At 49.1% G+C, this 57671-nt stretch carries 47 protein-coding genes (2 of these 47 cut by a window edge); 30 read left to right on the forward strand and 17 right to left on the reverse strand.

Going from position 1 to position 57671, the window contains the following annotated elements; translation table 11 throughout:
* The 6 genes from odhB to ACJHYO_RS03750 form a co-directional block, all read left to right on the forward strand.
* Positions 1 to 982 carry the 3' portion of a 2-oxoglutarate dehydrogenase complex dihydrolipoyllysine-residue succinyltransferase gene (odhB, locus tag ACJHYO_RS03725; RefSeq protein WP_000570224.1) on the forward strand. 173 nt of this gene lie to the left of the window's left edge, so the window shows 982 of its 1155 coding nt (coding positions 174-1155); its start codon lies beyond the left edge, outside the window; it ends in the stop codon at positions 980 to 982.
* Between the two features lie 11 nt (positions 983 to 993).
* A complete protein-coding gene (gene lpdA / locus ACJHYO_RS03730) occupies positions 994 to 2412 on the forward strand; it encodes a dihydrolipoyl dehydrogenase (protein ID WP_000103920.1) in 1419 nt (472 codons plus the stop codon).
* Positions 2413 to 2433: 21 nt separating this feature from the next.
* On the forward strand, positions 2434 to 3603 hold the full coding sequence (gene sucC, locus ACJHYO_RS03735; RefSeq protein WP_001048625.1) for an ADP-forming succinate--CoA ligase subunit beta: 1170 nt from the start codon (positions 2434 to 2436) through the stop codon (positions 3601 to 3603).
* Positions 3604 to 3615: 12 nt separating this feature from the next.
* A complete protein-coding gene (sucD, locus tag ACJHYO_RS03740) occupies positions 3616 to 4488 on the forward strand; it encodes a succinate--CoA ligase subunit alpha (RefSeq protein WP_077561309.1) in 873 nt (290 codons plus the stop codon).
* A gap of 211 nt (positions 4489 to 4699) precedes the next feature.
* The gene (locus ACJHYO_RS03745) at positions 4700 to 6199 is read left to right on the forward strand and encodes a DASS family sodium-coupled anion symporter (RefSeq protein ID WP_001304712.1); all 1500 of its coding nucleotides are present in this window, start codon (positions 4700 to 4702) and stop codon (positions 6197 to 6199) included.
* Between the two features lie 11 nt (positions 6200 to 6210).
* The gene (locus ACJHYO_RS03750) at positions 6211 to 7284 is read left to right on the forward strand and encodes an Ldh family oxidoreductase (RefSeq protein ID WP_001298283.1); all 1074 of its coding nucleotides are present in this window, start codon (positions 6211 to 6213) and stop codon (positions 7282 to 7284) included.
* Here ACJHYO_RS03750 and ACJHYO_RS03755 read toward each other — a convergent pair.
* Together ACJHYO_RS03755 and ACJHYO_RS03760 are read right to left on the reverse strand one after the other, a co-directional pair.
* On the reverse strand, positions 7273 to 8631 hold the full coding sequence (locus ACJHYO_RS03755) for a sigma-54-dependent transcriptional regulator (RefSeq protein ID WP_410232406.1): 1359 nt from the start codon (positions 8629 to 8631) through the stop codon (positions 7273 to 7275). The genes ACJHYO_RS03750 and ACJHYO_RS03755 overlap by 12 nt on opposite strands.
* Positions 8624 to 10444, reverse strand: coding sequence for an ATP-binding protein (locus ACJHYO_RS03760; protein ID WP_021513914.1), 1821 nt, complete (start codon positions 10442 to 10444; stop codon positions 8624 to 8626). The genes ACJHYO_RS03755 and ACJHYO_RS03760 overlap by 8 nt, the downstream gene beginning before the upstream one ends.
* Before the next feature lie 276 nt (positions 10445 to 10720).
* On the opposite strand from ACJHYO_RS03760, the gene aphA reads away from it, so the two are divergent.
* The 3 genes from aphA (at position 10721) to ACJHYO_RS03775 (ending at position 12321) form a co-directional block, all read left to right on the forward strand.
* Positions 10721 to 11434: an acid phosphatase AphA gene (gene aphA, locus ACJHYO_RS03765; RefSeq protein WP_001226933.1), complete on the forward strand. Its 714-nt coding sequence runs from the start codon at positions 10721 to 10723 to the stop codon at positions 11432 to 11434.
* 110 nt (positions 11435 to 11544) lie between these two features.
* Entirely contained in the window at positions 11545 to 11961 is a 417-nt protein-coding gene (locus ACJHYO_RS03770) for a secondary thiamine-phosphate synthase enzyme YjbQ (protein WP_000270369.1), read from the forward strand.
* Positions 11962 to 11964: 3 nt separating this feature from the next.
* On the forward strand, positions 11965 to 12321 hold the full coding sequence (locus tag ACJHYO_RS03775; RefSeq protein ID WP_000155672.1) for an MmcQ/YjbR family DNA-binding protein: 357 nt from the start codon (positions 11965 to 11967) through the stop codon (positions 12319 to 12321).
* Positions 12322 to 12355: 34 nt separating this feature from the next.
* On the opposite strand, the gene uvrA is transcribed toward ACJHYO_RS03775, so the two are convergent.
* Complete coding sequence (gene uvrA, locus ACJHYO_RS03780) at positions 12356 to 15178, reverse strand: excinuclease ABC subunit UvrA (RefSeq protein ID WP_000357763.1); 2823 nt, start codon at positions 15176 to 15178, stop codon at positions 12356 to 12358.
* Between the two features lie 254 nt (positions 15179 to 15432).
* Here uvrA and ssb1 point away from each other — a divergent pair, with 254 nt between their 5' ends.
* The 7 genes from ssb1 to drt3b all read left to right on the forward strand — a co-directional run bounded on the left by ssb1 (position 15433) and on the right by drt3b (position 24799).
* On the forward strand, positions 15433 to 15969 hold the full coding sequence (gene ssb1, locus ACJHYO_RS03785; RefSeq protein WP_000168305.1) for a single-stranded DNA-binding protein SSB1: 537 nt from the start codon (positions 15433 to 15435) through the stop codon (positions 15967 to 15969).
* A gap of 159 nt (positions 15970 to 16128) precedes the next feature.
* Positions 16129 to 17376, forward strand: a complete 1248-nt coding sequence (locus tag ACJHYO_RS03790) for a tyrosine-type recombinase/integrase (protein WP_094259008.1) — start codon at positions 16129 to 16131, stop codon at positions 17374 to 17376.
* Entirely contained in the window at positions 17366 to 18901 is a 1536-nt protein-coding gene (locus tag ACJHYO_RS03795; RefSeq protein ID WP_176215731.1) for a site-specific integrase, read from the forward strand. The genes ACJHYO_RS03790 and ACJHYO_RS03795 overlap by 11 nt, the downstream gene beginning before the upstream one ends.
* 16 nt (positions 18902 to 18917) lie before the next feature.
* A complete protein-coding gene (locus tag ACJHYO_RS03800) occupies positions 18918 to 20951 on the forward strand; it encodes an integrase (RefSeq protein WP_085455640.1) in 2034 nt (677 codons plus the stop codon).
* On the forward strand, positions 20938 to 21363 hold the full coding sequence (locus ACJHYO_RS03805) for a hypothetical protein (protein ID WP_407230500.1): 426 nt from the start codon (positions 20938 to 20940) through the stop codon (positions 21361 to 21363). Before ACJHYO_RS03800 ends, ACJHYO_RS03805 begins: the two co-directional genes overlap by 14 nt.
* 51 nt (positions 21364 to 21414) lie before the next feature.
* Complete coding sequence (drt3a, locus tag ACJHYO_RS03810) at positions 21415 to 22764, forward strand: antiviral reverse transcriptase Drt3a (RefSeq protein WP_094259009.1); 1350 nt, start codon at positions 21415 to 21417, stop codon at positions 22762 to 22764.
* Positions 22757 to 24799 carry an antiviral reverse transcriptase Drt3b gene (gene drt3b / locus ACJHYO_RS03815; RefSeq protein WP_085455642.1) on the forward strand — a complete coding sequence of 681 codons (2043 nt, stop codon included), beginning with the start codon at positions 22757 to 22759 and terminating at the stop codon, positions 24797 to 24799. The genes drt3a and drt3b overlap by 8 nt, the downstream gene beginning before the upstream one ends.
* Positions 24800 to 25523: 724 nt before the next feature.
* Here drt3b and ACJHYO_RS03820 read toward each other — a convergent pair.
* The 3 genes from ACJHYO_RS03820 to ACJHYO_RS03830 all read right to left on the reverse strand — a co-directional run bounded on the left by ACJHYO_RS03820 (position 25524) and on the right by ACJHYO_RS03830 (position 30139).
* Positions 25524 to 28679, reverse strand: coding sequence for a DEAD/DEAH box helicase (locus ACJHYO_RS03820; protein ID WP_410232407.1), 3156 nt, complete (start codon positions 28677 to 28679; stop codon positions 25524 to 25526).
* Positions 28669 to 29487 (reverse strand): Hachiman antiphage defense system protein HamA, encoded by an 819-nt coding sequence (locus ACJHYO_RS03825; RefSeq protein ID WP_085455645.1) that lies wholly within the window; start codon positions 29485 to 29487, stop codon positions 28669 to 28671. Before ACJHYO_RS03825 ends, ACJHYO_RS03820 begins: the two co-directional genes overlap by 11 nt.
* A gap of 370 nt (positions 29488 to 29857) precedes the next feature.
* Positions 29858 to 30139: a YjcB family protein gene (locus tag ACJHYO_RS03830; RefSeq protein WP_021521174.1), complete on the reverse strand. Its 282-nt coding sequence runs from the start codon at positions 30137 to 30139 to the stop codon at positions 29858 to 29860.
* 428 nt (positions 30140 to 30567) lie between these two features.
* Here ACJHYO_RS03830 and pdeC point away from each other — a divergent pair, with 428 nt between their 5' ends.
* Positions 30568 to 32121 (forward strand): c-di-GMP phosphodiesterase PdeC, encoded by a 1554-nt coding sequence (gene pdeC, locus ACJHYO_RS03835; RefSeq protein ID WP_001358031.1) that lies wholly within the window; start codon positions 30568 to 30570, stop codon positions 32119 to 32121.
* Positions 32122 to 32156: 35 nt separating this feature from the next.
* Here pdeC and soxS read toward each other — a convergent pair whose 3' ends face one another.
* On the reverse strand, positions 32157 to 32480 hold the full coding sequence (gene soxS / locus ACJHYO_RS03840) for a superoxide response transcriptional regulator SoxS (protein WP_000019358.1): 324 nt from the start codon (positions 32478 to 32480) through the stop codon (positions 32157 to 32159).
* 85 nt (positions 32481 to 32565) lie between these two features.
* On the opposite strand from soxS, the gene soxR reads away from it, so the two are divergent.
* From soxR to ACJHYO_RS03855, 3 genes are all read left to right on the forward strand, one after another.
* Positions 32566 to 33030, forward strand: coding sequence for a redox-sensitive transcriptional activator SoxR (gene soxR, locus ACJHYO_RS03845; RefSeq protein ID WP_000412431.1), 465 nt, complete (start codon positions 32566 to 32568; stop codon positions 33028 to 33030).
* A gap of 547 nt (positions 33031 to 33577) precedes the next feature.
* Positions 33578 to 34927 carry a guanine/hypoxanthine transporter GhxP gene (gene ghxP / locus ACJHYO_RS03850; RefSeq protein WP_000106892.1) on the forward strand — a complete coding sequence of 450 codons (1350 nt, stop codon included), beginning with the start codon at positions 33578 to 33580 and terminating at the stop codon, positions 34925 to 34927.
* Between the two features lie 150 nt (positions 34928 to 35077).
* A complete protein-coding gene (locus ACJHYO_RS03855) occupies positions 35078 to 36727 on the forward strand; it encodes a Na+/H+ antiporter (RefSeq protein WP_000402206.1) in 1650 nt (549 codons plus the stop codon).
* 35 nt (positions 36728 to 36762) lie between these two features.
* Here ACJHYO_RS03855 and ACJHYO_RS03860 read toward each other — a convergent pair whose 3' ends face one another.
* Positions 36763 to 37647 carry a LysR family transcriptional regulator gene (locus ACJHYO_RS03860; RefSeq protein ID WP_000354953.1) on the reverse strand — a complete coding sequence of 295 codons (885 nt, stop codon included), beginning with the start codon at positions 37645 to 37647 and terminating at the stop codon, positions 36763 to 36765.
* Positions 37648 to 37750: 103 nt separating this feature from the next.
* Between ACJHYO_RS03860 and ACJHYO_RS03865 the strand changes: the two genes are divergently transcribed.
* Together ACJHYO_RS03865 and ACJHYO_RS03870 are read left to right on the forward strand one after the other, a co-directional pair.
* The gene (locus ACJHYO_RS03865; protein ID WP_001143718.1) at positions 37751 to 38161 is read left to right on the forward strand and encodes a CidA/LrgA family protein; all 411 of its coding nucleotides are present in this window, start codon (positions 37751 to 37753) and stop codon (positions 38159 to 38161) included.
* Complete coding sequence (locus ACJHYO_RS03870) at positions 38154 to 38843, forward strand: LrgB family protein (RefSeq protein ID WP_001273403.1); 690 nt, start codon at positions 38154 to 38156, stop codon at positions 38841 to 38843. Before ACJHYO_RS03865 ends, ACJHYO_RS03870 begins: the two co-directional genes overlap by 8 nt.
* Before the next feature lie 38 nt (positions 38844 to 38881).
* Here ACJHYO_RS03870 and actP read toward each other — a convergent pair whose 3' ends face one another.
* The 3 genes from actP to acs all read right to left on the reverse strand — a co-directional run bounded on the left by actP (position 38882) and on the right by acs (position 43092).
* Positions 38882 to 40531 carry a cation/acetate symporter ActP gene (gene actP / locus ACJHYO_RS03875; protein WP_000832548.1) on the reverse strand — a complete coding sequence of 550 codons (1650 nt, stop codon included), beginning with the start codon at positions 40529 to 40531 and terminating at the stop codon, positions 38882 to 38884.
* On the reverse strand, positions 40528 to 40842 hold the full coding sequence (locus tag ACJHYO_RS03880) for a DUF485 domain-containing protein (protein ID WP_001296646.1): 315 nt from the start codon (positions 40840 to 40842) through the stop codon (positions 40528 to 40530). The genes actP and ACJHYO_RS03880 overlap by 4 nt, the downstream gene beginning before the upstream one ends.
* Positions 40843 to 41133: 291 nt before the next feature.
* Positions 41134 to 43092 (reverse strand): acetate--CoA ligase, encoded by a 1959-nt coding sequence (gene acs / locus ACJHYO_RS03885; protein ID WP_085455647.1) that lies wholly within the window; start codon positions 43090 to 43092, stop codon positions 41134 to 41136.
* A 391-nt stretch (positions 43093 to 43483) separates the two neighbouring features.
* On the opposite strand from acs, the gene nrfA reads away from it, so the two are divergent.
* From nrfA to gltP, 8 genes are all read left to right on the forward strand, one after another.
* Positions 43484 to 44920 carry an ammonia-forming nitrite reductase cytochrome c552 subunit gene (gene nrfA / locus ACJHYO_RS03890; protein WP_000196879.1) on the forward strand — a complete coding sequence of 479 codons (1437 nt, stop codon included), beginning with the start codon at positions 43484 to 43486 and terminating at the stop codon, positions 44918 to 44920.
* A 44-nt stretch (positions 44921 to 44964) separates the two neighbouring features.
* A complete protein-coding gene (gene nrfB / locus ACJHYO_RS03895; RefSeq protein WP_001295391.1) occupies positions 44965 to 45531 on the forward strand; it encodes a cytochrome c nitrite reductase pentaheme subunit in 567 nt (188 codons plus the stop codon).
* Complete coding sequence (gene nrfC, locus ACJHYO_RS03900) at positions 45528 to 46199, forward strand: cytochrome c nitrite reductase Fe-S protein (protein ID WP_000220273.1); 672 nt, start codon at positions 45528 to 45530, stop codon at positions 46197 to 46199. Before nrfB ends, nrfC begins: the two co-directional genes overlap by 4 nt.
* Positions 46196 to 47152 (forward strand): cytochrome c nitrite reductase subunit NrfD, encoded by a 957-nt coding sequence (nrfD, locus tag ACJHYO_RS03905; RefSeq protein ID WP_000195192.1) that lies wholly within the window; start codon positions 46196 to 46198, stop codon positions 47150 to 47152. The genes nrfC and nrfD overlap by 4 nt, the downstream gene beginning before the upstream one ends.
* Before the next feature lie 19 nt (positions 47153 to 47171).
* Positions 47172 to 48890: a heme lyase CcmF/NrfE family subunit gene (locus ACJHYO_RS03910; RefSeq protein ID WP_094259010.1), complete on the forward strand. Its 1719-nt coding sequence runs from the start codon at positions 47172 to 47174 to the stop codon at positions 48888 to 48890.
* The gene (gene nrfF / locus ACJHYO_RS03915; RefSeq protein WP_001032537.1) at positions 48883 to 49266 is read left to right on the forward strand and encodes a heme lyase NrfEFG subunit NrfF; all 384 of its coding nucleotides are present in this window, start codon (positions 48883 to 48885) and stop codon (positions 49264 to 49266) included. The genes ACJHYO_RS03910 and nrfF overlap by 8 nt, the downstream gene beginning before the upstream one ends.
* Positions 49263 to 49859: a heme lyase NrfEFG subunit NrfG gene (nrfG, locus tag ACJHYO_RS03920; RefSeq protein ID WP_000812986.1), complete on the forward strand. Its 597-nt coding sequence runs from the start codon at positions 49263 to 49265 to the stop codon at positions 49857 to 49859. The genes nrfF and nrfG overlap by 4 nt, the downstream gene beginning before the upstream one ends.
* Before the next feature lie 342 nt (positions 49860 to 50201).
* Entirely contained in the window at positions 50202 to 51515 is a 1314-nt protein-coding gene (gene gltP, locus ACJHYO_RS03925; protein WP_000789589.1) for a glutamate/aspartate:proton symporter GltP, read from the forward strand.
* Positions 51516 to 52001: 486 nt separating this feature from the next.
* Here gltP and yjcO read toward each other — a convergent pair whose 3' ends face one another.
* The 6 genes from yjcO to ACJHYO_RS03955 all read right to left on the reverse strand — a co-directional run.
* Positions 52002 to 52691, reverse strand: coding sequence for a Sel1 family TPR-like repeat protein YjcO (gene yjcO, locus ACJHYO_RS03930; protein ID WP_001296650.1), 690 nt, complete (start codon positions 52689 to 52691; stop codon positions 52002 to 52004).
* 110 nt (positions 52692 to 52801) lie between these two features.
* Positions 52802 to 53506, reverse strand: a complete 705-nt coding sequence (locus tag ACJHYO_RS03935; protein WP_000156928.1) for an ABC transporter ATP-binding protein — start codon at positions 53504 to 53506, stop codon at positions 52802 to 52804.
* Entirely contained in the window at positions 53493 to 54329 is an 837-nt protein-coding gene (locus ACJHYO_RS03940) for an ABC transporter ATP-binding protein (protein ID WP_000132446.1), read from the reverse strand. The genes ACJHYO_RS03935 and ACJHYO_RS03940 overlap by 14 nt, the downstream gene beginning before the upstream one ends.
* Positions 54322 to 55155 (reverse strand): ABC transporter permease, encoded by an 834-nt coding sequence (locus ACJHYO_RS03945; protein WP_052925233.1) that lies wholly within the window; start codon positions 55153 to 55155, stop codon positions 54322 to 54324. The genes ACJHYO_RS03940 and ACJHYO_RS03945 overlap by 8 nt, the downstream gene beginning before the upstream one ends.
* Complete coding sequence (locus ACJHYO_RS03950; RefSeq protein ID WP_410232408.1) at positions 55155 to 56204, reverse strand: ABC transporter permease; 1050 nt, start codon at positions 56202 to 56204, stop codon at positions 55155 to 55157. The genes ACJHYO_RS03945 and ACJHYO_RS03950 overlap by 1 nt, the downstream gene beginning before the upstream one ends.
* Before the next feature lie 99 nt (positions 56205 to 56303).
* Positions 56304 to 57671: the 3' portion of an ABC transporter substrate-binding protein gene (locus ACJHYO_RS03955; protein ID WP_000592279.1), read on the reverse strand. It continues 201 nt past the right edge of the window; the window shows 1368 of its 1569 coding nt (coding positions 202-1569); its start codon lies off the right edge, out of view — the gene reads right to left on this strand; it ends in the stop codon at positions 56304 to 56306.

The raw sequence follows: 57671 nt of genomic DNA on the forward strand, positions 1-57671 counted from the left end.
TATCGTCAGCGAAGGTAGCACGGTCACGTCCGCGCAACTGTTGGCGCATCTTAAGCCGCAAGCTGTCATAGAAGAAACCGTCACACCAGTCACCGAAACCCTGGCGATGCCTTCCGCACGGCTGGAGGCACAGCGTAGTGGTGTCGAACTTGCTGACGTTGCGGGGAGCGGGAGAAATGGACGTATCCTGAAAGAGGATGTGCAGCGCGTTACTCCTGCACCAGCCATTCAGCCTGAACGGGTGGCGGAGATCGCGCCAGCTAAACCCTTGACACCGGGTGCTCGTCAGGAACGTCGTGAGCCGATGTCGCGCTTACGTCAGCGGATTGCTGAGCGTCTGCTGGCTTCCCAACAAAATAACGCCATTCTTACCACATTCAACGAAGTAAACATGCAGAGCGTGATGGATTTACGCGCCCGCTGGAAAGATCGTTTTGCCGAGAAGCACGGCGTGAAGCTGGGCTTTATGTCCTTCTTTGTTAAGGCCGTTACCCGGGCGCTGGAGCGCTTCCCTGTAGTGAATGCCAGCGTTGATGGCAACGAGATTATCTGGCGTGATTATTGCGATATCGGCATTGCAGTGAGCAGCAACCGCGGCCTGGTAGTGCCTGTGTTACGCAATGCGCAATCACTCTCTTTGGTGGAAATTGAACGGCAAATTGCCGAATACGCCACACAGGCGCGCAATGGCAAATTGCCGCTGGAGGCGTTACAGGGCGGCACGTTCTCTATCACCAACGGCGGTACTTTTGGTTCGATGATGTCAACGCCAATCATTAACCCGCCGCAGTCGGCCATTCTTGGGATGCATGCCATCACGCCGCGCCCGGTCGCAGAAAACGGCCAGGTTGTTATTCGTCCCATGATGTACCTTGCTCTCAGCTATGACCATCGCATTATCGATGGTCAGGAAGCCGTGCAGACATTGGTGGCAATACGTGAGCTACTGGAATCACCGGAACAACTGTTGCTGGATCTTTAAGGAGGGCGCCGATGAGTACAATTTTTGATGTGGCAGTTATGGGGGGTGGGCCAGGTGGTTACGTAGCGGCACTGCGGGCTGCGCAGAATGGGCTTTCCGTAGTATGTATTGATGATGGTGTTAATGCACAGGGCGAACCTTCGCCGGGCGGTACGTGTCTCAATGTCGGCTGTATTCCGTCAAAATCGTTGCTGCAATCTTCCGAACTGTACGCGCAAGTGCAGCATGAGGCGAGCATTCATGGCGTTAATGTTGACGGCGTATCTTTCAATGCAGCTGCGATGATTCAACGTAAAGACGCCATAGTAAGCCGCCTGACAATGGGCATCGGCTTGCTGTTTAAGAAAAATAAAGTGAAGTACCTGTGCGGCCTCGCAACGTTAGAACATGCTCGGGATGAGATTTGGCAATTACGTGTAAACGATCAACAAATCCGCGCCCGTAATGTGGTGATTGCAACAGGTTCTCAGCCGCGTCAACTGCCTGGCGTTACCATTGATAATCAGCAAATTCTCGATAATCGCGGCGCCCTGGCGTTAACCGCTGTGCCGCCGCGTCTCGGTGTGATCGGCGCTGGCGTGATTGGCCTTGAACTGGGGTCTGTGTGGAATCGGGTCGGTTCAGACGTCACGTTGCTGGAGATGGCGCCAACGTTCTTGCCTGCACTGGAAGCTCGCCTGTCGAACGAAGTCCGTAAAGCAATGATTGCCAGTGGGATGAAAATGCAACTGGCAGTAGAGATTGAGGCTATTGAACAACGGGATGACGGTGTGCATGTGCGCTGGCGGCAGGGTGAGAAGCGAGAAGAAAGCCGCTTCGATAAATTAATTCTTGCCATTGGACGTGTACCGCGACTTTCTGGTGTCGATCTCGTGCAACTCGGTCTTGAAGCCGATAACCGTGGCGGTATTGCCGTCGATAACTTATGCCGTACCGGGAAAGCCGGGCTGTGGGCAATTGGTGATGTCGTGCGAGGGCCGATGCTGGCGCATAAAGCGATGGCTGAAGGTGTGGTGGTTGCTGATCAAATTGCCGGACTGGCGGTAGAGCCGATTAATTTTGCGCTGATCCCTTCGGTGATTTACACCCAACCGGAAGTTGCGTGGGTAGGGGAAAACGAGGCCTCACTGAAAGCCGCTGGCAGAGTCTTTAACAAAGGAAATTCTCTGTTTGCCGGTAACGGTCGCGCCTTAGCATTAGGCCAGGAAGGTGGGCGTTGCACGTTATACAGCGATAAACACACTGACCGCGTACTTGGCGGAGCGATTGTTGGCCCGCAGGCATCGGAGCTGATCAATGAAATTGCGCTGGCGATGACTTTTAGCGCCTCTGGCGAGGATATTGCCTGTGCGATCCATGCGCATCCGACATTAAGCGAAGTCATCCACGAAGCAGCAATGGCCTTGAATAATAAAGCATTACACGGATAACACATACCACTGAGGGAATATATGAATTTACATGAGTATCAGGCCAAATCGTTACTGGCTGGCATGGGGATGCCGTGTCCAAAAGAGATAGCCATCCAACAGATTTCGCAACTGGCAGATGCCTGGCAACATATTGCTTGCCCGAGTAAAGGCGCGGTACTTAAAGCGCAGGTACATGCTGGTGGGCGCGGTAAAGCTGGCGGCGTAAAAGTGCTTAAGCAGCTGCCGGAAGCACAGGCTTTTGTACAGCAAATGTTGGGATCGCAACTGGTGACTTATCAGACCGGGCCAGAAGGACAGTATGTCAGCAGTATTTTACTGTGCGAAAACATTTATCCGGTACGCCAGGAACTCTATTTTGGCATGGTGGTGGATCGTGAAAGCCAGCGGGTCACGTTTATTGTCAGCCCGGAAGGTGGTGTGGAAATTGAAAAAGTCGCCCATGAGACACCGGAGAAAATCAGCAGTGTCAGCATTGATCCACTGACAGGCGTGCAGCCTTGCCATATCCGCGAAATGTTTGCTGTTCTGCAACTGGAACACGGACTATTTGCTGCCTTTAGTCGCCTGGTTAATCAGGCGTGGAAAGCCTTTAACGAACTGGATTTTGCCCTGCTGGAAATTAACCCTCTGGTGTTGCGGGAAACGGGCGAATTTATGTGTGCAGACGCGAAAGTATCGCTGGATGATAACGCGCTGTATCGTCACCCGGAACTCCAGGTGCTACGTGATGAAACCCAGGAAGATCCACGCGAAAGCCAGGCAGCGAAGCTTGATCTTAATTATGTCTCGCTGGACGGAAATATCGGCTGCATGGTCAATGGTGCAGGGCTGGCTATGGCAACCATGGACATCATCAAGCTATACGGTGAACAACCCGCAAACTTCCTGGATGTTGGCGGTGGCGCAACCCAGGAGCGCGTCAGTGAAGCCTTTCGGCTGATTGTTTCCGACAGCAAAGTGAAAGCCATTCTGGTTAATATTTTTGGTGGGATTGTCCGTTGCGACATGATCGCCAGAGCCATTATTCATGCTCTGAATGAGGCCCGTATCACCCTGCCTGTCGTGGTGCGTCTCTCCGGTAATAACGCTGCCGAAGGGCAGCGGTTACTGGCAGAAAGTGGCCTGACGGTGGAAGCCGTCAATTCTCTGGATGATGCCGCTAAACGCATCATTGCGTTACTGAATTAACAGGAGGTTAAGATGAGCGTTTTGATCAACAAACACACGCGGGTACTGGTGCAGGGCATTACCGGCAAAAACGGCACATTTCATACAGAGCAGGCTATTGCGTATGGCACGCAGATTGTGGGTGGAGTGACGCCAGGTAAGGGCGGGCAACGGCATCTGGATCGCCCGGTTTTTGATTCAATGAAAGAAGCGATGCGACAAACTGAGGCTGATGCCAGCGTGATTTATGTACCTGCACCGTTTGTGCTGGATTCTGTTGTTGAGGCTATTGAAGCTGGCGTCAAATTGGTTGTGGTGATCACTGAAGGTGTACCGACACTGGATATGGTTAAGGTCCGTCGCCTGCTTGACTGCCACCCGGATGTGCGACTGATTGGGCCAAACTGCCCAGGAATCATCACGCCGGGCGAGTGCAAAATCGGGATTATGCCAGGTGAAATCCACCGCCCAGGGCGTATTGGGATTGTTTCCCGCTCCGGTACATTAACCTACGAAGCTGTAGCGCAAACCACGGCGCTGGGACTTGGGCAATCCACCTGTATTGGTATTGGCGGCGATCCGGTTCCGGGGACTAACTTTATTGATGCGCTGCGTTTATTCGAAAATGATCCGCAAACAGACGCGGTAATTATGATCGGTGAAATTGGTGGTAATGCGGAAGAACGGGCCGCGGAATTTATTCGCCATGAAATGAATAAACCGGTCGTAGGTTATATTGCCGGTGTTACTGCACCAAAAGGAAAACGCATGGGGCACGCCGGAGCCATTATTTCTGGCGGTAGCGGCAATGCAGAGGATAAATTCCGTGCGTTCGATAAAGCAGGCATGGCATGGACAAGAAACCCGGCGTTGCTTGGCGAAACGTTATGGAATGTTATTAAGTAATCCATAAATGAATATCAAGGGAGCATATCGCTCCCTTTTTTTATCTGTGTGGTAAGAGAATCACCTTTTATTTACTGTGCGGAAAACCGCGCACAAAATAAAAAGAATAAATAATAAAATCATTAAATAACAAAGCATTATTAAAAAATTAAAGATGGCATAGCTCCTGCAATAGCCAGGCAGGTTTTTTATTTTTCACAATGAGGTGAATATGTCATCAATATCACATGGCGCACCACAAAAGCGTCGAATTATCCCTAATCCCGGCCTGTGGTTGGCGATCATTGCCGGAATTATTATTACTCTTCTGCCTCTGGGCGATACCTTGCCCGTCGCTGGACAAAATATGATCGCCATTCTGGTGTTTGCCATTATTGTCTGGATCAGCGAAGCGATGGATTACACCGCCAGTGCAATTGTTATTTCCGCACTGATTATCTTTATGGTTGGTTTTGCCCCGGATATGAATCACCCGGACACGATCCTTGGCACCGCGAAAGCGCTGAAAATGACTCTGTCGGGTTTTTCTAATTCTGCTCTGGCGCTGGTGGCAGCAGCAATGTTTATCGCGGCGGCAATGACCATTACCGGGCTGGATAAACGCATTGCGCTGTTTACTATGTCGAAAATAGGTGCCAGCAGCCGCAGCATTATTATCGGTGCCATTGTGGTGACCATCGTCCTGAGCCTGGTCGTACCCAGTGCCACTGCCCGTACGGCTTGCGTGGTGCCGATTATGATGGGGGTCATTGCGGCATTTAAGGTGGATAAACATTCACGTTTAGCGGCGTCAATGATGATTGTTATCGCCCAGGCGACCAGTATCTGGAACGTTGGTATTCAAACTTCGGCGGCGCAAAACCTGCTTTCTATCGGTTTTATCAATAAAACTTTCGGCGCCGGGCATTCTGTCAGCTGGCTTGACTGGCTGTTAGCGGGCGCGCCCTGGAGCCTCACCATGTCGGTGATCCTCTATTTCCTCGCACGTAAATTGTTGCCGCCAGAAACGGAAGCTGTTGAAGGGGGGAGCGAGGCCATTAAAAAAGCACTTGCAGAGTTAGGGCCAACCACTGGTAAAGAAAAACGCTTGATCGGTATTTCGCTATTGTTACTGCTCTTTTGGTCTACTGGCGGAAAATTACACAGTATTGATACCACCTCTGTCACCCTTGCCGGACTGGCGATTATGTTGCTGCCAGGCATCGGTGTAATGAGCTGGAAAGAGGTCGAAAAACGTGTGCAGTGGGGCACGTTGCTGATGTTTGGTATTGGTATCAGCCTGGGGTCCACGCTGCTTGATACACAGGCAGCTTCATGGATGGCGAACTATGTGGTGAAAGGTTTTGGTCTTGACGGCTTGCCATCATTAGCCATCTTCGCGATTCTCGCCGCTTTCTTGATAATCATTCACCTGGGGTTTGCCAGTGCCACTGCGCTAACTGCCGCATTGCTGCCCATCCTGATTAGCCTGTTAAGCAGTCTGCCGCCAGAACTCGGCGTTAACCCGGTCGGCATGACCATTCTGCTCGCCTTCAGTGTCAGTTTTGGCTTCATCCTGCCGATTAACGCGCCACAAAATATGGTGTGTATGGGTACGGATACCTTCACGCCACGCCAGTTTACCCGTGTGGGACTGTACCTGACGGTAATCGGCTACCTGTTGTTGCTACTGTTTGCCGCCACCTGGTGGAAAATTTTAGGTCTAATGTGAGGAAACCAACGATGTCATTACAAATTACTGTTGAAAAAGTGCGTTGGTTAGCTGCCGGGCTGCTGGAACTTAATGGCTGTGATGCCGATATCGCTCAGGATGTGGCGGAACATATGATTGAAGCGGAACGTTATGGCTTTGCCAGCCACGGCGTCACGCTGCTACCGAAATATCTGGAAAATATCGCTCGTGGCGATGTAACCGCGAATGCCCGCCCGGAATGCTTAACAAGTGAAGGTAATTTACAACGTTTTCATGCCCACAATGGCTTTGGTCAACACGCCGGAAAAGTGGCGGTAAATGCTGCCATCGAACAAGCAAAACACCGCGGTTTTTGCCTGTTAACGTTGTGCCATGCGCATCATTTAGGGCGTATGGGGCATTACGGGCAAATGGTTGCTGATCAAGGCCTGGCGATGCTGGCCATGAGTAACGTCACCGGGCGTCCTGCACTGGTCGCCCCGTGGGGCGGTGCGGAACCGCGTATGACCACTAACCCTTTCTGCTTTGCCTGGCCGTTCAGTGATGGGCGTCCGCCGATTCTGGTTGATTTTGCCACCAGTAGCATGGCGCTAAATAAAGCACGGGTAATGTCGTCCACCGGGAAGCAGGCCGCGCCGGGACAATTGATTGATGCACAGGGGAATCCAAGCAATGATCCTGGGGTGTTATTCAGCAATCCTCCAGGGGCGTTACTGCCATTTGGTGAGCATAAAGGATTTGGCCTGGCACTGATGATTGAAATGATGGCGGGGATCTTATCTGGTGGTGACACGATCGCCGAAGATCATCAGACGGATGGATCTGCGCATAATCATCTTTTTGCGTTGATTATCGATCCTGATCAATTCACCGATCTGGCAGGGGAGAAAGGGCAGTTCTTTGCGGATTATCTGTTAGCTACGCAGCCTCAACCTGGCGGCAATCCGGTGATTTACCCCGGTATGCCAGAAGCTGCCAACCGGGAACGCAATGCGAAGATGATTACGATCCCGGTATCATTCTGGTCCTGGGTAGTTGAACATTACGCCCGCAAAGGTATCGATTTGGGGTTACATCCTCAGGAATCAGCATTAGCTGGATGATTCTGGTCGATAAACTTGCGGTTGAATCTGATGTTTGTTGAGTTTGTCATATAAAGTCTTGCGCGGCAGCTGTAATAGCCGCGCTGTCAAACTGACCTGGCCTTCCGTTTGTCGCAGCATATCTTCGATTAACTTTTTCTCGAAAGCATCAATGCAGGCGGTAAGACCACTCTCTTCTTGCTGAGTCATTGGCACTGGCTGGTGGTGGGTCAGTAAACCGAGAACAAAACGCTCTGCATTGTGTTTAAGTTCACGTACATTGCCAGGCCAACTTTGTGACTGCAACCAGGCCAGTAACATGGGAGAAATATCAGGCAGAGGACGATTATATTTTTGTGCCGCCTGACTGGCGAACCAGTAAAACAGTTCAGGGATATCTTCTCGTCGCTGGCGTAGAGGTGGAATATTCAGGCTAACCACATTCAGACGATAATAGAGATCGAGACGAAACAGATGTTCTTCGCTGCGACGCAGTAAATCTTCCTTGGTCGCTGCAATAACACGGCAATTCACCGGAATTAATTGATTGGCACCTAATCGTTCAATGGTTCTTTCCTGCAATACACGTAGCAGTTTTACCTGCATTCCTGATGGCATTCCCTCTATTTCATCGAGAAATAACGTACCACCATTTGCATGTTCAATTTTTCCAATACGCTTTTTAACCGCACCGGTAAATGCGCCCGCCTCATGACCAAATATTTCGCTTTCAAACAACGTTTCTGGTAAGCCTGCACAGTTTAAGGCAACAAACTGCCCCTGACGGCGGGTACTCCAGTGATGCAGCATTCTGGCGACGACTTCTTTACCACAACCTGTTTCACCATAAATAAGGACATCGGCACCGGTATCTGCGACATTAAGGATCCTTTTACGCAGTTGTTGCATTTGCGGACTACGACCAATCAGCACCGGGCCATTTTCCTGTTGCAGATTCGCCAGTAATTGCTGATTTTCTAAAACCAATCGCCGTTTTTCTACCGCTCTGGCAATAATACTCAATAATTTATCTGAGCTACTTGGTTTCTCAATGAAATCGAATGCACCATTACGCATGGCATCCACCGCCATTTCCACGTCACCGTGTCCGGTAATTAAAATAACCGGAATTTTGCTATCCATTTCGTTGATGTAACTGAGGAGCTCTAGTCCTGATATTCCAGGTAACCTGACATCGGTCAGTATAATAATGTTGGCTTGACTTTGAATAAGGGGAATACTGTGTTCTGCATCGCAACAGGAAATAACACGATAACCAGCCAGCGTGAGCGTTTGTTCACAGGCAAAACGTACATCGTCACTATCCTCAATATAAACTATAGTAATTTCACTGGATTTATTATTCATGTTCTTCTCCCCATTCAGGCCAGGTTAATGTCATTACTGCGCCGCCTTCAGGATGATTACTGGCGTGGAGTGCGCCGTTCGAATTTCGGACAATTTCGCTGACTATTGCCAGTCCCAACCCCATTCCTCTACGTTTAGTGGTAAAAAATGGTTCAAATATGCGATCGACAACTTCAGGTGCAAAACCGCCACCGCTGTCTTTAATGGTAATAATAACTTTGTTATTTGCCTGGCGAATGGCGATATCCAGTCGTTTGTAAGAGCCACCTTCCATAGAATCTAAGGCGTTGCTAATTAAATTACTGAATATCTGTTCAAGACCGAGCTCATCGCAATTGACAAATAACGGCATGGATGGGGCTTTTATTCGTCGCTCAATGTTATTTTTCTCCATGCTGTGATTAAGTAACGCCACGGCGCTATACATCACTTTGATGACATCGGCAGAACCTTTAGGTACGCGATGGCGCGAGGCAAATGCTTTAAGTTCGGAAATGAGCTGCGTCATCCGCTCAATCACTGAAATAATGTGTTTCAGATTCTGTTCAACCTGCGGATACATCTCTTTTTTTAGCATAGTACGCGCGTTATCAGTAAGTGCGTGAATGGCGGCTAACGGTTGATTTTGTTCATGGGCAATTTCGGTTGCCATCTGTCCAAGCGCCGCCAGTTTGCTGGACTCTGCCAGTTCACTACGCGTAATTTGTAATACTTGTTCAGCCTGACTGCGCTCTTTTATCTCCTGTATTAATTTTTGATTGATCAATTCCAGGGCAGATGTACGCTCTTTAACCTGTTTTTCTAATGTTTCATTCGCCAGTGTTAATAATTGTTGTGCATGAGATCGCATTCTCCAGTATTTAATAAATAACAAAAACAGCAGGTAAATAATTAGTGTAATGACTAACGAAATAGCCCATGACCAGTACAGGTTATCTAAGGGGACCATAATTGTCATTTTCCAGTTAAATTCTGGAATGGCTATTTGTTGCGTATAATATTGCGGGAATAAACAGAGTTGTTCTTTTTTATCTTTCAGGAAAGTAAAATTGCTCACGGTATAACAAGGATAATAATCCGCCGGTAAAAGATTGTCGAGACTATATTGGCGGGTAGATTGTAGTTTTTGTTTTGCCTGAACAGGTAACGGTTGCAGTGTTCGCATTCGCCATGGCGATTTTGAACTTAAAAATATAATCCCATGTTCATCATTCACGATAATATTTTCAGGACCTTCGGCCCATGCTTTTTCAATTTCATTAAGACTTATTTTTACTACTACAACACCGACAATTTTTCCTTTATATTTTATACTTGTAGAGAGGAAGAATCCCGGTGTATTCGTAGTGCTACCAATACCGTAAAAGCGTCCATTTAAGCCAGACATGGCGTGTTTATAATAGGGGCGATAGCTATAATTTTGCCCTACATAGCTGCCGGGGTCCTGCCAGTTGCTAGAAGCGATGGCCTTACCTTGGGTATCCAGAATAAATATTGCTGCGGTTTTGAGTTGAGTATTGAAATGTGCAATTCGTTGATTGAGTTCGCTGGACGTCATATCGTCAGGCGTAATTACCGCCTGACGGATGATATGGTCTGTTGAGAGCATATAGGGTAAAACATAAAATTGCTCGATGGTGGAATATAATGTGGACTTATACATTTCAAGCCGCATTTTATCGGTACCGGACAAGGTATTAAAACGCAAGTGCAAAAAAGCGATTGAAACCGCGAGCATGATAAGAAAAAGTGAAATGCTTGTAATGTGAAATCGCCATTTGTTCTTAAATATATAATTCCACGATATTTTCATTCATCATCCATTGAATGCATTTATATTTATCATCAGTATATTCCCTGAACAATGTTTGCGAGAACCAAAAGAGTGCCATTGTGTGAATGTGTAAGCAGAATAACCGTGGCAATGTGTGGTTTATCGCACAGGTATTCCAAATGTGATCATGCTCTTTTTATGTGACAAATCCGCAGATAATCCTTCCTTTCCCCCGCGGTTGGCGTTATGGTCAGATGGTTTTTTCAACAAACGCACAATAATAAGTTTCAACTTACTGACTATTTAGGGAAAAATATGCGCAAGATCACACAGGCATTGAGTGCCGTTTGCTTATTGTTCGCTCTAAACAGTTCCGCTGTTGCCCTGGCCTCATCTCCTTCACCGCTTAATCCGGGTACTAACGTAGCCAAACTCGCTGAACAGGCGCCAATTCATTGGGTTTCGGTTGCACAAATTGAAAATAGCCTCGCAGGACGTCCGCCAATGGCGGTGGGGTTTGATATCGATGATACGGTACTTTTTTCCAGTCCGGGTTTCTGGCGCGGCAAAAAAACCTTCTCGCCAGAAAGCGAAGATTATCTGAAAAATCCTGTGTTCTGGGAAAAAATGAACAATGGCTGGGATGAATTCAGCATTCCAAAAGAGGTCGCTCGCCAGCTGATTGATATGCATGTACGCCGCGGTGACGCGATCTTCTTTGTGACTGGTCGTAGCCCGACCAAAACAGAAACGGTTTCAAAAACGCTGGCGGATAATTTTCATATTCCTGCCACCAACATGAATCCGGTGATCTTTGCGGGCGATAAACCAGGGCAAAATACAAAATCGCAATGGCTGCAGGATAAAAATATCCGAATTTTTTATGGTGATTCCGATAACGATATTACCGCCGCACGCGATGTCGGCGCTCGTGGTATCCGCATTCTGCGCGCCTCCAACTCTACCTACAAACCCTTGCCACAAGCGGGTGCGTTTGGTGAAGAGGTGATCGTCAATTCAGAATACTGACAGAGCGGGAGAGCGTAATACTCTCCCGAATGCTGTTTTTTTAATCACACCTTTATCCTTTCGCTGTCTTGCTGCAAACTGATTAAGAGAGTTTTATCAAGGAGCAGCACATGTGGTATCAAAAGACGCTCACGCTTAGCGCCAAATCTCGTGGGTTTCATCTGGTAACGGATGAAATTCTGAATCAGCTGGCTGATATGCCGCGCGTTAACATCGGCTTACTGCATCTGTTGCTGCAACATACCTCCGCCTCTCTGACACTTAATGAGAACTGCGATCCCACCGTACGCCACGACATGGAGCGTTTTTTCCTCCGCGCCGTTCCCGATAACGGAAATTATGAGCATGACTATGAGGGAGCAGACGATATGCCTTCTCATATCAAATCCTCAATGCTGGGAACATCGCTTGTATTGCCGGTGCATAAAGGGCGTATTCAGACCGGCACCTGGCAAGGCATCTGGCTGGGGGAACATCGCATCCACGGCGGATCGCGTCGCATCATCGCGACACTACAAGGGGAGTGAAAAATGACCATTTCGGAGTTGCTACAATATTGCATGGCAAAACCAGGCGCAGGACAGAGCGTGCATAACGACTGGAAAGCGACGCAGATCAAAGTGGAAGATGTGCTGTTTGCGATGGTGAAAGAAGTAGAAAATCGCCCAGCTGTTTCGCTGAAAACCAGCCCGGAGCTGGCGGAGCTGCTACGTCAGCAGCACAGCGATGTGCGTCCAAGCCGCCATCTGAATAAAGCGCACTGGAGCACCGTGTATCTCGACGGTTCGCTGCCGGATTCGCAAATCTATTATCTGGTGGATGCGTCTTATCAGCAGGCGGTGAATTTGCTGCCGGAAGAAAAACGTAAATTGCTGGTGCAACTCTGAAAGAAGAAGGCCGCTCTGAAAGCGGCCTTAACGATTACAGCATCGGCTTGAGGAAGCGCGCCGTATGCGAAGCTTCGCACTCTGCGACGGTTTCTGGCGTACCGGAGACGAGGATTTCGCCGCCCCCACTGCCGCCTTCCGGTCCCAGGTCGACAATCCAGTCAGCGGTTTTGATCACGTCGAGATTGTGCTCAATTACCACAATGGTATTGCCCTGATCGCGCAGTTTATGCAGTACGTCGAGCAGTTGCTGAATATCGGCGAAGTGCAGACCGGTGGTCGGCTCGTCGAGAATATACAGCGTCTGCCCGGTGCCGCGTTTTGACAGCTCACGCGCCAGCTTCACGCGCTGGGCTTCACCACCAGAAAGTGTGGTTGCGGACTGCCCGAGGCGAATGTACGTCAGGCCAACATCCATCAGCGTTTGCAGCTTACGCGCCAGAGCTGGCACCGCATCAAAGAACTCACGCGCCTCTTCGATGGTCATATCCAGCACTTCGTGGATGGTTTTGCCTTTGTACTTAATCTCCAGCGTTTCACGGTTATAGCGTTTGCCTTTGCACTGGTCGCACGGTACGTAAATGTCCGGCAGGAAGTGCATCTCCACTTTGATCACGCCGTCGCCCTGACAGGCCTCGCAGCGTCCGCCACGGACGTTAAAGCTGAAACGTCCTGGCGTATAGCCGCGCGCACGGGATTCCGGTACGCCCGCAAACAGTTCGCGCACAGGTGTAAACACGCCGGTATAGGTCGCCGGGTTAGAACGCGGAGTACGACCAATTGGGCTTTGGTCGATATCGATCACTTTATCGAAATGCTCCAGTCCCTGAATATCGCGATACGGTGCCGGTTCGGCGATGGTCGCACCATTCAACTGGCGTTGGGCAATCGGGAACAGTGTGTCGTTAATCAGCGTCGATTTACCGGAACCTGAAACCCCTGTGATGCAGGTAAACAGACCTACCGGCAGCGTCAGCGTCACGTCTTTCAGGTTGTTGCCGCGTGCGCCCGTCAGTTTCAGCACTTTTTCTGGATTGGCGGGTACGCGTTTCTTCGGCACTTCAATCTTGCGTTTACCGCTCATGTACTGCCCGGTCAACGACTCTGGCACCGCCATTATTGCTTCCAGCGGACCTTCCGCGACGACTTCACCGCCGTGTACACCCGCACCCGGACCGATATCGATCACATGATCAGCGGCGCGAATCGCGTCTTCGTCGTGCTCCACCACAATCACGGTATTACCGAGATCGCGCAGATGGATAAGCGTACCCAGCAGGCGCTCGTTATCGCGCTGGTGCAGGCCGATAGACGGCTCATCCAGCACGTACATCACGCCAACCAGGCCTGCACCAATCTGGCTCGCCAGACGAATACGCTGGGCTTCACCGCCGGAAAGTGTCTCTGCTGAGCGGGAAAGTGTCAGGTAATTCAGGCCGACGTTAACGAGGAATTTCAGACGATCGCCGATCTCTTTAAGGATTTTTTCTGCAATCTTCGCCCGCTGACCTGCGAGTTTGAGATTGTTGAAGAATTCCATCGCATGACCGATGCTCATGTCGGAGATGGCGGGCAGCGGCGTATTCTCGACATACACGTGGCGTGCTTCCCGACGCAGACGGGTTCCTTCGCAGCTGGCGCACGGACGATTGCTGATAAACTTGGCTAATTCTTCACGTACCGCGCTGGATTCCGTCTCTTTATAACGGCGCTCCATATTGTGCAGCACGCCTTCGAACGGATGACGACGAATGGAGGTATCGCCACGATCGTTCATGTATTTGAATTCAATGTTTTCTTTGCCAGAACCGTACAACACCACTTTATGCACGTTCGCGCTCAGGCTGCCCCACGGCGCTTCGACGTCGAACTTATAGTGATCTGCCAGCGATTTCAGCATCTGGAAATAATAGAAGTTGCGGCGATCCCAGCCACGGATCGCACCGCCAGCCAGCGACAATTCCGGATTCTGGATCACGCGGTCAGGATCGAAATATTGCTGTACGCCAAGACCGTCACAGGTCGGGCAGGCTCCCGCCGGGTTGTTAAATGAAAACAGGCGAGGTTCCAGCTCGCGCATACTGTAACCGCAAATCGGGCAGGCAAAGTTGGCGGAGAACAGCAGCTCTTCCGCTTTCGGGTCGTCCATATCCGCCACTACCGCGGTACCACCGGAAAGCTCCAGCGCGGTTTCAAACGACTCGGCAAGACGTTGGGTAAGATCGTCACGCACTTTGAAGCGATCAACCACCACTTCAATGGTATGTTTCTTTTGCAGTTCCAGTTTCGGCGGATCGGAAAGATCGCAGACTTCGCCATCAATACGAGCACGGATGTAACCCTGGCTTGCCAGGTTCTCCAGCGTTTTGGTGTGTTCGCCTTTGCGCTCTTTAATGATTGGCGCGAGCAGCATCAGACGCTTGCCTTCCGGCTGGGACAACACGTTATCCACCATCTGACTGACGGTTTGCGCCGCCAGCGGTACATCGTGGTCCGGGCAGCGCGGCTCACCAACGCGAGCGTACAGCAGACGCAAATAGTCGTGGATTTCGGTGATTGTCCCCACCGTAGAGCGCGGGTTATGAGACGTCGATTTCTGCTCAATTGAGATGGCAGGAGAAAGCCCTTCAATATGGTCGACGTCCGGCTTCTCCATCAGTGACAGAAACTGCCGCGCGTAGGCGGAAAGGGATTCAACGTAACGGCGCTGCCCTTCGGCATATAAGGTGTCGAAAGCGAGCGAGGATTTGCCAGAACCCGAAAGCCCGGTCACGACAATAAGCTTGTCGCGGGGGATAACGAGGTTGATGTTTTTGAGATTATGGGTGCGGGCGCCCCGAACTTCGATCTTATCCATTCACCTTTCCCGGATTAAACGCTTTTTTGCCCGGTGGCATGGTGCTACCGGCGATCACAAACGGTTAATTATGACACAAATTGACCTGAATGAATATACAGTATTGGAATGCATTACCCGGAGTGTTGTGTAACAATGTCTGGCCAGGTTTGTTTCCCGGAACCGAGGTCACAACATAGTAAAAGCGCTATTGGTAATGGTACAATCGCGCGTTTACACTTATTCAGAACGATTTTTTTTCAGGAGACACGAACATGGCCAGCAGAGGCGTAAACAAGGTTATTCTCGTTGGTAATCTGGGTCAGGACCCGGAAGTACGCTACATGCCAAATGGTGGCGCAGTTGCCAACATTACGCTGGCTACTTCCGAATCCTGGCGTGATAAAGCCACCGGCGAGATGAAAGAGCAGACTGAATGGCACCGCGTTGTGCTGTTCGGCAAACTGGCAGAAGTGGCCAGCGAATATCTGCGTAAAGGTTCTCAGGTTTATATCGAAGGCCAGCTGCGTACCCGCAAATGGACCGATCAATCCGGTCAGGATCGCTATACCACAGAAGTAGTGGTGAACGTTGGCGGCACCATGCAGATGTTGGGTGGTCGTCAGGGTGGTGGCGCTCCTGCAGGTGGCAATATCGGTGGTGGTCAGCCGCAGGGCGGTTGGGGTCAGCCTCAGCAGCCGCAGGGTGGCAATCAGTTCAGCGGCGGCGCGCAGTCTCGCCCGCAGCAGTCCGCTCCGGCAGCGCCGTCTAACGAGCCGCCGATGGACTTTGATGACGATATTCCGTTCTAGGATTTACCTAAGAACATTTAGTCATGAATTTTCTATCAAGCCTCTGTTAATACAGGGGCTTTTTTGTATTCGACATATGAAAACCGTCAATTTTTTATTGACCCTCTCTTAGGATATTATGGACCTTGCAATTGTGTAAAGTTTATGAGGTGTAGGTGCATGAAGAATCACTACGGGCTTAAAACATTTGTTATGGACAGTGGCGAGCGCTACTGCATAGTGATGAATCGCTCTTCTGGCCTTCCCGTGTATTACCCTACTCTTTATTTAACAACACAACTCCGCAATAGGGGGGATGCTTTTTCAACGATGTCAGCGGCGGCTAGCAACCTAATTGTTTTGCTCCGCTTTTTAGATATTCGTGGAATTGACCTTGAACAGCGTTTTTTGACCAAAAATTTCTTAAAACCACATGAGCTGGACGACCTGCGAGATTTTGCTCAGCGTAAGCAAGCAAAGAAGTCATTAAATACATCCTCTACCCTTTGGCTTGATGAGCCGGAGTCCGATATTGTTGATAACGGAACACAGCATTCTAGGCTGACAACGTGTGCCAACTATTTACACTGGTATGCGATGCATATTTTAAAGACGGCAGAACTGGAAGTGGTCCAACAGATCGACGCTATGGCGCAACAGATAAAGAAGCGCAGGCCTTCTAAACAGCGCAGAAGCAGTGAGCTACAAGATAGGTCACTGAGTGATATTCAATTGGATTCACTATTTGAAGTTATCCTTCCTGGATCCAAATTAAATCCTTTTTCAATTGAAGTGCAGCGCCGAAATCGGCTGATGATCTTGCTTCTGTTTTATCTTGGTATTCGGGGGGGGGAATTATTGAATATCAGAATACAGGATGTTGATTTTAGTACTAACAGAATCCGTATTGTGAGGCGAGCAGATGAGCGGGCTGACTCTAGAACCAATGAGCCTAATGCCAAAACCAGAGAACGACTCTTACCGTTGTCTGAATCTTTAGTTCTAGAACTGCATAGTTATATCATTCAAGATCGGCGTAAAGTCCGAAATGCTAAGAAAAATGATTACTTGTTTGTGACATACAAGTCTGGACCAACTGTGGGTAATCCTATTTCGAAGGCGGGATATCACAAAATTTTTTCCGTGGTCAGGACTGTCTCGCCGCAATTGTATGCAGCGACCGGGCATTCGCTCCGTCATACCTGGAATCGCAAGTTTTCAGAAAGAATGGATGCAATGGATGAGAAAGTCAGCGAGGAACGCCAAGAACAACTCCGTTCGTATTTAATGGGCTGGAGGGATGGCTCAGGAACCGCAGCTACTTACAACAAACGTTTCATTCGGCAAAAGGGTTTTGAGGCCGCTCTGGTATTGCAAGAAGGCAGCGGTACCCGTTTACCAGAGGACATGAAGAATGATGACGAATAAAGCTGTACCTGGGGCATCATCAGATCAAATCCGTGCCAAAGCCAATGGCTACTTCTTTCAGTTGTATGATCCATCGTGGGTTTTGGATAAAAATACAACTGTTACTCTTGCAGATATTCACCAACACTTGTCAGGCGAGGTACTTGATGGCTGCCTGCGTACACTAGCATTTTATGCTTCTAGTCTTTCCGCTTCTCATACTATGAACATTACTATGCGGTTTCAGCACATGCTGCGTGAGACTGAAGCGGAAGCAATCACTGATACGACATTGGTTAATTATCGGTCAATGTTGACGCCTGCAACAGAATGGTATCTGGCAACTATACGTGGCTTTCTTCGAACTTGGCACCAGCTTGGTTATCCCGGTATCAGCAAAGATGTGATCCGTTTGCTGTATGGCTGGAGGCTAAAGGGTAATCGTAAGGGGGATGCGGTTAAGCGCATGGATCCTCAAGAGGGGCCACTGACGGATAATGAGCTGACAGCGTTTAACGAGGGGGCTGTTCGGGCTTATGAAAAGAGCTTAATTACTATAGCTGAGTTGGCTATGGCACTTGGCACCAGTCATACAGGACGTCGTCCCATTCAGATCTCGTTGCTTCGAGTGGTCGATGTTCTTTGTGGTAAAAATGAAAAGGGAGAACCCTTCTATGTGTTGAATGTGCCGCGAGCCAAGCAGCGCAGCAGCTCTTTCCGAATAAACTTCAAGCCATTTGCAATATCACTGGAACTATGGGCAATCCTGAGTGCTCAGGCAAGAAATGCGATTGCGCAAGTTGAAAATCGTTTGGGGTTTGAATTGCAGGAAGATGACCGGCAGCAAATCCCTCTTTTTCCTGATCTTGATGTGTTAGATGCCGTCCAATCTCCTTATGAATTCCGCCAACTGCTTGCTACCGACAAACTCCACATTCCCGCCGCAGAGATAACCGACACACTCCAATACATCGTAGAAAAGTCCGACATCCGGTCGGAACGTACCGGTGAGCTATTACATATCAATGCTCGTCGTTTTCGTTATACCACAGGCACACGAGCTGCCCGGGAAGGCTTTGGCGAGCTGGTGATTGCGGAACTGCTTGACCACGCGGACACACAAAACGCAGGCGTTTACATCAAGAATATCCCCGAGCATGTGAAAAAGCTTGATGAGGCGGTTGGCTTCCAATTAGCACCATACGCTCAGGCCTTTGTCGGGGTACTTGTCGATTCAGAGAGAGACGCTCATCGAGGTAACGACCCTACCAGTCGTATTCGGACCGAGATGGGTCAGGGTGTTGGTACTTGTGGAGAACATGGCTTTTGTGGTGCCAATGTTCCTATTCCTTGCTACACCTGCATGCATTTCCAGCCTTGGCTGGACGGCCCACATGAAGATGTCTATCAAGGACTGCTCAACGAACGTGAACGGGTGAAAGAGATAACTGGCGACATCCAGATTGCTGCCGTACTTGATCGCAGTATTATCGCGCTGGCAGATGTGATCATGCGTTGTGCAAAACGTCGTGAAGAGCTTAGTTAACAAGGAGCAATAACCAATGGCTGAGATTTTCCTGTTTAAGCCAAAGGCTACGCTGACAGCAGCAGAAAACCTTGAAGCATTCATATCTCAGTGCCGAGATCAATTGACTGTATTCGGCTCTGATCTCAATTGGGAAGATCCTGTTTGGCCAAACATAACTGTATTTGCTAAGTTGGGCATTATTACGAGAAAACCCATACTGGAAGAGACGCAAGACCCTGCTTTCATTGATTTTGCCAAAGCCTATTTTCGTTACCAGCATGGGCATAGCCTCACTAGGGCAAAGAATGAAAGTAAAGCCCTCCGTGCGGTTGAGGCGGCTTTGCTTCAAGTAAACGGAAACGCAAATATTGATGGCCTGTCGATTTCTGTGCTGGATGAAGCAGCTGAATTGGCAAAGCATTACTACTCCGATGGCTCCGCATATCATTGTGGCCGTGAGATTGAGCGGCTGGCTAAGTTTGTAGCTGAAAACCAGCTTGTATCAAGTGCTGTACAAAATTGGGTCAATCCAATTAAACGTGCAGAGGATAAGAACAAAACGAGCAGAGAGGCGAAGAAAAATAGGGAAGATAAACTTCCGAGTGATATTGCTCTTAATGCGTTGGCGGAAATTTTTGCCAACGACCCAATTAATGAGCGAGACATATTTACAACATCGGTTTTTGCCATGTTGATGTCGGCACCTTCACGTATTACTGAGGTGTTAGCACTGCCTGTGGATTGCGAGGTATTTGAAACGGATCGTGAAGGGATAGAACGATATGGTTGGCGTTTTTTTGCGGGGAAAGGCTATGAGGGTGATATCAAATGGATACCCACTGTGATGGTCGGTATAGCTAAGACAGCCGTAGCTAGAGCTAGAGTGCTCTCTGAAAATGCACGACAACTGGCCAAGTGGATCGAGAAACACCCGAATAAGTTTTACCGCCATGCTAACTGTCCCAGTGTAGCTGATGATGAGCCATTGACGATGAAGCAGGCTTGTATGGCGCTCGGTTTTGCACATCACTCTAAAAAGACGTGCAGGTCGTGTCTTGGTAATCGAGGTTTAGCTAAAGAGGATGGTGTACATACGCTAAATAGCTTATGGCAGCACACAATGTCGCGTTTACCGGATGGCTTTCCGTGGTTTGATAAAGACAAGGGAATTAGGTACAGCAATGCCTTGTTTGTACTGAACGCAAATCAGTTCCACGGGAACAGAGGATGCATACCAGTTGAATTACATAAGCCAACCAATAATTTCTTCAACAGTGATCTGACGCCTCGTCTGTCCTTGAAAGGAAAACATGCCTGTATCTTTGATCGCCATGGTTACCATGCTGTAAACGGAGAGCCGGTGAAATTAACCTCACATCAGGCTCGACACCTGCTCAACACCATTACCCAGCGCGGTGGCCTGTCAAACTTGGAAATTGCCAAGTGGTCGGGGCGGGCTGATGTGAAACAGAATCGAACTTACAACCACATGACCGAATACGAGCTGGTTGGTATGGCTGAACGCCTCGATCCCTCAAAAGGGCTACTTGGGCATATTGGTGAGATTGAAAAACATCTGCCCGTGACTATTCGAGAGTTCAATACATTAGAGCATGCCGCAGTTCATGTGACGGAGTATGGCTACTGTGTGCATGACTACACCATGAGTCCCTGTGAGAAGCTCCGGGATTGCGTCAATTGTACTGAGCAGGTTTGTATCAAAGGCGATGATACAGAAAAGTTGGATCGAATTAAGAAACGTCTGGTGAAATCGGAACGACTGTTTTGTCTTGCTGACGCAGCGGTGGAAAGTGGCGAGATGGGGGCTGATCGCTGGTATCAATACCACAAGAAAACAGTCACCCGGCTTCGTGAACTAGTCGCTATTTTAGAGAATCCAGACATTGAAAATGGTGCCCAGATTAAGCTCCGGGGCAATGATTTCAGCCAGCTTCGCCGTGTTTTCGCAAAGACGTCTACCGTGACCATCGAGCAAAAAGGCAAAGAAAGTGAAGAAGCTGTGATGCTAGATGATTTGACAACTTTGTTAGGAGGTGGCCTTGGCTAAGCATCTGGACAATAGAGACATTAACGCCATCGTGAATCTAATTCGAGGATGGCAGGAACCAAAACTGTCCTGGTCAGCAATCTGTGAGGCGGCAGAACCATTGGTCGGAAAGTTGCCGTCAAGACAGTCCCTTAATGCACATGAGGCAATAGTGACTGCCTATCAAACAAAGAAAGAGGCGCTTAAAGGGCGGGGGCCCAAAAATCCGCGTCCAGCTAGTTTGAACATTGCTGCTGCCAGGATTGTGAACCTGGAAAGCGAAGTCGAAGAACTTAGGGAAGAGAACCGGAGGTTCAAACAGCTGTTTGTGATCTGGCAATACAATGCATATAAACATGGAATGACAGAACATCAACTTAATGCGCAGTTAACAAAGATTGACCGGGAACGTTCTGACGGTGAAAAACGATGATAATCAAGATAGTAAAATTGTCCGTAATATTGGTCATAAAGGAGATTGAAAGTGATTGACCAGTCTTTTTCAGCAAAAAACTTTAGAAGAATATACGACTTGGATAGGAAAAATAAAGGTAGTATAGAAATTGAACACTTTCCTGATGCTTATAAAATCAGGAAGAAAATGATAAGGCTAAAAGGTTTTATTTATTGGCTCGCAAGAAGACATAAAAATGGTCAGATTAGCACGGATAAATTTGAAGAAAAGAAAAGTAAAATTAATTCGCATATTAAACTAAGGAAGGAAAAATATAATAATGAAGTAAATAATAAGTTGAAGATTATTGCAAGTAATGTCAGTGTAAAAGGGTATGCTTTACCTCTGACATTATTGCCACAACAAGTGAAAAATAAAAGTGTATATTCAATTGGGAATTCAGTTGAAGCATTGTTTGTGTCTCGGCAAATAAAATATGTTTTAAGTTCTCTATACACAATAAAATCAAATAATAGGGATCTGATTATCAGTCGCCTAAGCGCTTTGGCTAAGGAAATGAGCCCAAAGTACATAATCAGGGCCGATGTTGAAAGTTTTTATGAATCTATAAATCATAAGTCTTTATTAGATATGTTGCATTCTTCACCTAAGTTATCTGTTCCGCCACGTCGGGTTATTACGCAGTTAATTAGAAATTATCAGGCTTTGACAGGGTTAGATAAAGGAGTGCCTCGTGGTGTAGGCATAAGTTCGTATTTATCTGAGCTGTATATGAGCGTTGTAGATGATAAAATAAGAACGCTATCAGATGTTACTTATTATGAACGATTTGTAGATGATTTGATAGTAATTTTCTCTCCAAATAAAGGAGGGAATATAGGTGACTATCTCCCCAAGATTACTAGTATTATAAATGACCGTGGCTTGCTGCTTAATAATAAAACAAAAGAGTTGGATTTATTTACACAATCTAACAAAAACTTTGAGTATCTAGGCTATAAATTTCAGCTAACAGCTGGAGGTTGTAGTATAAAGATGAGTTCTAATAAAGTCCAAAAAATCAGGGAGCGAATAGATAAAACATTTTATGAATATAATCAGAGTGTTAGTAAAACACCTAAGAGAGCAGCAAAAAATATTTTACTTAGAATGAAATTTCTTACCGGAAATACTCGGCTTTATAATAGTAAGTCAAAAGCTTTTGTTGGAATATATTTTAGCAATCGATTCATAACTGATTTATCTGATTTAAGTGGATTGGATGCTTATTTATCGAATAAAATAAATGGATTGCAAGATCAGAAGCTTAAAAAAAGAATTAGTAGATTTTCTTTTAAAAAAGGATTTGAAGATAAAATTTTTAGGAAATTTACTTTCATCGAATTTAGCGATATATCTAAGGGATGGTCACATGTCTAAAAAAGCATTATCTATAAATTTCCCAATAGAGCGAGTAGTTCTTTCCGATTTTTTACCATATGAAGTTCCTATTATTTTTTCAAATAGACATTTCTACAATTTTATTGTTAAACATCAAATAAAACATGATGGATTGAATTTTATATGGTTAAAGCGAGATTGTTGTTTAAATAGTTTAATTCTGCTTTTGTTGGGGCTTGAACAGAACACCGTAATAGTTGAAATAGTTGATAATGGCATAAGTTATATTATTACAGATATCGAGCATGCTAAACTGCCTAGTATTGCCTTTACTTTTCCAATTTCGCATAAGCATAAAGAATACAGATACTTGTCACTAATGCATCCTAAGGGGCAGTTATTAGGCGTTGATTTTTATAGAAATTATAAGGATTTAATAACATACTATTCTAATATTAGCCCATTTAGCCTCAGATCAGCAAAAAGGGTCGCTGGTTGTACTTACATCGATTCGAAGTCACTTATTGAAAGTTTTGACAAAGAAGATTTAAGTATTGAGGTTGAAGGCCAGGATTATGAAAATTTAAAATCGTTTTTTGTGTATAAAAAATACCGTAATATTTTTGAGTTTTATGAATCTGAAGATCATCATTGGTGTGAAAAACGTTTTAATTTTCTCTCTAAATTAGATGTATCTAACTGTTTTGATTCAATTTACACCCATTCAATTTCATGGGCTGTTTTGCAAAAAAGCTATGCAAAACAACATTTAAATAAAACAAAGTCGACATTCCCATTTAAATTTGATCAATTAATGCAGAGGTCGAACTACAACGAAACAAATGGCATAATAATTGGGCCAGAATTATCTAGGATTTTTGCAGAGATAATAATGCAGTCCGTAGATAATAATATTATCAATGATCTTAATAAAGACGGTTTAGTTCTTGGGGGGGATTACCAAGTATATCGCTACGTCGATGACTATTTCATCTTTTATAATGACGAGGATGTGTTTAATAAAATTAGAATAAGTACGCAGACAAATCTAAAGACTTATAAGCTAAGTTTAAATAAATATAAAGAAGAGAGGTTTTCGCGCCCAATAATAACGCCAATAACTATTGCCAAGAAAAAAATAGCGAATCTGATATCGGAAAGAATATCCTATAACATTACTGATAATGATTCTCTAGATGAAGATTCAAAGAAAGGAAGTGTCTACATACATCAAAATAGTTTATCTACCGACTTTAAATCGATACTTTCTGTATCAGGCATAACATATTCGGATATATTAAACTATTCATTGTCTATCATTGAAAGGAAAATCAAGACACTTTTTAAAGATTATAAAGAGCTTTCAAAAGATGGAAGTGGCGATCGCCAATTAATTAATGCTATTGTATCTGTGGTGAATTTCACATATTTTATATATGCAGTTGCCCCTAAAGTGAATAGTACCATAAAATTATGTAGGATAATTCAGCAAGTAATTATGTTTGTTAAAGATCAGAAATTAGGCGAGGAATATCAGCATATCGTATTCAAATGTGTATTCGATAACTCGTGTTCTATTTTAGATAAATATTCCGTTGATAAAACGACACCTATCGAAACCTTGTATTTATTAGTGCTGATTAGGCAGCTTGGTAAATATTATTGGTTAGGTGAAAAAAGCTTGATGAAATATTTTAATATTGGCTTTGATGGTGGTGTCTACTCATTTGATGATAACTTAAATTACTTTTCTATTACTTCTCTAATGTTTTATATGAGTGACAAGAAAAGATATGATGGAGTCAGGACGCATCTTTTACTTCATATTGATAATATTTATAGCATGAAAGTTGATACACTTCTAAATGAGTCTGAATTGGTGCACTTAACGTTGGACCTAATTGCTTGCCCATACATATCTGTTTCTTTTAAGAAAACTCTGCTTTCTCGTTATGGTATTGACGAATCGTATGTGAAACGAATTATTTCATTAAATGAATATTGGTTTACAAAATGGAATGACTTTGATTTTGCGAAGGAGCTGGACGCGAAACTGAGCAACGCTGTATACTAAGAGGAAGCGCATCAGGCACCCTTAATGGCTGTTGGCAGCCGCACACACCAGCGCTAACGGGTATGATTGCCCTATGCATGGGAGTTATACTTGGCGAGATCCGCCTGAGTCTTTCCGTTGAGATAACCCCCTACTACACAGCTTTTGGCCTATGTGGTAGGGGGTTGTTGAGACTAAAGTAGTACAGGAACAAGGGCGTCAAAGACTAGCCTGACAGTTACGCTAAATACTTAATATAAATTAATCGGTGTGCAGTAACTTTGCACGGCGTTCTTGCATTTTTTCGCCATGGTTCTTTCTTTTATTACCACAAAGATAACAAGAACATGCACAAGGTGACTGATAGATTTTACCTATAGTAATTGATGTTTTATTTACTGCAATACGATAAAATCTTCTCTTCGATTTCAAACGAAAGGCATGCTGCCGTCGCCAAGACCTATCCCTAACCATATAAATTTACTCCACTTTTCTAACGCGGCGTTATACCGCGTCCGTATCAATACATGGAGTCCAACATCGATCTGTTTATTCACTTTTCACCATCATATAACCTTGTTCTGCTTATGGTATCAACTTCTATTAACTATCTGACTATGTATGATCTTATACACTTATCTTAAAAATGTGTAGAGTTTTATATCGTTACATCTCCACTATTGTTAGCATAAAGCATGAGAATTATGATCGTGCTCTATACTAACTTTCAATACAGGTTCTTTATTTAGAAATCTTCTATCAACTCTGACATTTTCTCTTGGAAATACATTGGGTATTTTTCTATTACCTTCATTGCATTACCTCGATTATTTTTCAACTCTTTCACGAGATACTTCTTCTGAGTCGCCGCTAGCTTCAAGGATGTGGCGAGATCCTGAGCTATTACTCGATCTGAAAAACCAAGCTCATATAGGGAAATAGCGGTGTCTGTGGGTAGACCATATTTTAGTCTTTTTTGAAAAAGCTGCAGACGATTGAGCAGATCCCTTGTGCCATCCTTATTAAGATTTCCGATGAACTCAGATATTGCGCCTACAACAAGCGTTGCATCATATGCAAGCGCCTCTTCGCAGATATCTACGATATGGTCGATCTTGAACTCTCTCCGATTAGTACCCCATATCATCTTAACTTTTCGTTCACGGATGATTTCTAGGAGGTCGCAGAAGGGTTTGCCACTGATCCATTCATACGATATTTCTTTAAGCACCTCTGGTTCATCAAACTTGGTAAATACACCACTGTTGATATGCTTAATAAACAATTGCCAAATATGGTTGAGGATTTCTTTTTCATCAACAATAGAGAGAAGGTTGTCAGTGTTGGATTGGACCCATTTCTCAATAGATTCAGCATCCTGAATCCCGTAAAGCGTTCTACCATAGATTTTTCGGCGGGACGGCTCGGTAATACTTGTTGAAATGTACCTTGCGAGCAGTTGAAATAACTCGCGGATATGCTCCTTTTTCTGAGTGTCTGCGAGAAAAAAAGCTAGCGTACCTTCAGCTAGGCGGGTCACGTCAGCTTGCGATAAACCGTCTTCGGATTCATCCCAATGGGATAGGAGGAAACTCTCTACTGCAGATATTAGACTGATTCTCCAGGCTATTTGACGCTCAATATTGTTTTGAGAAAAGTTTCTATCTCCATGCAATGCGGTTATCTTTGTGGCAAGATTCGCAATTTTGTCGGGATTGTCGATATAGTCCTTGGCAAAGTCTAGTGCCCCCATGGGGATTGAGATTTTCTCGTCATCGCTTTTGATGGGGTCAAATATTGATAGAAGGTTGCTGACACATGGTTCAGAATTTTGTGGTTCCAGTAGTTTTTTCACCTGCTTCCAGCGCCATTTTTCGCTCCGCACCTTCCGCTTATCAAAGATTACTGGATCCGCAAACAGGATGCTGCCTTCGGTATGCATCCCGGCTCGACCCGCTCTACCAATAAGATTGTGGAAATCACGAACCTTGATGCGCTCCATACCCTGGTAGACACTGGTCACGATGAGGTATCGTATCGGAAGATTTACACCCTGCGCTAAGGTAGATGTACAAACAACGAATCGCACAAGATTGTCACGCATAGCATGCTCTACTGCCAGTCGAATGCCATGTGGTGTATTGCCATGATGGGAAAAAATTCCATGTTCCGCACTCTGAGATGCTGGAGCGTTAGCCCCAAGATTTTTGATATGCAGATGTGTTAGCCGAGCCACTTCTTGGTGATCTGAATAATCGGATGGTAAGGGCAGTGGCACACCTCGCTTGATAACATCTACTGCCTTTTCGCAGATGCTTGCCGCAGTTGACTTTCGCCCGCAGAAAATAGCTATGCTGCCCTTTGGTGCCAATTTTAGACCGAGGTAAAGTGCGATAGCCTGCCCATCATTTTTTTCAGGAAAAAAACGGTCAGTATGTTCTCGTGACTTCCTTCCGAGATTAAATGTTTCAATCACTCTCGGGACGAAAAACTCACTTTGTTCAGCGTTGCGACTGTCGACGTATTCGATTCTTCCCAGTTGATCGAGCCAGCTCGCGAATCCAATCGACCTGAAAGTTGGAATTAGGGTTGTGCCTTCGACGACATTCGGTTCCCCGTTTAGCCATAATCCAACTGCCTCGGCATTACTGATGACTGCTGAGATTAGGACCTTTTGGGTTCCTTCAGGAATCATAGTGCGTAGTGACGTCAGAAGTAGCTCGTATGTGATGCCCCGAGTCCCGCTGTCGAACTGGTGTCCCTCATCAAGAATTAATAGGCCAATGTGTGCCCCTAGCTCCGGAGCGTGCCGAAGGGCGTAAAGTAGTTTCTCAGGTGTTACGACCAGGACCTGTTGGTGCCCCAAAAGTTCAGCAATCTCAAAGTCAGTCTGTAGGGCATCGGTTAACTCATCTACCTTGGTTGATTCACTGTTGAATGCTTCGACGAGGCTGTTCTTGATTTCATGGCATAGCGCTCTAAATGGGGCAATGATAATAGCAAGAGACACTCGTTTGGCTAAAAACGCGCTCCGAAGAATTAGCTCAGTTGCCTTTGTTTTACCTGCACTGGTGGGCATTTGAACGATGGCTGACTTTCCTCTTAAAACATTCGCTTGTCCCAATAAATGCTGTGCTGGCCAAAATTCTTTAATAAAGCTATTGTTATGCAGTGCTTCCTTCCAGGTACTAATTGATAGGCCACTATATTTTGGTAAACACTTCCACGTTGAGTTATCGATTTTTCTCAAAATTATTGAAGATATCAAATCGCTTAAAAGTAACTGCCTTGGAGTGCCAGCAAAGTATGCTAAATCTCTTAGCCTTTTCACCTCACTTCGAATCGCGAAGTCATTTCCAGATGAAAAAAACATATTTAACTCTTTGGAAATGTTTTCTATGAGTTTACCAAATACTGAGTCGATATTCTCAAAATGAATGCTTGAATCGCCTTCAAGCAACCACAGCAATAAAAATTCCAGCCCGGCTCCATCTAGATTTGGACAGTACAATCCATAAATTCCAGATGCATCAATATCTCTTTTCAATTTTTTTATCAAAACTGATGAACTGCCTGGGAGTTCACATAAATAGTATGATGCTGCACCAAGAAGCATAAGATATGGATCAAGCGTTTCATTTAACTTTGACTGGAGGTAGGAGTCGAAAAAGCTGGCAGAAAATAAAAGATTGGTTTTCATCTCTGTGAGCAAATTAGCCTCTGGCTCCTCTCTGTTTATCGCAGCTGCGAGATCTCCCAGTAGACCAATAGATATGCTGAAAAGCTTGGCCGGATCTTGGGTTATTTTGATGTGATGCTCTTCCGGAATGCTGAACTCAAGCATCTTTGCCTTTGACCGGGAGACGCCAAGCAGCAGTTGCGATTTCTTTTCAGGCCTCATGCGCAGCTCTCCTATAGAGCTCGTGGACTAGTGCCATCATTTGATCTCCTGTGATCACAACTAACACAAGATCACCTGAATGTGGATGAGATATGGTTTCGGTCAATGATATAAGGTGGCTGTCAAAAAGTGGGCTATCAAAGAGCGCTACAGCACCATATATTTCCCTATATGGATAATCTACTTCGTTCTGGAAACGTTCAATTTTTTCAGCATCATCAAGCTGATTACGACAATACAGTCTTTGTTTAATAGCATTTAAAGACTCTGCCTTCCGTGCAACGTCTTTTAATGAGCCATCTACTGCATCTTGAAGTCTCGGCTTTGCTTTTTTCCCTGAGAATTGTGCTTTCGCTTCAAATATCGCTAACCTATCATTCGAAGATACAATACCGTCCTTGATGATATCAAAACCGATTATGTCACTGCCTTTAGTCGACTCGTTTCGAATAGTTTTGTCACCGTAGCGAGTGCGAGGAACCCAGTAGCCGAGCAAGTATTCAATAAAATCAGCTACCAATACTTCTCCAAAGTCACCTGCACGAATGCTTGGACCAGGCGCATCTTTTATGTCTGGAAACTTTATTAGGTTGAGATAGTCTTCGCGAGAATACCCGTATCCCCTACGGAAATAATCGATTTCACTGTCAAAGCAGTAGTGGTTCCGAAAGTGCTTTGCCCATTCTGAAAGCACTTGTTCGTCTTGTTCATGACGGAAAACCCAGACTTCGATATTTTTGCCATCTGCGGTTCTTAGATCCTCTTCATGCTTGGTCAGCCACCTCGTATGAGTTGATGAGAAGCTCATTAATTTCTTAGTCCTTATCCAGATTCCTGGATTCTATAGGCTTTTTTTGAATAGGTTAGCATAGCCTTTGACACTAACTCATTATTCTTAGTGCTACTGAGTCAGAAAACCGCGGTTAAGAAGTAAGTTTCATCAATAGGCGAAGAACGTAAAATTTTTAGTCGTCATGAAAAGTATATTTAACTAAAAACATTACATAAATATTGTTTTTTGATTTAATGCATTGAAATTAATGATTTTTATTAAAAATCAGGTAAACAGAACCATTCTGATTTGTCTTTAAAACAATAGGGTATATTGTTTTAAGGTGGATGATTAAAGCATCTGCCAGCCATAAAAAAGAAGCCTCCGTTATGGAGGCTTCTACATATCAAGTCAAAATCATTGGCCATTGTGGCGGTGTCTGATTCATCTCTTCTAGCATCACCGACTCGATGTTGTGCCAGATGGCGGTGATATCCGCCATTGTGATGCCAAGCAACCCCATTGCGAACCAGCAGGCGGAAACTACGCCCAGACCGCTGCTGATCACTGCAAGCCCGACATAATCAGCCCGACGAAAACGGATGTTGAGCGTGCTAGCCAGAAACATCATTACGGCACTAAGAAGTTGCCAGCGAAGAAGAACCACGCCAGTGGTGAGGGTAGCCATCAAACAATTCCTCGGAAAAGAGCTGATGCCCTGGACAGCGCGGCGTTGTTCACGGGAGGCGTGATACACTCTGGCTATCGCGGGGCTTGCAGAACACAAAAATGAAACACTCTGTTTGTTTCATGAATTTTGTGAACTATATCACAATTGGTTGTTTGTTAGCCAGATTAGGCCGTGACTTTTATTGCCGTACAGATTATGTGTTTTTTCAGCGGCATTAAGGGTATATCTTCCCGCCGCCTCTGCATTCCTGAAGGTGATTAATTTTTAAGATCAATGAATTATCGTCATCCTGGTGACGATTAAAAAGGTCTCAATTTTATATCAGGCAAAAGTGCTATTTATACCGTAAGATTTATCTAAAGACGTCGGTAGCCAGGGTTTCACCTTGCAATAACCGGGTATAAACAGGCAGGGAATTGATAGCAATGAGTCATCGTGCACGACACCAATTACTGGCGTTTCCGGGCATTATCTTTTTAGTTCTCTTTCCCATCATTCTGTCGCTATGGATTGCCTTCTTTTGGGCAAAATCAGAAGTGAATAATCAGCTCCGAACCTTTGCTCAGCTGGCGTTGGATAAATCTGAGCTGGTCATTCGTCAGGCAGATTTAGTGAGCGATGCAGCTGAACGCTATCAGGGGCAAGTTTGCACTCCAGCCCATCAAAAGCGAATGTTGAATATTATTCGTGGCTATCTTTATATTAATGAATTGATTTATGCTCGTGATAACCATTTTTTATGCTCATCGCTGATAGCGTCTGTAAATGGCTATACGATTGCACCGGCCGATTATAAGCGCGAACCTAACGTTTCTATCTATTATTACCGTGATACGCCTTTTTTCTCTGGCTATAAAATGACCTACATGCAGCGGGGAAATTATGTGGCGGTTATCAACCCTCTCTTCTGGAGTGAAGTGATGTCTGATGATCCGACATTGCAATGGGGAGTGTATGATACGGTGACGAAAACCTTTTTCTCGTTAAGCAACGAGGCCTCGGCAGCAACGTTTTCTCCGCTGATTCATTTGAATGATTTAACCGTACAACGAAATGGCTATTTATATGCGACAGTTTATTCGACAAAACGCCCAATTGCAGCCATTGTTGCGACTTCATATCAACGTCTTATAACTCATTTTTATAATCATCTTATTTTTGCGTTGCCCGCCGGTATTTTGGGGAGTCTTGTTCTGCTATTACTCTGGCTACGTATTCGACAAAACTATTTGTCTCCCAAACGCAAATTGCAACGCGCCCTCGAAAAACATCAACTTTGCCTTTATTACCAGCCAATAATCGATATCAAAACAGAAAAATGTATCGGCGCTGAAGCGTTGTTACGTTGGCCTGGTGAGCAGGGGCAAGTAATGAATCCGGCAGAGTTTATTCCGCTGGCAGAAAAGGAGGGGATGATCGGACAGGTAACTGATTATGTTATTGATAATGTCTTCCGTGATTTGGGCGCGTATCTGGCAACACATACCGATCGCTATGTTTCTATTAACCTGTCAGCCTCCGATTTTCATACCTCACGGTTGATAGCGCGAACCAATCAGAAAACAGAGCAACATGCGGTGCGCCCGCAGCAAATTAAATTTGAAGTGACTGAACATGCATTTCTTGATGTCGACAAAATGACGCCGATTATTCTGGCTTTCCGCAAGGCCGGTTACGAAGTGGCAATTGATGATTTTGGTATTGGCTACTCTAACTTGCATAACCTTAAATCATTGAATGTCGATATTTTGAAAATCGATAAATCGTTTGTTGAGACGCTGACCACCCACAAAACCAGTCATTTGATTGCGGAACACATCATCGAGCTGGCGCACAGCCTGGGGTTAAAAACGATCGCTGAAGGTGTCGAAACTGAGGCGCAGGTTAACTGGCTGCGCAAACGCGGCGTGCGCTATTGCCAGGGATGGTTTTTTGCGAAGGCGATGCCGCCGCAGGTGTTTATGCAATGGATGGGGTAATTACCCGCGCGGGAGTTAACGCGCGGGCAATAAAACTACAGGCGGTGGCGATAATCGCTGGGAGTGCGATCAAACTGCCGACGGAAAACGCGGGAGAAGGTCTGCTGAGAGACATAACCCAGGTCCATTGCGATATCAAAAATCGGACGCTCGGTGGTGCGCAACTCAACGGCGGCCAGTAACAGACGGCGCTGGCGAATGTAATCGCCAAGCGTCTGATGCGTCACCGTGCGGAACATCCGTTGCAAGTACCACTTTGAATAGCCAGATTTTTTTGCGACGACATCAATGTTAAGCGGCTGGTCAATATGCTCGTCAATCCATGCGATAAGATCCTGAATAATTTTCTGATGGGACATAAATCTGCCTCTTTTCAGTGTTCAGTTCGTTAATTCATCTGTTGGGGAGTATAATTCCTCAAGTTAACTTGAGGTAAAGCGATTTATGGAAAAGAAATTACCCCGCATTAAAGCGCTGCTAACCCCCGGCGAAGTGGCGAAACGCAGCGGTGTGGCGGTATCGGCGCTGCATTTCTATGAAAGCAAAGGGTTGATTACCAGTATCCGTAATAGCGGCAATCAGCGGCGATATAAACGTGATGTGTTGCGATATGTCGCAATTATCAAAATTGCTCAGCGTATTGGCATTCCGCTCGCAACCATTCGTGAAGCGTTTGGCGTGTTGCCAGAAGGGCATACGTTAAGTGCGAAAGAGTGGAAACAGCTTTCGTCCCAATGGCGAGAAGAGTTGGATCGGCGCATTCATACCTTAGTGGCGCTGCGTGACGAACTGGATGGATGTATTGGTTGTGGCTGCCTTTCGCGCAGTGATTGCCCGTTGCGTAACCCGGGCGACCGCTTAGGAGAAGAAGGTACCGGCGCACGCTTACTGGAAGATGAACAAAACTAAAGCGCCACAAGGGCGCTTTAGTTTGTTTTCCGGTCTTTGTCTTTCTCTCTATCCCGCTGGTACACAGGAGGGTTTCCCCCGACGTCAACACACCTCATTCGAGCACGTGGTGGAGGTTCCGGTTGGTGTTGATGCTTTAATTGTATGTGACCGGCGTTTCTTCGCCAGTGTAAAAGTACACTTTTTAGCCGCAATATTTTTGTCATCTCAGACGATTTTTTATCGCAATCCTGAACGGTATACGGCTCGATAACGCTGCAATCTTGCGCATCGACGATAACGTTTGCGCATCAATTGCCTGGTTTTTCATCGTCAAGACAATAAAAGAGAAAAAAGCAGCAAACTTCGGTTGAAAAAGCCGCTATGATCGCCGGATAATCGTTTGCTTTTTTTACCACCCGTTTTGTATGCGCGGAGCTAAACGTTTGCTTTTTTTTGCGACGCAGCAAATTGTCGCAAACCTGGAGCAGGAAGATAACGTTTCGCTGGCAGGGGATTGTCCGCCACGCATCTTGACGAAAATTAAACTCTCAGGGGATGTTTTCTTATGTCTACGCCATCAGCGCGTACCGGCGGTTCACTCGACGCCTGGTTTAAAATTTCACAACGTGGAAGCACTGTCCGTCAGGAAGTGGTTGCCGGGTTAACAACGTTTCTGGCGATGGTCTACTCAGTTATCGTCGTTCCAGGCATGTTGGGTAAAGCGGGCTTCCCGCCTGCGGCAGTTTTCGTTGCAACCTGTCTGGTTGCCGGACTCGGTTCTATCGTGATGGGTCTGTGGGCTAATCTGCCGTTGGCGATTGGTTGCGCCATCTCTCTGACGGCGTTTACCGCATTCAGTTTGGTGCTGGGGCAACATATTAGCGTACCTGTCGCGCTGGGTGCCGTGTTCCTGATGGGTGTGTTGTTTACGGTAATTTCTGCCACGGGTATCCGTAGCTGGATTTTGCGCAACTTGCCGCACGGTGTGGCGCACGGCACGGGGATTGGTATCGGTCTGTTCCTGCTGCTGATTGCTGCTAATGGTGTCGGTCTGGTGATTAAAAACCCACTTGATGGTCTGCCCGTCGCGCTGGGGGATTTCACGACCTTTCCGGTGATGATGTCGTTGGTGGGTCTGGCAGTGATTATCGGCCTGGAAAAACTGAAAGTCCCTGGTGGCATTCTGCTGACCATTATCGGTATCTCAATTGTCGGTTTGATCTTCGATCCTAACGTCCATTTCTCCGGCGTTTTTGCCATGCCTTCATTGAGCGATGAAAACGGCAATTCACTGATTGGCAGCCTGGACATTATGGGCGCGCTGAATCCTGTAGTCCTGCCAAGTGTTCTGGCACTGGTGATGACAGCAGTATTTGATGCCACCGGAACTATCCGTGCCGTCGCCGGTCAGGCGAACCTGCTGGATAAAGATGGGCAGATCATCGACGGCGGGAAAGCACTGACCACCGACTCCATGAGCAGCGTTTTTTCTGGCCTGGTGGGTGCAGCTCCGGCAGCGGTATACATCGAGTCTGCGGCGGGTACGGCGGCGGGCGGTAAAACCGGTTTGACGGCTATCACCGTTGGCGTGCTGTTCCTGCTGATTCTGTTCCTCTCTCCGCTCTCTTACCTCGTTCCGGGGTACGCAACGGCTCCGGCGCTGATGTACGTTGGCCTGCTGATGCTGAGCAACGTGGCGAAAATCGACTTTGCTGATTTTGTTGATGCGATGGCGGGTCTGGTTACGGCGGTATTCATCGTGCTGACCTGTAACATCGTAACAGGCATCATGATCGGCTTCGCGACTCTGGTGATTGGTCGTCTGGTTTCCGGCGAATGGCGCAAGTTGAACATCGGTACGGTCGTTATTGCCGTGGCGCTGGTGACCTTCTATGCGGGTGGCTGGGCTATCTAATCTTACATAGGATTCTGAAAACGGGTGGCAATGGCTGCCCGTTTTTATTTTCTCCGCACATTGTGTGAGCTTTTGCGATATTCTGAAAAAATGAGAATTCAGGCATAACGCCTTTCTCAGATCATAAAAAACATCGCAAACAGGGAACGCATGGAAATCTTCTTCACCATACTGATAATGACCCTCGTGGTCTCGCTGTCCGGGGTGGTCACTCGTGTCATGCCCTTTCAGATCCCGCTTCCGCTTATGCAAATCGCCATCGGTGCGCTACTGGCGTGGCCGACGTTTGGTTTGCATGTGGAGTTTGATCCTGAACTCTTTTTAGTCTTGTTTATCCCGCCGTTGCTGTTCGCTGATGGCTGGAAAACGCCGACCCGTGAATTTCTCGAACATGGGCGAGAGATTTTCGGCCTCGCGCTGGCGCTGGTGGTGGTCACCGTAGTCGGCATTGGCTTCCTTATTTACTGGGTGGTGCCGGGCATTCCGCTGATCCCCGCCTTTGCGCTGGCTGCGGTGCTTTCTCCGACCGATGCTGTAGCGCTCTCCGGGATTGTTGGCGAGGGGCGCATCCCGAAAAAAATCATGGGCATTTTGCAGGGCGAAGCGTTGATGAATGACGCCTCCGGCCTGGTGTCGTTGAAGTTTGCCGTGGCAGTGGCGATGGGGACAATGATCTTCACCGTCGGCGGTGCGACGGTCGAATTTATGAAAGTGGCAATAGGCGGTATTCTCGCCGGTTTTGTGGTGAGCTGGCTGTATGGTCGCTCGCTGCGATTCCTCAGCCGCTGGGGCGGTGATGAACCCGCGACGCAGATCGTTCTGCTGTTCTTGCTGCCATTCGCTTCTTATCTGATTGCGGAACATATTGGCGTTTCCGGCATCCTCGCTGCGGTTGCCGCCGGGATGACCATCACCCGCTCCGGTGTGATGCGCCGTGCGCCGCTGGCAATGCGCCTGCGCGCAAACAGCACCTGGGCGATGCTGGAATTTGTCTTTAACGGCATGGTGTTCCTGCTGTTAGGTCTGCAGTTGCCGGGGATTCTGGAGACGTCGCTGATGGCGGCAGAAATCGACCCTAACGTCGAAATCTGGATGCTGTTTACCGATATTATTCTGATATATGCGGCGCTGATGCTGGTCCGTTTCGGCTGGCTGTGGACGATGAAAAAGTTCAGCAACCGCTTCCTGAAGAAGAAGCCGATGGAGTTTGGTTCGTGGACTACACGAGAAATCCTGATCGCGTCTTTCGCCGGGGTGCGTGGGGCGATCACTCTGGCCGGTGTGCTCTCTATCCCGCTTCTCTTGCCGGATGGTAACGTCTTCCCTGCGCGCTATGAGTTAGTGTTCCTGGCGGCTGGCGTCATTCTCTTCTCATTGTTTGTCGGCGTGGTGATGTTGCCTATTCTGCTACAACACATAGAAGTCGCGGACCATTCGCAACAATTGAAAGAGGAACGTATTGCACGAGCGGCAACGGCAGAAGTGGCGATTGTGGCGATCCAGAAAATGGAGGAGCGTCTGGCGGCGGATACCGAAGAGAATATCGATAACCAGCTGCTCACAGAGGTTAGTTCTCGCGTCATTGGTAACCTGCGTCGTCGCGCCGATGGACGTAATGATGTAGAAAGTTCAATCCTGGAAGAGAACCTGGAGCGTCGCTTCCGTCTGGCGGCATTGCGTTCTGAACGTGCTGAACTGTACCACCTGCGCGCCACGCGGGAGATCAGTAACGAAACGCTGCAAAAATTACTGCACGATCTCGATTTGCTTGAAGCGTTGCTGATTGAGGAAAATCAGTAATCTGCATGGTTGGCGGGCGAGCCCGCCAACCCGACTTACTCTGGCGTTAACCAGTATCCTTCACAACAGCTCAGCCACGCGTGGGCAGAGTGGGAAAGGTAAACGCCCTCACGCCAAATCATTCCTAATTTCCAGCTTAGTTCGCTTTCCAGCGGTAGCCATTTTAAGGTGTTTTTATCTAATCGCTGGCAAATGGGTTCCGGCAATATGGCTATTCCGACACCGGCCTGAACCATCGCGGCGAGAAAATCCCATTGCCCGCTGCGAACTGCAATTCTCGGCTTAACGCCATGTTCATCGAATAACTTCATCAATTGCTTACTTAAGGCAAAATCTTCGTTATAGATAAGTAGAGGATGTTCCGCCAATGTCTCCGGTGAGACGGCATCACATTCAAGCCATTTACCTGAATGTGGCGTCAGTACACATAGTGGATGACTAAACAGCGATAACGTTGTCAGGCCGCTTTCTTCTACTGGCAGGGCTGTCAGTGCCATATCCAGTTCACCGTTCATCACCGCTTGTTGTACCGTCAGACCACCAAACTCCGAAATTTTCAATTCTACGCCGGGGTAACGCTGGCGAAAAAGGCCAATCGGCCCGGCCATCAACATCCCAACCATCGGCGGGATTCCCAGCCGCAAAACGCCGGTTTTAAGCTGATTGATATCGCTAAGCTCAGCTTCCAGTTGCCGAAACTCAGCCAGTAAAGCCAGCCCGCGCTCAAATACGACGCGACCAGTATCAGTGAGAAGCAGCCGACGACCATCGCGGATCAACAATATACAGTTCAGCTCATCTTCGAGATTCTTCAGCATCTTGCTGATAGTTGGTTGGGTGACAAACAACTTCTCCGCTGCGCGGGTGAAGCTTTGCTGGCGCACGACTTCGACAAAATAACGCAGCGTTCTGATATCCATAACTATTCCCTTTGACTATACCTGCAATGATTTTAATTCATTTCAGTCAGGGGCGAGCGCTCTCTATACTTACCATTCTGTTTTATTTTCAGGATATCCTCTCATGCCCGTGGCGCTTCGCCGCATTACCCCTGCCGTAGTGCAATCTATCCAGGTATTTTTTCAGGTTGTGCTGTATGCAGGTTTATTTATTTTTGCGCAGTATCTCGTCTCCTGGCTGCATTTGCCGCTGCCTGCCAACTTGGTGGGGATGATCCTGATGCTGGCGCTGATTGTTTGTCGCATTCTTCCTCTGCAATGGGTTCGAGCCGGGGCGCGTTGGCTATTGGCCGAAATGTTGCTGTTTTTTGTCCCTGCCGTGGTGGCTGTGGTGAACTATGCACAACTATTACTGGTGGATGGCTGGCGTATTTTTGCTGTGATCGCGCTGAGTACGGTGATGGTGCTGGGCACGACTGCCTGGGTAGTGGAAAAAGTCTATCGCTATGAAATGCGCAGGTTAAACCGTGGCTAATTTTCAGCTAAGTATGCTCTGTCTGGCAATTACGCTAGTTATCTATTTTCTTAACAAACGCCTTTATCGCCGCTTTCGTAAATTGCCATTGATGCCTCTGGTGCTGACGCCTACGCTACTGGTTATGCTGCTGGTTTTTGGCAATATTTCTTGGCAAAACTATATTGGCGAAGCGCACTGGTTACTATGGCTATTAGGTCCGGCCACCATCGCCTTTGCGGTACCAGTGTATGACAATCGGGCGATCATTAAGCGTCACTGGATGTCGTTGACGGCAGGCGTACTGACGGCAACGGTGGTGGCAGTGACCAGCTCAGTGTGGCTGGCGCGATTGTTTACCCTGCCAGATGAGATCCAGCGTAGCCTGGCGGTGCGTTCGGTCACTACGCCATTTGCTTTGGCAGCGAGCCAGTCGCTCGGCGGACAGCCTGATCTGGTGGCGCTGTTTGTGGTGGTCACCGGTGTGTTTGGCATGGCGATTGGCGACGTGTTGTTTTTACGTCTCTCTATTCGCGAAGGGATGGCGAAAGGTGCTGGATTCGGCGCGGCATCTCATGGTGCCGGGACTGCGCGGTCGTATGAACTGGGTCAACAAGAAGGCGTAGTTGCAAGCCTGGTCATGATGCTTTCAGGTGTATTGATGGTATTGGTTTCGCCGCTGGTGGCCAGGATGATGTTCTGAAGAAATTCCCCGATCAAGCGACCGGGGAAGGGGAGAGATTAATGCGCGCGGCCCTGCTCAACGCCAAAGCCAGTCTGGGAGCGGATAAACTGCGCACGGAACAGTTCACGCTCGCGCGCACCTTCCGCTGAATTATCCGTTGCCGAGAAGAACCAGATACCGAGGAATGCCACGCTGATAGAGAACAGCGCCGGGTATTCATACGGGAAGATGGCTTTTTCGTGACCGAGGATCTGTACCCAAATCGTCGGGCCGAGGATCATCAGCACCACCGCAGTAATCAGTCCTAACCAGCCGCCCAGCATTGCGCCACGGGTAGTCAGTTTCGACCAGTACATGGAAAGCAGAATGATCGGGAAGTTACAGCTCGCCGCGATGGCAAACGCCAGCCCCACCATAAAGGCGATGTTCTGATTCTCAAACAGCACGCCGAGGATAATGGCAATCACACCGAGGATCAGTACGGTGATTTTCGATACCCGCAGCTCTTCACGTTCGGTCGCACCTTTTTTGAAGACGTTAGCGTACAGGTCGTGAGACACCGCCGATGCGCCCGCCAGCGTCAGACCCGCAACCACCGCAAGAATGGTGGCGAAAGCAACCGCTGAAATAAAGCCGAGGAACAGGTTGCCGCCCACCGCATTGGCCAGGTGAACTGCTGCCATGTTGTTACCACCAATCAGATGGCCCGCCGCGTCTTTATATTCCGGATTCGCACCGACCAGCATGATCGCGCCAAAGCCGATAATAAAGGTCAGGATGTAGAAGTAGCCCATAAATCCGGTGGCGTAGAACACGCTCTTACGTGCTTCGCGGGCATCGCTGACCGTAAAGAAGCGCATCAGAATATGCGGCAAGCCCGCCGTACCAAACATCAGTCCTAGCCCCAAAGAGAGCGCGGAGATAGGATCTTTCACCAGCCCGCCCGGCTTCATGATGTCGACACCTTTCGGGTGTACCGCCATCGCTTCGCTGAACAGATTGTTGAAGCTAAAGCCGACGTGTTTCATCACCATAAAGGCCATAAAGCTGGCACCGAACAGCAACAGCACGGCTTTAATAATTTGTACCCAGGTGGTCGCCAGCATGCCGCCGAACAGGACGTACATCATCATCAGCACGCCGACCAGCACTACCGCAATGTGATAGTTAAGGCCAAACAGCAGCTCGATCAGTTTACCTGCGCCCACCATCTGGGCGATAAGGTAAAGCGCCACCACCACCAGAGAACCACAGGCCGAAAGAATACGAATCGGCCCCTGTTTCAGACGGTAAGAGGCCACATCGGCAAAGGTGTAGCGACCGAGGTTACGCAGACGTTCGGCAATCAGGAACAAAATGATCGGCCAGCCTACCAGGAAGCCTAGCGAGTAAATTAAGCCGTCATAGCCGGAGGTAAACACCAGCGCGGAGATCCCCAAGAATGAGGCGGCGGACATATAGTCCCCGGCAATCGCCAGCCCGTTCTGAAAACCGGTGATATTGCCGCCTGCGGTGTAGTAGTCATTACGCGAACGTACGCGTTTTGACGCCCAGTAGGTAATGCCGAGCGTAAACACGACGAAAATCAGGAACATAATAATCGCCTGCCAGTTCGTTGGCTGGCGCTCTACGGCCCCGCTAATAGCATCCGCGGCGTTAGCTGCGAAAGGGAGTGTGGCGGCAAGCGCCGTCAGAACTCTTTTCATGATGCTTGTACCTCATGCAGGACTTCGTTATTAAGACGGTCGAATTCGCCGTTCGCCCGCCAGATGTAGATACCAGTGAGAACAAAGGAGATCACAATTACCCCGACACCGACTGGAATACCGCGTGTGACGCTGGTGTTCGGATTCAGCGGGGTGCCCAGCCAGCCGGGTGCGAAGGCGATCAGTAAAATAAAGCCGATATAAACTGCCAGCATAATAATCGACAGGATGGTGGCAAACCGTTGCCGTTTTTCGACTAACTCCCTGAAATGCGCATTGTCTTCTATCCGCTGATAAATCGTACCATTCATCACAGATTCTCCAGAGGTAATGTAGGGATTGTTTTAATTCCCGCTCCCTTATGGGAGAAGGTTAACGCTTGGGTAACCCTTGCCGAATGTAGGCCGGATAAGGCGTTATACGCCGCATCCGGCAATCAATGCCTGATGCGACGCTGTCGCGTCTTATCAGGCCTACAGCCGTTGCCGAATGTAGGCCGGATAAGGCGTTCACGCCGCATCCGGCAACCAGCGCCTGATGCGCCGCTGTCGCGTCTTATCAGGCCTACAAACCGTTACCGACTCGCATCCGGCAATTGTGGGTTACGATGGCATCGCGATGGCCTGCTTCTCTTCAAGCAGCTTCTCGACTACGCCAGGATCGGCAAGCGTCGAGGTATCGCCCAGGTTGCTGGTATCGCCCGCCGCAATTTTGCGCAGAATACGGCGCATAATTTTGCCGGAGCGGGTTTTAGGCAGGGAGTCGGTCCAGTGCAGCACGTCTGGCGTCGCCAGCGGGCCAATCTCTTTACGCACCCAGTTGCGGACTTCTGCGTACAGTTCTGGTGACGGTTCCTCCCCGTGATTAAGCGTGACGTAGGCGTAGATCGCCTGACCTTTAATATTGTGCGGAATACCGACCACAGCGGCTTCGGCAATTTTCGGATGCGCCACCAGCGCCGACTCAATCTCTGCCGTCCCCAGGCGGTGACCGGAGACGTTCAGCACGTCGTCCACGCGCCCGGTGATCCAGTAATAGCCATCTTCATCGCGACGCGCGCCGTCGCCGCTGAAATACATATTTTTGAAGGTGGAGAAGTAGGTCTGCTCAAAACGATCGTGATCGCCAAACAGCGTACGCGCCTGACCCGGCCAGGAGTCGGTGATCACCAGACTGCCTTCGGTGGCCCCCTCCAGCGGGTTACCTTCGTTATCGACCAGCGCCGGTTGCACGCCGAAGAACGGACGTGTTGCCGAACCGGCTTTCAGCTCGGTAGTGCCAGGCAGTGGCGTGATCATGAAACCGCCAGTTTCGGTCTGCCACCAGGTGTCGACCACCGGGCATTTCTCGTTGCCGATCTTCTTCCAGTACCACTCCCACGCTTCCGGGTTAATTGGCTCGCCCACGGAACCGAGAATGCGCAGCGACGAACGGTCGGTGCCTTCGATCGCTTTATCGCCTTCCGCCATCAGCGCGCGAATCGCCGTGGGCGCGGTATAGAGAATATTGACCTGATGCTTGTCCACCACCTGCGCCATACGGGCAGGCGTCGGCCAGTTCGGTACGCCTTCAAACATCAGCGTGGTCGCGCCGCAGGCCAGCGGGCCATACAGCAAATAACTGTGTCCGGTAACCCAGCCCACATCGGCGGTGCACCAGTAGATATCGCCCGGATGATAATCAAAGACATATTTAAAGGTCAGCGCCGCGTACACCAGATAACCGCCGGTAGTGTGCAGCACGCCTTTTGGCTTACCGGTAGAACCGGAGGTATAGAGAATAAACAGCGGATCTTCGGCGTTCATCTCTTCCGCCTGGTGCTGAGCGCTGGCTTGCTCAACCAGGTCGTGCCACCACAGGTCGCGCCCTTCCTGCCAGTCAATTTTTCCGCCAGTACGCTTCAGTACCACCACATGCTCTACGCTGGTGACGTTCGGGTTTTTCAGCGCGTCATCAACGTTTTTCTTCAGCGGAATACTACGTCCGGCACGCACACCTTCGTCGGAAGTGATCACCAGTCGTGAACTGGAGTCGATAATGCGTCCGGCAACGGCTTCCGGCGAGAAGCCGCCGAAAATCACCGAATGTACCGCGCCAATGCGGGCACAGGCCAGCATCGCGACCGCGGCTTCCGGTACCATCGGCATATAAATCGCAACTACGTCACCTTTTTTAATGCCCAGTTCGAGCAGGGTATTGGCGAAGCGGCAGACGTCGCGGTGCAGCTCTTTATAGCTAATATGTTTGCTCTGGCTGGCGTCGTCGCCTTCCCAGATGATGGCGGTACGATCGCCGTTTTCTTGCAGATGGCGGTCAAGGCAGTTTGCCGCCAGATTCAGCGTGCCGTCCTCGTACCATTTAATGGACACATTACCGGGGGCAAAGGAGGTGTTTTTCACCTTCTGGTACGGTGTGATCCAGTCGAGAATTTTTCCCTGTTCGCCCCAGAAGGTATCTGGTGCGTTAATAGATTGTTGATACATCGCCTCGTACTGCTGAGGGTTTATCAGGCAACGGTCTGCGATGTTGGCAGGAATGGTGTGTTTGTGAATTTGACTCATGCTTTTGTTCTCCTTGTAAGATGTTAATAATATGTGGCATAAGCGTTAAATGTAGGGGTATTGGCAGTTTTGTTTAGTATTTGGGCGACAGATCACGCAAAAGTAGAATTGTGCAAATAAACGGCAGGGTAATTTTTGAAGGTCAGCAACAAAAGTTGATTAATTCTTTGAGGAACATGCAGTTATGCATGCTGTTGAAAAAGAGGAAGATACTGACTAACTCTAAAGTGGTATTTTACATGCACTTACAATTGATTAAAGACAACATTCACAGTGTGGTTATTTGTTACACATAGGGGCGAGCAATGTCATGACAGTGTAGGTGCGGTTACTGTCGTGAAAAACAATAAAAACCGCCATTGCAACAATGGCGCAATTCGGATGAAGCCCTATGACAAGGATAAAAATAAACGCACGCCGTATCTTCAGCTTATTGATTCCTTTTTTCTTTTTCACTTCTGTTCACGCTGAACAAACGGCTGCTCCCGCAACACCTGTAACTGTGGAAGCGAAGAATGAAACCTTTGCCCCGCAGCATCCCGATCAATATCTCTCCTGGAAAGCTACCTCGGAACAGTCAGAGCGTGTTGACGCCCTGGCGGAAGATCCACGGCTGGTGATCCTGTGGGCAGGGTATCCCTTCTCGCGCGATTACAACAAGCCGCGTGGACATGCCTTTGCTGTGACCGATGTGCGTGAAACCCTGCGTACCGGTGCGCCGAAAAACGCTGAAGATGGTCCGCTACCGATGGCGTGCTGGAGTTGTAAAAGCCCGGATGTGGCGCGTCTGATCCAGAAAGACGGCGAAGATGGCTACTTCCACGGAAAATGGGCGCGCGGCGGCCCGGAAATCGTCAACAACTTAGGTTGTGCCGATTGCCATAACACCGCCTCACCAGAGTTCGCCAAAGGCAAACCGGAGTTAACCCTTTCCCGTCCGTATGCGGCTCGCGCGATGGAAGCCATTGGTAAACCTTTTGAGAAAGCCGGACGTTTCGACCAGCAATCGATGGTTTGCGGTCAGTGCCATGTGGAGTATTACTTCGACGGCAAAAACAAAGCGGTTAAATTCCCGTGGGATGACGGCATGAAAGTCGAAAATATGGAGCAGTATTACGACAAAATTGCCTTCTCTGACTGGACTAACTCCCTGTCGAAAACGCCAATGCTGAAAGCGCAGCACCCGGAATATGAAACCTGGACAGCGGGCATTCACGGCAAAAACAACGTGACCTGTATCGATTGCCATATGCCAAAAGTGCAGAACGCCGAAGGCAAACTCTACACCGACCATAAAATTGGTAATCCGTTTGATAACTTCGCCCAGACTTGTGCGAACTGCCATACCCAGGACAAAGCTGCCTTGCAAAAAGTGGTCGCGGAACGTAAGCAGTCGATTAACGACCTGAAAATCAAGGTTGAAGATCAACTGGTTCACGCTCACTTCGAAGCGAAAGCGGCGCTGGATGCAGGCGCAACGGAAGCCGAAATGAAGCCGATTCAGGACGATATCCGTCATGCCCAGTGGCGTTGGGATTTGGCGATCGCTTCCCACGGCATTCATATGCACGCACCGGAAGAAGGTCTGAGGATGCTCGGTACGGCGATGGATAAAGCGGCGGATGCACGCACCAAACTGGCGCGCCTGCTGGCGACCAAAGGCATTACCCATGAAATCCAGATCCCGGATATCTCAACCAAAGAGAAAGCCCAGCAGGCCATTGGCCTGAACATGGAGCAAATCAAGGCCGAGAAGCAGGACTTCATCAAAACGGTGATCCCGCAGTGGGAAGAGCAGGCACGTAAAAACGGTCTGTTAAGCCAATAACCCCGTTCCGCCTCGCAAGGGGCGGAAAACACAATGGAGTGAATATGAGCGTATTACGTTCGTTATTAACTGCCGGGGTGCTGGCGTCGGGCCTGTTGTGGAGCCTGAACGGAATTACCGCTACCCCTGCGGCGCAGGCATCTGATGATCGCTACGAAGTTACCCAGCAGCGTAACCCGGATGCCGCCTGTCTGGACTGTCATAAGCCAGATACCGAAGGTATGCATGGCAAACATGCTTCTGTTATCAACCCGAATAACAAACTGCCGGTCACCTGCACCAACTGCCACGGTCAGCCATCACCGCAACACCGCGAAGGGGTGAAAGATGTGATGCGCTTTAACGAGCCGATGTACAAGGTTGGAGAGCAGAACAGCGTCTGTATGTCCTGCCATCTGCCGGAACAGTTGCAAAAAGCGTTCTGGCCGCACGATGTCCACGTAACCAAAGTGGCGTGCGCCAGCTGCCATTCCCTGCATCCACAGCAAGATACGATGCAGACGTTAAGTGACAAAGGACGGATTAAGATTTGCGTCGATTGCCACAGCGATCAGCGCACCAATCCGAACTTTAACCCGGCGTCTGTTCCGTTGCTTAAGGAGCAGCCATGACCTGGTCTCGTCGCCAGTTTCTCACCGGCGTCGGCGTGCTGGCAGCCGTCAGCGGCACCGCAGGACGCGTGGTGGCGAAAACGTTGAATATCAATGGGGTGCGTTACGGCATGGTGCATGACGAGTCGTTATGCATCGGCTGTACCGCCTGTATGGATGCTTGTCGGGAAGTGAACAAGGTGCCGGAAGGCGTCTCGCGCCTGACGATTATTCGTAGCGAGCCGCAGGGCGAATTTCCTGATGTGAAATATCGCTTCTTCCGTAAGTCTTGCCAGCACTGCGATCATGCGCCGTGCGTTGACGTTTGCCCGACCGGTGCGTCTTTTCGCGACGCTGCCAGTGGGATTGTCGATGTTAATCCGGATCTCTGCGTCGGTTGTCAGTACTGCATCGCCGCCTGTCCGTACCGCGTGCGCTTTATCCATCCGGTCACGAAGACGGCGGACAAATGCGATTTCTGCCGTAAGACCCATTTGCAGGCCGGTAAGCTGCCCGCGTGCGTTGAGGCTTGCCCGACGAAGGCGCTGACGTTTGGCAATCTGGACGATCCCAGCAGTGAGATTTCGCAACTGCTGCGCCAGAAGCCCACTTACCGCTACAAGCTGGCGCTGGGAACCAAACCGAAGCTGTACCGCGTACCGTTTAAATACGGGGAGGTGAGCCAATGACGCAGACTTCCGCATTTCATTTTGAATCGCTGGTGTGGGACTGGCCGATTGCCATCTACCTGTTTTTGATTGGTATTTCTGCCGGTCTGGTGACGCTGGCCGTGCTGTTACGTCGTGTCTACCCGCAGGCGGGCGGTGCAGACAGTACATTGCTGCGCACCACGCTGATTGTCGGGCCTGGCGCGGTGATCCTCGGTCTGTTGATCCTCGTCTTCCACCTGACAAGACCGTGGACCTTCTGGAAGCTGATGTTCCACTACAGTTTTACCTCGGTGATGTCGATGGGGGTGATGCTGTTTCAGCTTTACATGGTGGTGCTGGTGCTGTGGCTGGCGAAAATCTTTGAACATGATTTGCTTGCCCTGCAACAACGCTGGTTGCCGAAGCTGGGGATCGTGCAAAAGGTCTTGAGTCTGCTGACGCCCGTTCATCGCGGACTGGAAACATTGATGCTGGTGCTGGCGGTGTTGTTGGGGGCTTATACCGGCTTTCTGCTGTCGGCGCTGAAATCGTATCCGTTCCTCAATAACCCGATCCTGCCGGTGCTGTTCCTCTTCTCCGGCATCTCGTCTGGTGCGGCGGTGGCGCTGATCGCCATGGCGATACGCCAACGCAGTAACCCGCATTCCACGGAAGCGCACTTTGTACACCGTATGGAAATCCCCGTGGTATGGGGTGAAATCTTCCTGCTGGTGGCGTTTTTTGTCGGTCTGGCGCTGGGCGATGACGGTAAAGTGCGTGCGCTGGTGGCGGCATTGGGCGGCGGTTTCTGGACGTGGTGGTTCTGGCTTGGTGTCGCCGGGCTGGGGCTGATTGTGCCAATGTTGCTCAAACCGTGGGTCAATCGCAGTTCCGGCATTCCTGCCGTGCTGGCGGCATGTGGGGCCAGCCTGGTCGGCGTGTTGATGCTGCGCTTTTTCATTCTCTACGCCGGGCAGTTAACGGTGGCGTAAGCCAGAACAGAGGTGGTTTCTGGACGTATTCCTTCCTGAAGTCAGTTTTCTGGCGTTGTTGTTAAGTCTCGGGGTCAACGTGTTGACCCCGTTGACGGCCTTCGCGGGAGTGCGGTTGCGCTGGCCTGCCATGATGCGACTCACTTGCATCGGCATTCTGGCGCAGTTCGCGCTCCTGCTGCTCGCCTTTGGCGTACTGACGTATTGTTTTCTCATCAGCGATTTCTCGGTCATTTATGTCGCCCAACATAGCTATAGCCTGCTGTCGTGGGAACTCAAACTGGCGGCGGTGTGGGGCGGTCATGAAGGTTCGCTGCTGCTTTGGGTGCTGCTGCTTTCCGCCTGGAGCGCGCTGTTTGCCTGGCATTATCGACAGCAAACCGATCCGCTATTTCCGCTGACGCTAGCCGTTTTATCTCTCATGCTCGCCACACTGCTACTGTTTGTGGTGCTGTGGTCCGATCCCTTCGTGCGGATATTTCCACCAGCAATCGAAGGCCGCGATCTCAATCCGATGCTGCAACATCCCGGTCTTATCTTTCATCCACCGCTGCTTTATCTCGGCTACGGCGGTTTGATGGTGGCGGCGAGCGTGGCGCTGGCGAGTTTACTGCGCGGCGAGTTTGATGGTACCTGCGCCCGAATTTGCTGGCGTTGGGCACTACCTGGCTGGAGCGCATTAACCGCAGGGATCATTCTCGGTTCCTGGTGGGCTTATTGCGAACTGGGCTGGGGCGGTTGGTGGTTTTGGGATCCGGTTGAAAACGCGTCGTTATTACCCTGGCTTTCATCTACTGCGTTGCTACACAGTTTGTCTTTGACACGCCAGCGGGGGATTTTCCGCCACTGGTCGCTGTTGCTGGCGATAGTAACTCTGATGCTGTCGCTGCTGGGCACCTTAATTGTCCGTTCTGGCATTCTGGTTTCGGTTCATGCGTTCGCGCTGGATAACGTCCGCGCCGTGCCGTTGTTCAGCCTGTTTGCACTGATTAGCCTTGCGTCTCTGGCTCTGTATGGCTGGCGAGCGCGGGACGGTGGCCCGGCGGTGCGTTTTTCGGGATTATCGCGGGAAATGTTAATCCTCGCTACGCTGTTGCTGTTTTGCGCAGTGCTACTGATCGTGCTGGTGGGAACGCTTTATCCGATGATTTACAGCCTGCTGGGCTGGGGACGCCTCTCCGTTGGCGCGCCGTATTTTAACCGCGCGACGTTACCGTTTGCTCTGTTGATGCTGGTGGTGATTGTGCTGGCGACGTTTGTCTCTGGCAAACGTGCTCAGCTTCCGGCGCTGCTGGCGCATGCGGGCGTGCTGTTATTTGCCGCGGGGATTGTGGTTTCCAGCGTCAGCCGTCAGGAGATCAGCCTGAATTTACAGCCGGGTCAGCAGGTGACGCTGGCAGGATACACCTTCCGTTTTGAGCGCCTCGATCTGCAAGCCAAAGGCAATTACACCAGCGAAAAAGCGATAGTGGCACTGTTTGACCATCAGCAACGCATTGGTGAATTAACGCCGGAGCGGCGTTTTTACGAAGCACGTCGTCAGCAAATGATGGAACCGTCAATTCGCTGGAATGGCATCCATGACTGGTATGCGGTCATGGGCGAGAAAACCGGAGCGGATCGTTACGCTTTTCGTTTGTATGTACAAAGCGGTGTGCGCTGGATCTGGGGGGGAGGATTGTTGATGATTGCGGGCGCATTGTTAAGCGGATGGCGGGGAAGGAAGCGCGATGAATAAAGGGCTTCTCACGCTACTGCTGTTATTTACCTGTTTTGCGCGCGCTCAGGTTGTAGACACCTGGCAATTCGCCAATCCGCAACAACAGGAACAGGCGTTAAATATTGCCAGCCAGTTACGTTGTCCGCAGTGCCAGAATCAGAACTTACTGGAATCCAATGCGCCGGTGGCAGTCAGTATGCGCCATCAGGTTTACACCATGGTGGAAGAGGGGAAAAGTGAAGTCGAAATCATTGGCTGGATGACCGAACGCTACGGAGATTTTGTTCGCTATAACCCACCGTTAACGGGTCAGACGCTGGTGTTGTGGGCGCTGCCAGTAGTGTTGTTACTGCTGATGGCACTGATCCTCTGGCGAGTGAGGGCGAAGCGATGAAACAGCCTCAAATACCGGTGAAAATGCTGACAACACTCACGATTTTGATGGTATTTCTCTGTGTCGGCAGTTATCTGTTAAGTCCAAAATGGCAGGCGGTACGTGCGGAGTATCAGCGTCAGCGCGATCCGCTGCATCAGTTTGCCAGCCAGCAAACCCCGGAAGCGCAGCTTCAGGCATTGCAGGATAAAATCCGTGCTAATCCACAAAACAGCGAACAGTGGGCGTTACTGGGCGAGTATTATCTGTGGCAAAACGATTACAGCAATTCGCTGCTGGCGTACCGTCAGGCGTTGCAACTACGTGGTGAGAACGCTGAACTGTATGCGGCGCTGGCGACGGTGCTGTATTACCAGGCCAGCCAACATATGACCGTCCAGGCTCGCGCAATGATCGACAAAGCCCTCGCGCTGGACTCTAACGAAATCACCGCTCTGATGCTGCTGGCTTCCGATGCGTTTATGCAGGCGAATTACGCGCAAGCCATCGAACTATGGCAAAAAGTGATGGATCTCAACTCACCCCGGATCAACCGGACACAGCTGGTCGAGTCGATTAATATGGCGAAATTGTTGCAGCGGAGATCAGATTAATCATCTGGTGATGAAGATTATGTTATTGAGCTGCATAAAAAATAATCGAATGAACATATAATCAAAAATAATCACCAATCAGTATTATTGCAGATTAAACAAATAAAAATCCTTCTATAACAAATGGTTATTCATTAATCCTGCCATAAACTCGCGTTATTATGCATTAATGCAGCGAAAAGCTCTGTTGTTAAAGGGTTGCGCAACATACCGCGCAAATGATACTGATCATAAGCGTTAAAAAAATCTACAAACCAACGCAACACAATTCATGCCCTGGCAGTATGTCACGTTCTCGCGTTTCTGAACGGGGAACGGCGCTCCATTGAGGAAGTTATTCTGATGAAAAATATAAAATTCAGCCTGGCCTGGCAGATTCTGTTTGCTATGGTGCTGGGCATTCTCCTGGGAAGCTACCTGCACTACCATAGCGACAGCCGCGACTGGCTGGTCGTCAATTTGCTCTCTCCGGCGGGTGATATCTTCATCCATCTGATCAAAATGATTGTTGTGCCGATTGTGATCTCCACGCTGGTGGTGGGTATCGCGGGTGTTGGTGATGCCAAACAGCTCGGGCGTATTGGTGCGAAAACCATTATCTACTTCGAGGTGATCACCACCGTCGCCATCATTTTGGGGATCACTCTGGCGAACGTCTTCCAGCCCGGTGCCGGGGTGGATATGTCGCAGCTGGCGACCGTCGATATCTCGAAATATCAGAGCACCACGGAAGCGGTACAAAGCAGTTCCCACGGCATTATGGGCACGATTTTGTCGCTGGTGCCGACGAACATCGTGGCGTCGATGGCGAAAGGCGAAATGCTGCCGATCATCTTCTTCTCGGTGCTGTTTGGTCTGGGGCTTTCATCCCTGCCCGCGACGCATCGTGAACCGCTGGTGACCGTTTTCCGCTCCATCTCTGAAACCATGTTTAAAGTGACTCACATGGTGATGCGTTATGCGCCGGTGGGTGTGTTTGCGCTGATTGCGGTGACGGTGGCTAACTTTGGTTTCTCGTCTCTGTGGCCACTGGCGAAACTGGTGCTGTTGGTGCATTTCGCCATTCTGTTCTTCGCGCTGGTCGTACTGGGAATTGTGGCGCGCCTGTGCGGGTTAAGTGTCTGGATCCTGATTCGTATTCTGAAAGATGAGCTGATTCTGGCGTACTCCACTGCCAGTTCTGAAAGCGTGCTGCCGCGAATTATTGAGAAGATGGAAGCCTACGGTGCACCGGCGTCGATCACCAGTTTCGTGGTGCCGACCGGTTACTCTTTTAACCTTGATGGTTCGACGCTGTATCAAAGTATTGCCGCTATTTTCATCGCTCAGCTGTATGGCATTGACCTGTCCATCTGGCAGGAAATCATTCTGGTGCTGACGCTGATGGTGACCTCGAAAGGGATTGCTGGCGTGCCGGGCGTGTCGTTTGTGGTGTTGCTGGCAACGCTGGGTAGCGTAGGGATCCCGCTGGAAGGTCTGGCGTTTATTGCCGGTGTTGACCGTATCCTCGACATGGCGCGTACTGCGCTGAATGTGGTGGGTAATGCGCTGGCGGTGCTGGTGATTGCCAAATGGGAACACAAATTTGACCGTAAGAAAGCGCTGGCTTATGAGCGTGAAGTGCTGGGCAAATTTGATAAAACGGCGGATCAGTAACTGAAGATTGCCGGGGATATCCACCCGGCAATGTGTTGATGCCTGACTGAGTAATAGCCTGATGTAGCGTGGTTTTTGTAGGTCGGATAAGGCGTTTACGCCGCATCCGACATCAACGCCTGATGCGACGCTTAACGCGTCTTATCAGGCCTACGCCAGACAGCGTAATAGCCTGATGTAGCGTGGTTTTTGTAGGTCGGATAAGGCGTTTACGCCGCATCCGACATCAACGCCTGATGCGACGCTTGCCGCGTCTTATCAGGCCTACGTCAGACAGCGCAATAGCCTGATGTAGCGTGATTTTGTAGGTCGGATAAGGCGTTTACGCCGCATCCGACATCAACGCCTGATGCGACGCTTGCCGCGTCTTATCAGGCCTACGTCAGACAGCGCAATAGCCTGATTTGGCGTGATTTTTGTAGGTCGGATAAGGCGTTTACGCCGCATCCGACATCAATGCCTGATGCGACGTTTGCTGCGCCTACCTTAACCGTTAGTTAATTTTTCAAACTCTTCACAACCGGTATCAAATCCTTCCATACAGCTCAGATTCAACCAGTGCAGCGCCTTTTGTTTATTCTTCTCAATAAAACCCTCTTCACCGTTTAAGAACATCATTCCCGCCCAGTATTCGGAATAACCGGTTCGGGAAATCGCAGAGCTGCGTTTGAAATACCAGGTTGCTTTGTCATCGTCGGCCTTAATGCCCACGCCGTTGGCGTAAATCAAACCAAGCAGCATTTGGGCATCGACGGCAGAGTCGTTCTCCAGATCTTCCGAGGCGTTTTCTAACAGCGAAATCGCCTTTGGATAATCCGGTTTACCCGCTTGCGTATTTACCAGAATATGCGCCAGCGTTACTTCACCTTCTTTACTGCCCGCTTGCGCTGCTTTCTCGGCAAGCACTTTTGCTTGTGGATAGTCCAGACTGACCGGATTGGTGATTTTGATCTGCGCCAACAGCGCGCAGGCATCGGCATCACCGCTGTCGGCGGCTTTCTGTGCCCAATATTCGGCTTTGCTCAAATCGCCGGAGCTAAACCAGCTGTCGGCAAGAAAATATTGTGCGCGTCGGTCCCCGGCCTCTGCTGCCTTTAAATACTGGCTGCCAGGCTCGGAGTCGTTCGCGTGGGCAAAGAATGTCAAAAACAACATCAAAGTGATAATTTTTTTCATTTTGATAATGAAGTTTGGTAGGGGAGAGACAGTATAAAGTGTTCGGGTGGACAAAAAAACAACTGTAAAAAGACCTGAAAGCAGAATGAATTAATGCAATGTCAGGTTTTTTAATCCATCCGATGTTTCCCCTTTTCCATGGCGTCGCGATCAAAAAATCGCTGAATTTTTCCCTCGGACATCAATGCCGCTCGATCAGACATATGCGCGATGACATCGGCATCGTGACTGACCAGCAGATATGTCATTTGGTGTTCCAGCTTAAGTTGATTCAACAAATTAAGGATTTCCGCTTGTACCGACATATCCAACGCCGAGGTGGGTTCATCCAGCAGAAGAAGTTGTGGTCGTAACAACAGGGCGCGAGCAATAACCACACGTTGCCGTTGACCACCGGAAAGCTGGTGTGGGTAGCGACGAGCGGCGTCGAAAGGCAAGCCAACCTGTTCCAGTGCAGTCTGGACGCGTTTTTCTATTTCTCTTTCGCCACGAATTTTGAGTGGTTCAGCCAGCGTTCGCCACAGAGTATGATTGGGATGCAACGAGGCATAGGGATCCTGAAACACCATTTGCACATTGCGGCGGAGATCGCCCTGAAAACGCATTCCTGGTTTGATGGTGTGCCCAAACAGTGACACCTGACCGTGCCAGTCGCGCTGTAATCCAGCAATTACGCGCAAAATCGTGGATTTTCCGCAGCCTGATTCGCCAATTAAACTAAATGTCTCTCCGGCATTAACCGAAAAACTGGCGGCAGAAACTGCGGTTTTCTCAGCAAAAGTCACCTGTAAGTGATTAATTTCAACAATCGTCATGGTATTTCTCCGGCGTCATTGCCGTCCTGTCCAGCGTCGGCAGCATCTGCCCGTAAGTTTGTGCATTTGGGCGGCAAGTCCACAGTGTGCGCGTGTAAGGATGCGTTGCTGTAGGTAGCGCAGCAGCGTGCATTTCATCCACCTTATTTCCCTGATACATCACCAGCACCCGATGGCAAAATTGGGCAACTAATGGCAGGTCGTGACTGATCAGCAACATTGCCATCTGACGTTGTTCACACTGGGTAACCAGCAGTTCCAGAATCTGATTACGCAGGCGCACATCCAGTGCTGATGTTGGCTCATCGGCAATCAATACCCGGGGATCGTTGATGAGCGCAATTGCAATCATCACTCGCTGCCCCATGCCGCCAGAAAGTTCACGAGGATAGCTTTGCAGTACTCGCGTATTGAGGCCGACAGCCTGAATTGCGGTGTTTATTTTCTCTTCTTTCTCGCGGCGGTTCAGACGTTGATGGAGCGTAAGCGCCTCTTCCAGTTGCGCTTTTACTGTCTTTACTGGATTAAGCGCGTAACGCGGATCTTGCAATACCATCGCGATATCGTTACCGCGCAACTGTTGCCATCCACGCGCGTTAAGGGTGAGTGCATCACGCCCCAGAATGTTAAGTGTGTCCGCGGTTACTACACCCGGTTTACGCACCAGCCCCATCAGGGCGCGGGCGGTCATGGACTTACCTGAACCCGACTCACCGACCAGCGCCAGACGTTCATTGCCTAATGTAAAACTGACATTGTTGACGACCCGGGACTCCGGATAATCGACGCAGAGATTGTTGATACTAAGACGTGAGTCAGTCATGTTGAGGCTCCAGAACATCGCGCAAGCCATCACCCAGCAGATTAAAGGCCAGACTGGCAATTAAGATAATTGCGCCGGGAGCGGCGGCAATCCACCATTGATCAAAAATGACCTGCATACCGTCGGCGATCATGGCTCCCCATTCCGCCATTGGCGGGCGAGCACCAAGCCCAAGAAAACCCAGGCCAGCAGCCGCCAGAATGATACCCGCTAAATCCAGCGCCAGACGGACAATGGCAGATGGCAGGCACAATGGTAAAATATGACCAGCCAGCAGACGCCTGCCGCGGATGCCCATCATTTCTGCGGCGGCAAGATAATCACTGTGTCGCAGACGTTGGATCTCACTCCGTGCCTGACGCGCATAAGCAGGCCAGGTGGTTAATGCCAGCGCCAGTGCGCCGTTAACCAGCCCCGGCCCCAGCATGGCAACAAAAGCAAAAGCCAGAATTAAACGCGGCATTGACATTACTACGTCAGTAAAACGCATCAGCACGCGTTCCAGCCAGCCGCCGTAGTACCCGGCAAAAATGCCAATCAGCAGACCGACCGGGAGTGTAATGATTGTCACCAATGCCACCAGCCCCAGTGCCGGGCGGCTGCCGTAGATTAAACGTGAAAGTAGGTCTCGCCCGTAACTGTCAGTGCCGAGCCAGTGCTGACGACTCGGTGCTTGTAACCGCGCCGCCGCATCCTGCCAGTTAGGATCGTGAGGTGCCAGCCACGGCGCGAAGAGCGCAATTAGCATCAATAACAGGATAATTATCAACCCGCAAAACGCGGCGGGTGAATGGCGTAAACGGCGTAAAAAGAGAAACATCGGCATCAGCGTAACCTCGGATCGGTCAGCCGGACCAGCAGGTCGGTTAAGTTATTTATCAACACAAAGCAGACGCCAATCAGCAGCGTTCCTCCCATGATTGCTGTGGTATCACCCGCGAAGAGCGCTGTAGTGAGGTAGCGCCCAATACCTGGCCATGAAAAGACGGTTTCTGTCAGTACCGCGCCTTCCAGCATTGATGTATAGGCGAGGGCGATAACGGTGAGCAAGGTGCCGCGAATGTTGGGTAAAACATGACGTAGCAAAATTGTCATCTCGCTGGCCCCTTTGGCGCGCGCCAGCAGAATATATTCTTTATTCATTTCGCCAAGACAGGCGGAACGAGTCAGGCGCGTAATACTGGCGAGCGAGAAGTACGCCAGTAATAAAACCGGAAGTATCAAATGGTTGATTGCATTGGTAAATGCCTCGCGATCGCCAGAAAGCCACGTATCAATCAGCGCAAATCCGCTGCGGGGTTCTATGGTGAATTGATAAATATCATCCAGCCTGCCCGGCCCGGCACTCCATTGCAGTCTGGCGTAGAACAGCGCCAGCATCAGCAGACCAAGCCAAAAAACAGGGACGGAATTTCCCAGTAGAGTTAATGTTCGCACGGTGAAATCCAGCGGAGAACCGACATAACGGGCGCAAAGTACACCCGCAATGACGCCGACAACAGCACCGACAATAAGCGCCAACGTTGCCAGTTCAATGGTCGCCGGGAATGCTGATAGCAAGTCCTGGAGTACTGGTTGCCCGGTGGAGCTGGCGATGCCCAGATCGCCGTGTGCCAGATTCATCAGGTAATGCCAGAACTGGACGGCTAACGGCTGATCCAATCCTAACTGGTGGCGTACCTGATCATAGGTGGACTGGCTGGCGTGATCGCCAACGATTTGTAGTACGCGATCGACCGGTGAGAGAGCCGAAAGCGCAAAGGTAACCAGCAGCAGGCCGAGTAGCGTCAGAGCAACGGTAAACAGCCCTTGCAACAGCGCGAGCAGAGGGCGCTTGCCTCGCCATCTCGCGCGAGTGGAAAAAACGACAGACATGATCTTTCCATACAGTGATAAATCAGCGGCTGGCCTGCAATACAGGCCAGCCCTGGTACCGCGCCCGGTAACATGGCTGGACGCGAGTTGCATACAGGGTTATTTGGTTACCTGATCAAACCAGACCATATCGGCATTCAACCCTTGTTGATACCCCTGCACATTATCACGCATGACAATTTGCGTTTTGCCTTGATCAATAAAGACATACGGGGAACTACGTTGTAGTTCTTGTTGCATTTTCTTATACAAATCAAGACGTTTAGCGCTATCAGGTTCAGCGATGGCCGCCAGCGTTTCTTTGTTCAGTTCCGGGATTTTCCAGCCGTTTAACCCGGCAACGGTGCTGGATTTGCCATCGTTATAGGCGAAAGAGCTGGCGTTGGAATGTGCGTCAAAATAATCAGGCAACCACATACGAATGGCCCCCTGATGCTGGTGGGCGCGAACGCGAGAGTAGACCTGACTCCCTGCGGCTGGCAGCAAATCAACTTTTACACCGCCCTGAGCAAAGCTGGCCTGAATTGACTGCGCGATGGTAATAAATGGCGGTTTATTTTCGACATCAAGCGTGAAGTGCGGGTCTTTGATTCCGGCTTTAGCGAGGATCTCTTTTGCTTTGGCTGGATTAAAGGTAAACGGTGTTTCTTCCAGTGCTCCAGGAAAGCCCACGGGCAGGAAACTTTGATGGGTAAAATATTGTCCTTTTAAGAGATTTTTGGTGATGCCGTCGTAATCGACCAACCAGCGAGCGGCCTCCCAGAACGCAGGATTACTCATCAGCGGGTTATCCTTGTTACCGGTATTGAAGGCCAGGTAGTTCTGTTCGGCGGAGGCAATGCTCATCACTTTTACGCCAGGTTTACCCTGTAATGCATCGATTTGATCGGCTCCCAGATCACGAGCCATATCAGCATCACCTTGTTGGATCAGCAGGCGACGCGTTGCCGGATCGGGAACATTTTTGATGATGACGTTTTTCAGTTTCGGGGCGCCGGTTGGTGAGCTGGCGTTGGCTTCCATCACGATGGCCTGATGCGGTTGGTAAGTACGCATTTTAAACGCGCCGCTGCCAGCGGAATGCATCTTCAGCCATTCATTACCAAAGTCGTTATTTTTGGCGTTTGGCGCAACCAGCTTCTCGTCAACAATTGAGGCGATTGGTGTGGAGAGAATATTCAGTGCCAGCGCCGGGCTGACGTCGGCACTCCATTGTACCTGGACGGTATGGTCATCGATTTTCTTCAACTGGCTGGCGATATTTTCCGGCTGCCATCCCAGCACATTGAGAATAAACGCACCGGATTTATTCAGTGTGACAGCCCGGACATAAGAGTAAATCACATCTTCCGGGCGTACCGGATTACCAGAGGCAAATTTCGCATCGCTTTTCAGTTTTATGGTTAGCGTTTTGGCTGCGGGGTCAGCCTGCCAACTTTCCGCCAGAATCGGAGTGATTTTCGTCGG

The organism is Escherichia sp. WS1118 (assembly GCF_046487695.1).
GTDB classification, from domain to species: Bacteria; Pseudomonadota; Gammaproteobacteria; order Enterobacterales; family Enterobacteriaceae; genus Escherichia; species Escherichia coli.

Bases quoted from the DNA above. Each gene is read 5' to 3' on its own strand.
- lpdA (WP_000103920.1), top strand. From the start codon at position 994: ATGAGTACAATTTTTGATGTGGCAGTTATGGGGGGTGGGCCAGGTGGT.
- sucC (WP_001048625.1), top strand. From the start codon at position 2,434: ATGAATTTACATGAGTATCAGGCCAAATCGTTACTGGCTGGCATGGGG.
- sucD (WP_077561309.1), top strand. From the start codon at position 3,616: ATGAGCGTTTTGATCAACAAACACACGCGGGTACTGGTGCAGGGCATT.
- ACJHYO_RS03745 (WP_001304712.1), top strand. From the start codon at position 4,700: ATGTCATCAATATCACATGGCGCACCACAAAAGCGTCGAATTATCCCT.
- ACJHYO_RS03750 (WP_001298283.1), top strand. From the start codon at position 6,211: ATGTCATTACAAATTACTGTTGAAAAAGTGCGTTGGTTAGCTGCCGGG.
- ACJHYO_RS03755 (WP_410232406.1), bottom strand. From the start codon at position 8,631: ATGAATAATAAATCCAGTGAAATTACTATAGTTTATATTGAGGATAGT.
- ACJHYO_RS03760 (WP_021513914.1), bottom strand. From the start codon at position 10,444: ATGAAAATATCGTGGAATTATATATTTAAGAACAAATGGCGATTTCAC.
- aphA (WP_001226933.1), top strand. From the start codon at position 10,721: ATGCGCAAGATCACACAGGCATTGAGTGCCGTTTGCTTATTGTTCGCT.
- ACJHYO_RS03770 (WP_000270369.1), top strand. From the start codon at position 11,545: ATGTGGTATCAAAAGACGCTCACGCTTAGCGCCAAATCTCGTGGGTTT.
- ACJHYO_RS03775 (WP_000155672.1), top strand. From the start codon at position 11,965: ATGACCATTTCGGAGTTGCTACAATATTGCATGGCAAAACCAGGCGCA.
- uvrA (WP_000357763.1), bottom strand. From the start codon at position 15,178: ATGGATAAGATCGAAGTTCGGGGCGCCCGCACCCATAATCTCAAAAAC.
- ssb1 (WP_000168305.1), top strand. From the start codon at position 15,433: ATGGCCAGCAGAGGCGTAAACAAGGTTATTCTCGTTGGTAATCTGGGT.
- ACJHYO_RS03790 (WP_094259008.1), top strand. From the start codon at position 16,129: ATGAAGAATCACTACGGGCTTAAAACATTTGTTATGGACAGTGGCGAG.
- ACJHYO_RS03795 (WP_176215731.1), top strand. From the start codon at position 17,366: ATGACGAATAAAGCTGTACCTGGGGCATCATCAGATCAAATCCGTGCC.
- ACJHYO_RS03800 (WP_085455640.1), top strand. From the start codon at position 18,918: ATGGCTGAGATTTTCCTGTTTAAGCCAAAGGCTACGCTGACAGCAGCA.
- drt3b (WP_085455642.1), top strand. From the start codon at position 22,757: ATGTCTAAAAAAGCATTATCTATAAATTTCCCAATAGAGCGAGTAGTT.
- ACJHYO_RS03820 (WP_410232407.1), bottom strand. From the start codon at position 28,679: ATGAGGCCTGAAAAGAAATCGCAACTGCTGCTTGGCGTCTCCCGGTCA.
- ACJHYO_RS03825 (WP_085455645.1), bottom strand. From the start codon at position 29,487: ATGAGCTTCTCATCAACTCATACGAGGTGGCTGACCAAGCATGAAGAG.
- ACJHYO_RS03830 (WP_021521174.1), bottom strand. From the start codon at position 30,139: ATGGCTACCCTCACCACTGGCGTGGTTCTTCTTCGCTGGCAACTTCTT.
- pdeC (WP_001358031.1), top strand. From the start codon at position 30,568: ATGAGTCATCGTGCACGACACCAATTACTGGCGTTTCCGGGCATTATC.
- soxS (WP_000019358.1), bottom strand. From the start codon at position 32,480: ATGTCCCATCAGAAAATTATTCAGGATCTTATCGCATGGATTGACGAG.
- soxR (WP_000412431.1), top strand. From the start codon at position 32,566: ATGGAAAAGAAATTACCCCGCATTAAAGCGCTGCTAACCCCCGGCGAA.
- ghxP (WP_000106892.1), top strand. From the start codon at position 33,578: ATGTCTACGCCATCAGCGCGTACCGGCGGTTCACTCGACGCCTGGTTT.
- ACJHYO_RS03855 (WP_000402206.1), top strand. From the start codon at position 35,078: ATGGAAATCTTCTTCACCATACTGATAATGACCCTCGTGGTCTCGCTG.
- ACJHYO_RS03860 (WP_000354953.1), bottom strand. From the start codon at position 37,647: ATGGATATCAGAACGCTGCGTTATTTTGTCGAAGTCGTGCGCCAGCAA.
- ACJHYO_RS03865 (WP_001143718.1), top strand. From the start codon at position 37,751: ATGCCCGTGGCGCTTCGCCGCATTACCCCTGCCGTAGTGCAATCTATC.
- actP (WP_000832548.1), bottom strand. From the start codon at position 40,531: ATGAAAAGAGTTCTGACGGCGCTTGCCGCCACACTCCCTTTCGCAGCT.
- ACJHYO_RS03880 (WP_001296646.1), bottom strand. From the start codon at position 40,842: ATGAATGGTACGATTTATCAGCGGATAGAAGACAATGCGCATTTCAGG.
- acs (WP_085455647.1), bottom strand. From the start codon at position 43,092: ATGAGTCAAATTCACAAACACACCATTCCTGCCAACATCGCAGACCGT.
- nrfA (WP_000196879.1), top strand. From the start codon at position 43,484: ATGACAAGGATAAAAATAAACGCACGCCGTATCTTCAGCTTATTGATT.
- nrfB (WP_001295391.1), top strand. From the start codon at position 44,965: ATGAGCGTATTACGTTCGTTATTAACTGCCGGGGTGCTGGCGTCGGGC.
- nrfC (WP_000220273.1), top strand. From the start codon at position 45,528: ATGACCTGGTCTCGTCGCCAGTTTCTCACCGGCGTCGGCGTGCTGGCA.
- nrfD (WP_000195192.1), top strand. From the start codon at position 46,196: ATGACGCAGACTTCCGCATTTCATTTTGAATCGCTGGTGTGGGACTGG.
- nrfF (WP_001032537.1), top strand. From the start codon at position 48,883: ATGAATAAAGGGCTTCTCACGCTACTGCTGTTATTTACCTGTTTTGCG.
- nrfG (WP_000812986.1), top strand. From the start codon at position 49,263: ATGAAACAGCCTCAAATACCGGTGAAAATGCTGACAACACTCACGATT.
- gltP (WP_000789589.1), top strand. From the start codon at position 50,202: ATGAAAAATATAAAATTCAGCCTGGCCTGGCAGATTCTGTTTGCTATG.
- yjcO (WP_001296650.1), bottom strand. From the start codon at position 52,691: ATGAAAAAAATTATCACTTTGATGTTGTTTTTGACATTCTTTGCCCAC.
- ACJHYO_RS03935 (WP_000156928.1), bottom strand. From the start codon at position 53,506: ATGACGATTGTTGAAATTAATCACTTACAGGTGACTTTTGCTGAGAAA.
- ACJHYO_RS03940 (WP_000132446.1), bottom strand. From the start codon at position 54,329: ATGACTGACTCACGTCTTAGTATCAACAATCTCTGCGTCGATTATCCG.
- ACJHYO_RS03945 (WP_052925233.1), bottom strand. From the start codon at position 55,155: ATGCCGATGTTTCTCTTTTTACGCCGTTTACGCCATTCACCCGCCGCG.
- ACJHYO_RS03950 (WP_410232408.1), bottom strand. From the start codon at position 56,204: ATGTCTGTCGTTTTTTCCACTCGCGCGAGATGGCGAGGCAAGCGCCCT.